Here is a 57,671-nt window from a genome sequence, read left to right as displayed (position 1 = left end):
ATCAGCATTTTGGATCTGGTGACCCATGATCGGGTTCTCGTCAGAAAAGTCTTCCGATCGGCCAACCGCTTTCCAGGTGACATCATCCATGTCGATCACCCGTTCCATCGGGAAACTCGCGGTGATATCGACAACGCCGCTCCCTGTCACACCACCGGTTTTCAAGTTCGCACGGTCGAGAACCTCAAACGGTTTTGCATTCAACAATGCACTGATTTCCGCGTTCCCGCCTTCAAGGCGCGTCTCGACCTTTGCGATCTTTCCGACACGCAGAGGCAGGTTGTGGATCTCAAAAATCGTCTCAGGAACGACGACATCATCTTCCCCGGGCAGATCAGCTGTGCCACCGCTGGCCTTGACGGTCAGGACCTCGTTTTCGATGGTCATGGTTCCGGACAGGCCATCCACCACGGCAACATCGCCGACAGGCGCAACAGCACCGTCAACGAAGCTCATGGTCATTGCCATATCGTCGCCAGACCAGCCTGCGTCCGGATCGAGGTGATTGAAGGCAGGTGGGCGTATGGCGGCTGTGAAGGACACTGTTTCGATCAGACCAGCCTTGATCCTCTCGATGATCCATTTGCGTGCCGGCGGCACCAATGTGATCGGCCAAACCTTTTTGGCAAGGGAGATCGGGATCTGTTCGCCATCAACAGCAATCGCCAAGTATGGCCCATCCGAACCGATTTGGATGTTCACAACACCCGTTGCGCTTGCCTTGCCCGAGCGCACCGAAAAGCGACTGATATCAATTTGCTTCTCAGCCAAGTTGAACCTGCCCTGGACAGTGGCACCATCCAGCATTTGCGGCGGCTCACGCACATCCAACGGCCCGACCTGAGGGTGCTCGGTTTCAAGGCGGAAGTCCCAAACCGGCGCATCACCGATTGGTTGATCAATCTGTCCAGAAAAGAAGATCCGCGTATTGCCCCGGATAAAATGGGACGTCTGGATATCAATCGGCTTGTCTGGCCCGCGGTAAACTGCAGACAACGCGACATCATCGAAAGCCACCAGCGTCCGACCCATCTGGAACCAGCCGTTTTGGACCCTCGCAACGGCGTTCGCAGAGATCAGGTTCCCATTTTCATCCAAAACGCTGTCGAGCTTCGCCGACGCTGGAAGTCTCAAGCCCTTGCCATAGGCTGTTGCCGCATCGGGCCCCAGAAGTTCGGCAAGTGTAATCCCGTTGACGACGGCCGCCATGCGGGTGCCTGGCCCGGTCTTGGACGGCGCTCTCAGGAAATCCAATCGCCAAGAGGTCACCCGTCCGCCAACGCGGGCGCTCGCAGAAATTTCACCGTCAGGAGACCGGAACACGTCCGCATTGATGTTCGTGAAGGATCGCGGTGCCGGCCCTGTTATGTCGAAAGCCCCGTCGGAGACCGTGACGGAGGTAAGACCCCGGCGGACAAACTGCTCATCGACCACATTGCCGATGCGATTGACGGCTTCGGACAATTGACTGATCTCGGGAATGACTGCCGGTCCGCCTTTCAGGGCGATCGTGACTTGCGGCTCTTTTAAATTGAGGGATGCGAACCGGATGTCTCCCGACCACAGGGCTGATCGAGTCAACGGCGCTTCGAGCCGTGGAAGCTTTAGTGTGACCGGTGCGCCACCGCTGATATCAACACGCACATCTTCAATGACGATCCGGATCCCGTCATCGGCTGTAAAGTCTACACTGGCGCTTTCAACCGAAAGGGTGACTGGTCCACGCGTTCCCTGCGATGCCAGAAGATTTCCAAGAAAAGGAACGGTGACCGGACCTGAGGCAAAGATCGCGCCCACGAACACGATAAGGCCGACAAAGACCAGACCACTGGCCAAACGCAGAAGTCTGCGGCGTTTCCATGGGGCCGGTTTGGGCAGTTCGTCTTTCATTCCGTCCGGTTGCGACAATTACATTCCGTCCGTTGTCCCTCGGGCAACCCGCGGGATATCTTTTCAACTGCGTACTATTCCAAGAAGCCCGCACATCCGTTGCATTGAACGAGTCGTATCAATGCATATGATAATGTGAAACAAGCACCAAAAGCGATAGCCGCTTCCCACCCAGCTGCCGAATTCGGCATTAACGCACAAAACTTGACAGAAGGATGGCGACATGAGCGATCTGGCCACAGGCGATGCTGCACCTGATTTTGACCTTGAGGCAGACGGCGACAGCCGTATCACCTTGAGCGACCTGAAGGGCAAACCGGTCGTTGTGTATTTCTACCCGAAGGACAACACACCAGGCTGCACCAAAGAAGCGATTGCCTTTACCGACAACATCGACGCCTTCAAGGAACTGGGCGCAACAATCGTCGGGATTTCACCGGACAGTGCGCGCAAACACGACAATTTCATTGCCAAACACAATCTTGCGGTGCGTCTCGGCGCCGACACTGACAACGCGACTGCCGAGGCTTATGGCGTGTGGGTCGAGAAGGCCATGTACGGCAAAAAGTACATGGGCGTTGAAAGAGCCACATTTCTGGTGGACGTAGACGGAAAAATCGCTCAGATCTGGCGGAAAGTGAAAGTGCCCGGACATGCTGAAGCCGTTCTTGAGGCTGTAAAGGCCCTCTAAATTTGCATCCCCCGGTGCGCTGATAACCAAGTCAGACGCTCAGATGACAAACACACAGATTCAGCCGGTGCCGGTGAACCTTGTTGCCGGCGCCCGCGCCATTGTCGAAGCAGCCGATACAGCCGAAAAGGTCCGGCTTGCCTATGCTGTTTCCAAGGCCTGGTTCAAACGCGACCTAGCTCTCGGCTCAGCGTCAAAAGACGGCCATATGCCGGACCGTCCCGGACGGCCAAACAAGCCGGAACTGCTTGCCCCGCGCGACATGCCCAAACGCAAGCTGTCTGGAACCGCAGGCCGGCTGGCCCTAATCCACTCCCTCGCCCACATAGAACTCAATGCGGTTGACCTGACCTGGGATCTGATCGGCCGGTTCGCCTATGTCCGCCTGCCGCGCTCATATTATGACGACTGGGTCCGGGTGGGGTTGGAGGAAGCCAAGCACTTTTCTATGTTGCAGGACCGCCTCGGCCAACTGGGCGCATCCTACGGAGACATGCCCGCCCACGATGGTCTTTGGCAGGCAGCGCAAGACACCGGTCACGATCTCGCGGCGCGGCTTGCAATCATTCCCCTCGTCCTCGAAGCCCGCGGGCTCGATATCACGCCGCCAATGATCGAGAAGGCCCGGAGCTTGGGAGATGAAGACACAGCCAAATGCCTGGATGTGATTTACCGCGACGAAAAGAACCACGTTGCGTTCGGCGCCAAGTGGTTCCGATTCTTGTGTGACCGGCAGGGGATTCGCCCAGAACCAGCGTTTCACAGTTACGTGCGCAAGCATTTTCGTGGCGCTTTGAAACCGCCCTTCAACGACCGCGCGCGATCCGAGGCAGGCTTAACCCCCGGTTTTTACAAGCCTCTTGCCAGACTAACCGGCTGAAAACCTGTATTTGAAGACGAATTGTTAACCTTAAGGAATTCTAATCATCACAGATGAAATGCAGAATGCAGCAGTGATCGAGTGATGACCCAAAAGCGCCCAGAAATGACGCGGACCTACCAAGTGCCCCACACAGAGGCACCGCACCGGGAGTCTTTGAAAGGCGATTTGAGAACGACCACTTATATCCTCCGCCCGGTTCATCTGATTGCAGGTGCGCTCACCTGCATCGCGGCGACCCTGATCGTGACTGGCGCCATCAGTTATCAGGTCATGCGATCCGGCATGGTGGCGGAAGTCAATGCCGAGCGCACCGAGGTCGCACTCCAGTATCAGGACCGCATTGCGCGCCTCCGCGCCGAGATTGAGCGGCTGAACAGCAGACAGCTTGTCGACCGGGAAAGCGTCGAAATCCAGGTGATGGATGTTCTGCGCCGCCAGCAAGACCTCAATCAACGCCACACGATTGTCGCCGACCTGATGGCGCGCGCAGAAAGCGTCGGGATCTACCTCAACGCTGGCAAACCGGTTCCAGCCCAAAAGCCAGCGATCGATGAAGGCCGGATTGCAGCAGCCCCCAAAGGGGATCGCACGGCCATGGGCGGCGAAAACGAAGTTATCTCCGAACCGGTCAAGGCGCTGGGCCTCAGGGATGCCTCGCGCAAGCCCTTTGATCCGCTGTCCATTCTTCAGGGCACTGAGGCACCTACCGGCGAACCCTTAAAAAAAAAGACTGAAAAACGCGCAGCCCTGGACGCCCTGAAAGCCGACATTTCAGAAATGGGCACGGAAAGCACCGCTGCCGTCGACGCCATCACTGTTGCGACAGAAAGCCGGATCGAAGACATTCTCGGCATCACCAAGCCGCTCGTCCCCAACCTCAACAAGGCTGTTCGCAGGTCCTCCAGTCTTGGTGGGCCCTTCGAACCGCTCAGTGAAACGAGTTTTGCCGATCGGCTGCACCGTGCAAATACCGCGCTCGATACTCTGAAGCGGGTAAAGTTTGCAGCGCTCCGTCTGCCCGTCAAACGCCCGGTGCGGAACGGGACGCTCTCAAGCGGCTACGGTCCGCGCATGGACCCTTTCTTGAACCGGCTCGCAATGCATTCGGGTCTTGATTTCAAAGCGCCCTATGGCGCGCGCGTTTATTCCGCGGCACCCGGCACCGTCATTTTCGCAGGCTGGAAAGGCGGCTACGGCAAGATGGTTGAGATCCGCCACGCCAACGGCTTCATCACCCGCTATGCACACCTGAGCAAGATCCGGACGTCTGACGGCAGTCACGTTGTGGCCGGAGATGTGATCGGCAATATCGGATCGACGGGGCGTTCAACCGGGCCACACCTTCATTATGAGGTGCGCCAGAACGACCGGCCGACCAATCCGGCTACCTTCCTGCGCGCTGGCGAGAGACTGGCGAAACTGTCGCTGTAACAAAAAAGCGGCACCGAAGCGCCGCTTTCAATCTGGTCTCCGGAAGAGATCAGCTTATTCAATATCCTCAACAACGACTTCGTCGCCGCCGAAGACCCGCTGTGCAAGCGCTGCTTCCATAAAGGAATCAAGGTCACCGTCCAGCACGTCATCCGGCGATGTGCTTTGCACACCGGTCCGCAGATCCTTGACCAGCTGATAGGGCTGTAGAACGTAGGAACGGATCTGGTGGCCCCAGCCGATGTCGGTCTTGGACGCAGCTTCCGCATTTGCCGCTTCCTCGCGCTTCTTCAGCTCCGCCTCATAAAGGCGCGCTTTCAGCATGCCCCAGGCAGTTGCCCGGTTCTTGTGCTGGGAGCGCTCCGACTGACACTGCACGACAATACCGGTTGGCTGGTGGGTGATGCGCACAGCGGAATCAGTCGTGTTGACGTGCTGGCCGCCAGCGCCGGATGCACGGTAGGTATCGATTCGGCAATCGCTCTCGTTGACATCAATCTCGATGCTGTCATCGATCACCGGGTAAACCCAGGCGCTGGAGAAACTGGTGTGACGGCGCGCATTGCTGTCATAAGGCGAAATCCGGACCAGACGGTGAACGCCAGATTCAGTTTTCAGCCAGCCATAGGCATTCTCGCCCTTGATGAGCAGCGTTGCCGATTTGATGCCGGCCTCTTCACCATCATGGTATTCCAGTAGCTCAACTTTGTAGCCGCGCTTTTCCGCCCAACGGCGGTACATGCGCAGCAGCATAGAGGCCCAATCCTGGCTCTCCGTGCCCCCTGCCCCGGAGTTGATTTCCAGGTAGGTATCGTTGCCGTCGGCCTCACCTGACAGAAGCGAATTCAGCTGAAGCTGATTGACCTTGTCCTTGAGCCCGCGCAGTGCCTCTTCGGCGTCCTCGACAACAGACTTGTCGTCTTCCATTTCACCGAGCTCGATCAGCTCGATGTTGTCCGCCAGATCCTGTTCCAGCCCCTTCACGCCATTGATGCCGTCATCAAGCTGCTGACGCTCGCGCATTAGTTTCTGGGCTTTGGCCGGGTCATTCCAAAGTTCGGGATCTTCAGAAAGAGCGTTCAGCTCCTCCAGTCTTACAAGGGCTTGATCCCAGTCAAAGATGCCTCCTCAGCAGGCTTATGGCCTGCTTGATTTCATCAACGATGGCTTCCATCTCGGCGCGCATCGGATACCTCTCTTATTGGTGAAAAGCCCGGAGCCTTGATTCAGGATCCGGGCTGAATTTGGAGCGGGAGATTAGCTTTCCGCAACTTTCCTGTAAACCACCACAAACGGCGTTTGTGGCAATCGTCAGTAAAGTCCGCCGGTGCCTTGCAAAACAGCCTGTCCGGCTTCAGGCGAGACATATGTTGGAACACCCATCGTGTCCTGGAACCCGATAACGGAATAGCTGTCCGGCGGGGCCATGCCCGGTTTGAAAGCTTCCAGGATCGCGCCTGGCGTTCCACCCGCTGTCCGCAATCCGGTGTTCTTGTTGATCGGGATCAGCTGCAGACCGCGCGGGACACGGAACTCCACCGGCGGCTTTTCGGCGAGAGCTTGCTTTACGAATTCGGTAAAGATCGGAGCAGCCACCTGTCCACCAGTCGCGCCGCGGCCCATCGGCTTGGGATTATCGAAACCGACGAAAACACCTACCGCAAGATCCGGGGTATAACCAACGAACCAGGCATCTTTTTCGTCATTCGTCGTGCCGGTCTTGCCGGCAACAGGACGATTGACGGCACGAACGGATGTCGCGGTTCCGCGCTGAACCACACCTTCCATCATGGAGGTGATCTGATAAGCGGTCATCGGGTCGAGCACTTGCTCACGATTGTCGATCAAAGTCGGTTCGCTCTGACCATCCCAAGCGTTTTGGGTACAGCCGTCACAAATCCGGCTGTCGTGCTTGTAGATTGTGCGGCCGTAGCGGTCCTGGATCCGGTCGATCAGGGTCGGACGCAGCTTCCGGCCACCATTGGCAATGGTCGCGTAAGCCGCTGTCATCCGAAGGACCGTGGTTTCCCCGGCACCGAGCGACATGGACAAAACCGGCAGCATATTGTCATAGATACCGAACCGCTTGGCGTATTCGGCCACCAGTGGCATGCCCATGTCCTGCGCGAGGCGCACGGTCATCACGTTACGAGACCGTTCAATGCCGGTGCGCAAAGTTGAGGGACCGTAGAACTTGCCGCCGTAGTTTTGCGGCCGCCAGGTCCCAAGGCCTGGGCCTTGGGAAATCTCCAGGGGCGCATCCATCACCACAGATGACGGCGTGTACCCATTGTCGAGGGCTGCAGCATACAAGAACGGCTTGAAGGACGAGCCCGGCTGACGCCAAGCCTGTGTCGCCCGGTTGAATTCACTCTGGGCAAAGCTGAAGCCACCGACCAGGGCGAGCACACGGCCGGTGTACGGGTCCATCGCGACAAGGGCACCGGACACTTTCGGGATCTGGCGAAGTTCATAAGTGCCAGGTGCAACGGCGCTTTCCTGAACATAGACCACATCACCTGGCGCCAGAACGTCAGAGACGGCGGATGGTGCCCGGCCACTGACCCGTGCCCACTTCATGGTTTCCAGGAACAGCGGGCCCGCCTTGCGGTCTTCCTCGAGCTGCCCGCTTTGGAGCCGCTTCGGCTGAATACCAACGCGCGCTTCGCTGGTCCCGCTTTCCAGAACAACAGCCAGTGACCATTCCGGCAGATCGCTCAGCGCCTCGATTTTGGCAAGTTCCACGCCCCAGTCTGTGCCTGTGGAGATGCGGTCAATCGGACCGTTCCAGCTGCCGCGCTGGTGATCGAACTTGATCAGACCGTCCATCAAGGTCTTGCGTGCGATCTGTTGCATTTCCGGGTCGAGCGTGGACCGCACAGAAAGGCCGCCTTCATAAAGCCGCTTGGTGCCGAAGATATCAGCCACTTCACGGCGGACTTCTTCGGTGAAGTATTCTGCAGCGAAAAGCTTGGAGCCGTGACCGCGGAGCTTCACGGTAATCGGCTTTGCCTTGGCTTCTTCGCCGTCCTCAAAGCTCACATGACCGTCTTCAACCATGCGGTCGATCACATAGTTGCGGCGCGCAATGGCAGCCTCGGTTTTCCGGTAGGGGTGATAGTTGCTCGGCCCCTTAGGAAGCGCTGCAAGATAGGCCGCCTCTTCCAAAGCCAGCTCATGAACGGACTTGTCGAAGTAGATGAGCGAGGCCGCAGCTACACCATATGCGCCAAACCCGAAGTAGATCTCGTTGAGATAAAGCTCGAGGATCTCGTCCTTCGTGTAGGCCTGCTCTATGCGCAGCGCGAGGATGGCTTCCTTGATTTTCCGTTCAACGCGCAACTCGTTGGTCAGAAGGAAATTCTTCGCGACCTGCTGCGTGATCGTCGACGCGCCCTCCGGACGGCGGCCTGATCCATAATTCTGGATGAAGCGCACAGCCGCACGGGCAATACCCTCCGGATCAACACCCAGATGGGTATAAAAGTTCTTGTCCTCGGCAGAGATGAACGCCTGCTTCAAGCGGTCGGGCATCGCCTGAATCGGCAGAAACATCCGGCGCTGGGTCGCATATTCCGCCATGAGGCTGCCGTCTGCGGCATGAACACGGGTCATGACCGGCGGCTCATAGTTCTTCAGCGCACTATAGTCCGGCAATCCATCGTTGAGGTGTTGCAGATACATCCACACCCCAGCGGCCATCAGCAAGGCAAAGGCCGCGCCGATCCCAAATAGATAACCAAAGAACTTCACCAAGAATTTCATATGCGGGCTCGTCTTTCCCCGTCCAGAATGCCCTAACGTCTCTTACCACGCTTTTGAGGGCAGGCACATATCCGTGCCAATTGCGACAATAGCAGTGTTTGCCTAAGTCGTGCACATTTATGGCGATGCTGAGGCAAATACCAGCTAAAGGTTTCCGATTGTATTTTCGCCGGTTGCACCGGTTATTGTGATACCGCCCCGTCCCGTCCGGCCAGGCGGGGCCTGAAGAAACTGTGGATGGCCTCTGTCATGGCGTCCGCCATCCGTTCCCGCCACTCTTCAGATATCAAGAGTTTCTCATCATGCGCATTCGACAGATAGCCGAGTTCGACCAAAACCGAGGGCACATCATGCGCTTTCAACACCCGGAAACCGGCTGATCTGTGCGGGTTTCGGATCAATCGGACTGCGCTCTGCAACTCGCCAATCAGGGTCTTGGCAAAATAGACGGAAAACGACCGGGTCTCGCGGCGGGCCAAATCAAGCAGAATGTCGGTCACTTCAGTCGGCTCTTCTTCGAGTTCGACACCCGCGATGATGTCCGACATGTTTTCGCTGGCGGCCAACTCCTCGGCAAGGTCATCCGATGCCCGATCTGACAAGGTGTAGACAGTCGCTCCGCGCGCAAGTTTTTTACCGCGCACCACCGAATCAGCATGGATCGAAATAAAGAGATCAGCCGCCAGATCATGACCGATCTGGACACGCTCCCCCAGCGGGATGAACGTGTCATCATCCCGGGTCAGATGGATCTGATAGAGACCGCCTTCTGAAAGCTTGTCCCGAAGCAATTTGGAAAACTCCAGAACGATCGCCTTTTCCAAAGTTCCGCCGACACCGATCGCTCCGTAATCGATGCCGCCATGCCCCGGATCCAGCACGATCACCGGTTTGCTGTTTGCGCGTTGCGCAGTCAGGAGATCGGTTTTAGGTGCAGCGGCCTCCCGACTGGCCGTGCGCTTTGACCGGGTTTCAGAGACAAACTCCGCAAATTCTTCATCGCTGGCCCGGACAAGATCGATCACCAGGCGCGATGGCTGATCGTCGATCGAGGGCAGAAACAGTGTCTTGTCCACCCGGACCGGTGCAGCCAAATCCACAACCACGCGGGACTTTCCAACGGCGAACAGGCCAAACCGCCAGTCACGAACGAGCCCCTGCTCCGCATTTTGCGCTCTCTTGTCAAACGCAAAGGTCACTTCCGGCAGATCCAGAATGAGCCGGTAGGGTGTTCCAAGTGCGGAAATCACAGGGGTGACCTGCGTGTTGAGTTCAAAAACGATTCGTGTCCGGTCTTCGTCACCGGCGACGCGCGCGGCTGAGATGACAGGTTTGTCAGCCGCCAGTGCCGCCGCCCCATATGCTGATACAAGGAGCGCAAGTGAAATGACCGCGAGCGCAATAACCCATTGGATCGCCGGAACAATCGCCAGCACACCGGCAAAGCCGCTTGACGCCGGTGATTTCAGCACTTTTATGTTGTCAGCCATTCTCATCAAATCAGATCGCCTTGAACCTTCGAGGTTTTATGCCATTCGCCCCCTATTCGATAGGGAAAATGCCTTAGGCTGTTCAGTTTGCTTGCAAACCTTGTTCGCGGATCGTAAAAGTACCTTACGGATTCAGGTTTGAAACCGATACTGTCCGATGTGGCAAAAGGATGGACATATCCACAATGCCATCGGTTTGCGGGCCCATAAAACGATAGAACAGAGGCCGTTCTGCCGTATCACGGGCGATCCGAAACCTCAAATGGACAGCATATCGGCGGTTGCTGATGATCCATCGCTCCTAGGCGCTGCAAACGTTTGAACGCGCAGCCTTTCGGGGTCGAAGGGGATAACCAGACCAGCCTGACCCGACCGGGACCAGATCCATGGCCACGAGGCCAGCTGAGCCGGAACACAGATTGATAGACTTAACTCAAGGGCTTGCGTTGCCCCGAAGGACCCGCGTGATGCAAATGCTGATCAACATCGAACAAGCCCCCGCCTTAGGTGCGGCCGCTTGTTTTGATCAGCCAAACGCGCCGGGCGCAGACGCCCTTGCTCACAACAGCAAAACAAGTACGGCGGCCATCCTCCTTTCGGGCGATGCGCGCTTCAGATGCGCGCACATGAGCGCCGCCGTGGAGAAATTCAATAATGGCAAACAAGATGCTGATCGACGCGGGCCACCCGGAAGAGACCCGGGTCGTCGTCGTCCGCGGCAATCGGGTTGAAGAATTCGATTTTGAAGCAGCGAATCGCAAACAGCTGCGTGGTAACATTTATCTGGCGAAGGTCACACGGGTCGAACCCTCCCTTCAGGCAGCTTTTGTAGAATACGGCGGAAACCGGCACGGTTTTCTGGCATTCAGCGAAATTCACCCGGACTACTATCAAATCCCGGTTGCCGACCGGGAGGCTTTGCTTGCGGCCGAAGCTGCCGAGCGCCAACCCGACGAAACCGAACAGGAAGAAAAGCCGAAACGCCGGCGCCGGTCACGGGCAGCCCGCAACGAGTCAGATGGCGATACTGTTGCCAGTGACAAGGTCAAGGCCGCAGACGAAGACGGGTCTGATCCAGAAGCACATGCCGACAGTGATTCAGAAGCTACGCAATCGGTAGCTGCCGAGAGCAACGACGAAGCCGATGCTGATGCCGTCTCCGATAGCGAAACAGCTGATGAGAACACCGTCGATGCCCAATCTGCTGATGCAGACGCGGACGCAGAGACCGCGTCTGATGAAAACGAAGATGATGCCAAACCGGCCCGTGCTCGCCGCCGGCGCCGCCGCAAGTCTGACGTTGAAGCTGCATCAAGCGACGATGCCGGTGACAACGGCGACGATGAAGTCGAATCCGTTGGCGCGGAAGACGCCCTGGAAGAAGTGCCGGAGCGCCGCGCTCCGATGCGCAAGCAGTACAAGATCCAGGAAGTCATCAAGCGCCGCCAGATCATCCTGGTGCAAGTCGTAAAAGAAGAGCGCGGCAACAAGGGCGCGGCTCTAACCACCTATTTGTCCTTGGCAGGCCGGTATTCCGTTTTGATGCCGAACACGGCCCGTGGTGGCGGGATCTCCCGCAAGATCACACAGCCAACAGACCGCAAGCGGCTCAAGAAAATCGCAACTGAGCTGGATGTGCCGGAAGGCATGGGCGTTATCCTGCGCACTGCAGGCGCAAGCCGCACCAAGGCAGAGATCAAGCGCGACTTTGAATATCTCATGCGGCTCTGGGAGAATGTGCGCGAGCTGACATTAAAATCGAGCGCGCCGAGTCTCGTTTATGAGGAAGGCAGTCTGATCAAACGATCGATCAGGGACCTCTACAACAAGGACATTGACGAGGTTTCGGTCGCCGGCGACGAAGGCTACCGGGAAGCAAAAGACTTCATGCGCATGCTCATGCCGAGCCATGCCAAGAACGTCCAGCCGTATCGCGACCCCTCCCCGCTGTTCATCCGCTATGGCGTGGAACCGCAGCTTGATGCCATGTTCTCTCCGCACGTGACCCTAAAGTCAGGCGGATACATTGTTATCAACCAGACCGAGGCTCTGGTTTCCATCGACGTGAACTCGGGCAAGTCGACCCGCGAACACAATATCGAGGACACCGCCCTTCAGACCAACTTGGAAGCCGCCGAGGAAGTGACCAGGCAGTTGCGCCTGCGCGACCTTGCCGGACTTGTTGTCATCGACTTCATCGATATGGAGGAATCGAAAAACAATCGGGCGGTCGAGCGGAAACTGAAGGACTGCTTGAAAAACGACCGCGCGCGGATCCAGGTCGGACGGATTTCCCATTTCGGTCTACTGGAAATGTCGCGTCAGCGGCTGCGCACCGGTGTTCTGGAGAGCTCCACAACACCATGTCCGCATTGTCAGGGCACGGGCATGATCCGGTCTGTGGAATCTGTAGCACTCCACGTACTGCGGTCCATCGAAGACAACCTTTTGAAGGGCGCAACGCACGATCTGATCATCCGGACGTCGGCAGAAGTCGCTCTTTATATCCTCAATCAAAAACGCTCGAACCTGTTCGATCTTGAGGTGCGGTTCCTGGTCGGGATCGAGGTCCAGGCAGACCACATGGTCAATGGGCAGCTGTATGTTCTGGAACGCGGCGCCCTGATTGATCGCGATCGTCAACCAATGCCGACAGCGACTGTCCAGCCGGACATGATCGATATCATCGACGAAGATACCGAGCAGCCGGTTGTTGAAGAACAAGCTCAGCAGGACGATGACAATGGCGACCGCCGCCGCCGTCGCCGCCGCAAGCGCCGCCGGAGTGGTTCCGACGCTCAAAACGACGAGACCTCAGAGGCAAATGCCGACAGCGAAAACGCTGATGGCGAACAGGCCGAAGCGCGCGGCTCGGACGACGACAACGACGATGAGCCGCGCCGCAAACGGCGCCGGGGCCGCCGGGGCGGACGCCGCGGGCGCCGTGACGACGAGATGGAAAACCGGGCGGACGATGCTGACGGTGACGGTGACTCTTCTGATGCACCTGTCTCTGACGACAGCTCGGACGCTCAACCGACTGAAGTAACCGCGGTATCCGATGCACCGGGATCGGAAACTGTCGCGGCTGCCGCCCCCGGCACCCCGGATCAGCCGGTTAATGGCGTCGATGCAAGCGCATCGGAGCCGTCTGAACCTGTAGAACCTTTACAGGCAGCGGAGAGTGAAACTGCGGAAAGCACTGAGGAACGGGTCGCTCAAGCGGATGAACCGCAAGACATCGTCATCGATACTCCAGTCTCCGAGCAGCCGGTCGAAGCTGAAGCGGTTGCAGAAGAGCCGGAAGAGCCGATTAAGCCTTCTGCTCCAGCCGAACCTGTTGTGACGAGTGAAACGTCTGGCGAAGAAAAAGCTGACAAGCCGAAACGCGGCGGTTGGTGGCAACGCGGACGATCGTTCTTCTAAAGATCGCTCAGCATCACGCCAAAAAAATTAAAGGCGGCCGTCGTGGCCGCCTTTTTTGTTTGAAAACCGGGCTTCGCTGGCGCTTATCAGATCCAGTCCTTCAAACGCTGCAAAGCGGTTTTCATGTCGTCATGAGCGCCGGCGAAGGAGAAACGCATGAACTCCTTGCCATGGACCGGATCAAAATCAACACCCGGCGTCGCTGCGACCCCGGCCTCATGAAGCATCCGTTTTGCAAAATCGAGGCTGTCATCGCTGAAACGGCTGATGTCCGCGTAGATGTAAAATGCGCCGTCCACCGGCAACAGTTTGTCAAGTCCGATCTCCGGCAATCCCTTCACCAGCAATTCCCGGTTTGCCGCATAGCCAGCTTTGACAGCCTCCAGTTCCTGAACAGCATCCAGCGCCGACGCGGCTGCGATCTGGGACAGCTCCGGTGGTGATATGTAAAGGCTCTGCGCAATGCGTTCAGTTGGCCTGACAAGTTGTTCGGGCAGCACCATCCAGCCAATCCGCCAGCCGGTCATACAATAATATTTCGAGAAGCTGTTGATGATAATGGCGTTTTGCGATGTTTCGAGAGCTGTTTTTTGTTCTCCGGTATAATCCAGCCCATGATAGATCTCGTCGGAGATGAACCAGATCCCGGCTTGATCACAATATGCGATCAGATCGGACAAGGCTTCCGCAGTCATCATGGTGCCGGTCGGATTTGCCGGACTTGCAACAAGAACACCCCGCACCGGACCATCCTTTTGCGCATCATCCAAATGGTCTGGCGTCAGGCTCCAACGGGTCTCCGCTCCCACTTCGACTTCGACCGGTATTAGGCCCAAGGCTTTGATGATGTTCCGATAGGCCGGATACCCCGGAGCAGTCAGGACGATGCGGTCGCCGGGATCAAACGCTGCCAGGAAGGCCAGATTGAACCCGGCGGAAGATCCGGTCGTTGCCATGATCCTGCCAGACGGCGCATCCACCCCATACGCCTTCCGATAATGAGCGGACAAAGCCTCCCGCAACGGCTTGATCCCGAGAGCTTCCGTGTATCCCAGCTTGCCGTGTTTCAGTGCTGCATCCGCCGCCGCAAGGGCAGTTTTTGGTGCCGGAGCAGATGGCTGCCCAACCTCCATATGGATGATGGACCGTCCGGCAGCTTCCAAAGAGGCCGCTTCCGACAACACATCCATGGCAATGAACGGTGCAACATCACTGCGTTTTGACGGCTGAAAACGGTCCGATGCCATGTCTGATCCTTTTGAACTGCAAGCGCCTTTAAGGCCAATTAACCCCTGCCCCTAAACGCGGATGAACCTTTGCGCAAGTCCCTGAAAAAGGCAGCGCCGCCGCAGAAACAAATGACGCTGAATTTTTCTTTATTGGATCCGGCATTTCTTGACCCCAAGGGTTCCGGCCCATACCTTCGCCACAAACATGTTTCAACGCTCTGGAATGCCCTTGTCATCCGATCGCCCAAAAGGCCTCACAGAAGTCCTTGCCGCGCCTGTTCGCGGTCTCGCTTGCCTGATCAAAACGCCTGCTGCAACCGCGCGGAAAGCGGTGACCTTGACCTGCGCTGCCGCTTTGGTCTTGCCGATTCTGCTTTCTCCTGCCCACGCACAAAGAAAACTGCCGCTGGTTCGCGATGCGGAAGTGGAAGGTCTCTTGCGCGATTATGCGAAACCGATCTTCCGCGTTGCCGGTATCGGCAGTTCCGAACCCACGATCATTCTCGTCAATGACAAGACATTCAACGCCTTCGTTCCTGATTCCCGCCGGATGTTCATCAACATCGGCGTGATCCTGGAATCGGAAACACCTGGCGAAGTCATTGGCGTTCTGGCGCATGAGACCGGCCACATTGCAGGCCGCCACCTCGTTCGCATGCGGGCCGCGGCTTCAAATGCCCAGATCATGTCGGTTATCGCCATGATCTTGGGGGCTGGCGCCGCAGCTGCTGGTGCTGCCAGCGGCTCCGGTTCGGCCACAAGCGGCGGTGCGGCGGCCATTGTCGGCGCCGGCTCTCTCGGCCAACGCTCGTTCCTCGCCTACCGGCGCAGCGAAGAAGCGGCAGCCGACCGCGCGGCGCTGCGCTATCTGGATCAGACCGGTCAAAGCGCCCGCGGTCTGTTGCGCAACTTCCAGCGCATGGCCGAGCAGCAAATGTTTTCAAAGCAATTTGCAGACCCTTATGCGATCAGCCACCCAATGGCCCAGGACCGCTTCAATGGGCTCTTGCGGGAAGCTCAGGAGTCAAAGCACTTTGACAAGCCTGAGGATTACGTCCTGCAACATCGGCACGATATGGCTAAGGCAAAACTGTTTGCCTTCACCAGCCATCCGTCAGCGACCTTGCGCACCTATCCGCGCAAGGACAAAAGCCTGCCAGCGCAGTATGCACGGGCCATTGCAGCCATGCAGAGCCGTGGCAAGGGCGCTGTGGGCGAGATCGACAAGCTGATCCGGCAACATCCGACAAATCCCTATTTTCATGAGCTGAAGGGCCAAGCCCTCCTTGAAGGCGGTGATCCGAAAAGCGCGATCGCCCCATTCCGCAGAGCGCTCTCGATTCGGCCAAACGAGCCGCAATTCATGGTCTGGCTTGGCTATGCCCTGGTTGCATCCAACAATCCGGCCAATCTTGCTGAAGCGGAAAGCGTGTTGAAGCGCGCAATACAGCGCGATTCCAACTCAGGCACCGCCTACGCACAGCTTGCGATCGCGCACGGGCGCCAAGGGGAACGGGCCGAAGCCGATCTTGCGACAGCCAAGGGCCTGATGGTGCGAGGGGAATTCGAGGCTGCCAAACGGTACGCCGCCCGCGCTCAAAAAAGTTTGAACCGCGGGTCAGCTGCATGGCTGCAAGCAGATGATATTGTCGCCTACAAGCCACCCAGCGTGCCAGGACAACGGCGCTGATTACTTTGACCTCACGGCTGATGCGCTTTTGCCATCAGCCTCAGGAGCATGACATGACCCCTTTCTCAAATTTGCTGCGTATGCCGATGGCCCGATTTGCAGCTGCACTCGGATTGACCATTTCGGTCTTCAGCACGCCTGCGATCGCACAAGACATCGACCGGGGCGAAATTGAAAAGATCGTGCGCGAGTACATTCTGAAAAACCCCGAAATCATCACAGAGGCTCTGACAGAGCTGGAACGCCGGGAACAGGAAGCTGAAGAAGCTGCGCGCCGCGAAGTGCTCACCAGCAGCGCGGATATTCTATATAACTCGACCCGCCAGGTCGTGCTCGGGAACCCGCAGGGCTCAGTCACACTGGTCGAGTTTTTCGATTACAACTGCGGCTACTGCAAACGCGCCTATGGCGACATGGTCCGCTTGATGGACGAGAACCCTGATCTGCGAGTGGTTCTGAAAGAGTTCCCGGTGCTCGGCCAGCCGTCTGTCGAAGCAGCTCAGGTCGCGATCGCGGTCAACTCCGTTGCACCGGAAAAGTATCATGCTTTCCATGAGGCGCTCATGACCCGTCGCGGTCAGGCCAATCTTGCCAGCGCCATGGAAGCTGCAACGGGCGCTGGCATATCGACTGAAGATCTCCAAGCAGCGATGGCAACCGACGAGGCGGGCCAGACGATCGAAGAGGTTTACTCACTGGCCAACCGTCTTGGACTGACGGGAACACCGTCTTATGTAATCGGAGATGAAGTGGTGATGGGAGCTGTCGGCTACGATCAGCTGAACTCCAAGCTTTCCGACCTGAAGAATTGCGGCGAAACAACCTGTTAATGAACGGCTTCCGAAAGCGGATTTCTTTATGAGAGATCCGTTTTCAGGGGTTTTCCTGCCTGATTTGAATGCCTATAAGGAGCTGTGTCGGTTTCGTAAGGAAATCAGACAAAGTATCTAGATCCGCTATACAATCCGGCGGAGCAAAGAGCGTGTTGTTGATCAGGTAATAGTAAGCCGGTCCAGTCTAAAACCCGGATTGGTTTGGCAATAACTTTATTGACCGGTTCCGCCGGGAGATTTCCGTCAGCGTTGCGCTAGTTGCGGCCCGAGTACGAGAGCCAGAAGACATGAACAAAGATAACAAGAGTTTCGATACGGCCCTGATCCGCGATCTTGCGGTGCTGCTTGATGAAACCAATCTGTCCGAGATCGAACTGGAAAAAGGCGACACGCGGATCCGCGTCGCGCGCCAGATTTCCATCAGCGCCCCGGTCAGCGTTGCAGCGCCTGCTGCCCCTGCCCCGGCTGCAACACCGGCCGCGGCGGCGGCTCCGGCAGCCGCGCCTGCTGACGCCGCACCAGCACAGGGCACCGTGGCTTCCCCGATGGTCGGCACAGCCTACATGGCAGCAGAACCGGGCGCAGCGCCTTTCGTTCAAGTTGGCGACAAGGTGGCCGAAGGTCAGACGATCCTGATCATCGAAGCCATGAAAACCATGAACCACATTCCGTCCACAAAGGCAGGCACCGTCAAGCAGATCCTTGTGGAAGACGCCCAGCCGGTGGAATTCGGCGAACCGCTCATTATCGTCGAATAAGGAGCCGGTCCGGCCATGTTCTCCAAAATCCTCATTGCTAACCGCGGTGAAATTGCCCTGCGCATCCTGCGCGCTTGTAAAGAGCTCGGCATTTCCACAGTCGCGGTCCATTCCACGGCAGATGCCGATGCCATGCATGTCCGTCTCGCTGATGAAAGCGTATGCATTGGACCACCCGCGGCGCGGGACAGTTATCTCAACATTCCGCAGCTTTTAGCCGCCTGTGAAATCACAGGCGCGGACGCAGTTCACCCGGGTTACGGCTTCCTGTCCGAAAACGCCCGGTTCGCTGAAATCCTGGAAGCGCACAACATTGTCTTCATTGGCCCGACCTCTGATCATATCAAGATCATGGGCGACAAGATCCAGGCCAAGCAAACGGCTAAGGATCTCGGTATTCCAGTGGTCCCCGGATCAGATGGTGCAGTCACGCCGCAAGACGATGCGCATGCGATCGCCCGGGAAATCGGATATCCGGTTCTCGTGAAAGCCGCAGCCGGTGGCGGCGGACGCGGCATGAAGGTTGCGCAGACCGAAGCCGAACTCGATACCGCTCTGTCAACAGCCCGCTCAGAGGCAAAGGCTGCCTTCGGCGACGACGCCCTTTATATGGAAAAGTACCTCGGCAAGCCGCGGCATATCGAAATCCAGGTCTTGGGTGATGGACAGGGCAATGCGGTTCATCTGGGTGAGCGCGACTGCTCTTTGCAGCGCCGCCACCAGAAGGTTTTGGAAGAAGCCCCGTCCCCGTCCCTCAACCCTGAACAGCGCGCGGAAATTGGTGAGATTGTTGCCAATGCGATGCGCAAGCTGAAGTATCGCGGCGTTGGCACTGTTGAGTTCCTGTATGAAAACGGCGAGTTCTATTTCATCGAAATGAACACCCGTCTTCAGGTGGAGCATCCCGTGACCGAGATGATCACCGGCATCGATCTGGTGAACGAGCAGATCCGGATTGCCGCCGGCGGCTCGCTGGATATGACCCAGGACGACATCACGTTCGACGGTCATGCAATCGAGTGCCGGATCAATGCGGAAGACCCGCAAACTTTCGCGCCGTCTCCGGGCACGATCACCTACTATCACCCACCGGGCGGTTTGGGTGTGCGCGTCGATTCAGGTGTTTATCAGGGCTACAAGATCCCGCCCTATTATGACAGCCTGATCGGCAAGCTGATCGTGCATGGCCGTAACCGTGTGGAGTGCATGATGCGCCTACGCCGGTGCTTGGATGAGTTCGTCGTGGATGAGATCAAGTCCACCATCCCGCTGTTCCGGAACCTGGTTGAAAACCAGGATATCGCAAACGGCCAGTATGACATTCACTGGCTGGAGCAGTACCTGGCCAACAAGAAGTAAAGTCATAAGGGGCGGCAACGCCCCTTATTCTTTGCAGGGGTCAGCGCCAGTCCCGCCGTTCGGTGCTCACCTTTGTCCACTTACCGACATGCAGAACACCGTGTGCGTGGACCCAAAAACAGAATTGCCGGTTGAAGACTCGATTTTCGGTGTTTCCAAAACCCTTGAACTCGAAAACACTACATTTGAAAGTTCGGGGATCATGCCCCAATTTGTTATAGAGGCGGTTTTCCCATAACGCTGTCTGTACTGGGATTCTGTAAGCCAGTCCCAGTGCGAGGAACCAAGAGGATCCATGGCAGGATACCAGAACGACGTCATCTTCGAGATCACGCCCCAGGTGCTGCTGAAAGCCTATGCTTGCGGGCTGTTTCCGATGGCCGAATCTGCCGACGATCCGGGCCTGTTCTGGCTGGAGCCCGAACAGCGCGGCATCCTGCCGCTCGATACTGTCCATGTTCCGCGCCGATTAAAACGCACAATCCGCAACGACCTCTTTGAAATCCGCATCAGCACTGATTTTCAGGGCGTCATTGACGGATGTTCTGCACCCATGCCGGGCCGGCAAAAGACCTGGATCAACCGGGAGATCCGCCGGCTCTACGGCGAGCTGTTTGAGATGGGCCATTGCCACACGGTCGAGGCCTGGCAGGACGGGGATCTTGTGGGCGGGCTCTACGGTGTGAGCCTCAACGGTGCTTTCTTCGGAGAAAGCATGTTCTCCTTCAAGACGGATGCATCAAAGGTCTGCCTGATACACTTGGTGGCCCGGCTTAAAAAGGGCGGATACACGCTTCTCGATACGCAATTCGTCACCGGCCACCTTGCCAAGTTCGGCACACTCGAAGTTCCGAAGGATGAATACAACGTCCTTTTGAGCTCCGCCCTCCAACGGGAAACCGACTTCTACGCGCTTTCCCCAAAGGCAACTGGTGCTGACGTCCTCCGCATCCTGGACGGCCAAACAGACGCGTCCTTCTAGACAAACCCGATAATCGTTTCAGTGAGCGCCTTGTTTGTTTCAGCCTGCGCGCCATCCATGCTGGACAGAAAAGCCGGCGTGCTGATGGGAATGCTGATGGTGTAGTTGGATCCGGTCGCAAAGCCGTTACCGCTGACATAAACACATGTGCAGTTCATCTCGTTTGCCGCTTCTTGATTGGCAGTGAGCTGCTCATTTTCCTCACTATAGGAAAATTTGTATGAGCAGCTGCTGCCACCTGCGACCTGCCTCAAGACGAACAAATCACCCTCCCGTTTTGCTACCCGGAAAGGCAACTGTACGTCCTGAAACTGCCCCAGATCCGCACCACCGGGGTAGACATCGTTGTTTCCCCTGTTCCCTAGGCCAGCAACGGTGATCACAGGATTTCCCGGATTGGCGACCTGCTCTACTTCGATATAGCCGCTTTTTCGCAGAACTTTGAGTGTGCTGACATTGTCATTGTTTGTTTTCGTGGAGGTCAGCTGCATGCCGTACTCTCCGGTAAAGTAGGAGAACTGTACAATCGTCACGGCATCGACCAGCGGCGTCGCCGGAAAGCTGTTTGCCACATAGCATTCTGCCGGAACGGTCAGCTGCACACTGTCGGTTTGTTCGGTCGTGACGGCCAATTCGGTCTGGTGGCTCTCCATTGTTTGCTTCGTGTATGAAAACGGCGAGCCGATCGTGAACAAGTCTCCAATGCCCACCTGCGGGATGCTGTATTGCTTGGACTTGGTTTTCTGAAAAATATCGATGGTGCCGTTTTTCCGGGATTCTCCATGACCGAAGGTACAGGTCATTGGCAGCCCGGACGGATTCTTCTTGAACGGGATTTGAAAACTGAGGCCTTCCAGATTTTCGAACATTCCTGAAATCATGTTTTTGATATCGACCACAGAAATCAGGCTGAAGTTGTCCAGGTAACTCCGGGTTTTGCCAACAAAACTGGAATACCGGATGTTGATGACGTGATTGCCTTTGCCGTCCGCTGCCGACAATTGCAAACCGGTATCGTTGATCGACCAGTACATATAGTAGTCGTTTTTTCTGGGGGCGTTGAACGTTGAGACAGCCCTCTCAACGGCGGTAATCATTTGCGTCGGATCTTGCCCAACCGCTGGAACCGCGAGGGCCGTTGATGAAAATGTGCCGGATGCCGCCGCGAGATAAACGTACTTGGCTTCGTTTTGCTGGTCCCGGCCGATGACCAGAAACGCGACGAGCCGTGTCCCATAACGGTCCTGCGTCTTACCTTCCGATTTCCGCGTTGTGCAATAATAGGTCCGCAGTTCCGTGATCTCCAGAAACTGCATGAGGTTGAGAGCCGGCGCGCCGAGTACGACGTCTCCACTCTCCGTTTCCAGACCAATCAGGAACTTGCTGTTCTGCGCCCCGGTCGCCTCCATCGCCCGAAGGGGATAGACGTCCGCCGGATCTTTGTTTTTCTTGAAACCGAAACTGATTGTTTGCAACTGCGCCGCCAGTTCAGGGGCAACCATTGTCCGTGGGCAAGGCCGGCCGCGTAGTGCTGTCAGGTTTTGGGCATGGGCTTGGTTGTCCGACAAAGCCGCCGTGTCCTGAAGACCTGCCTGTAGTTTTTCTCGTATGCCGACAAAGTCCGGATTGACCTGTTCGACCTGCTGGTTTGCTTGCGGATCTGTCAAACGGGAGTAGGTGATGAACATGCGGATTGCCCTCGAAATCAGAAGAGATGTCCGAAAGACGCATGACACGGCGATTTGTGAGCCAGTTCGTCAAACCGGGTCCACACCAACCGGCTTCAACCGAATGGCGGCACGCTCCCAAACGGCCACACGAAAAAGGGCTCGCGTCAGCGAGCCCTTAAAAAAACAAATAGGTACCTGGCTTACTGGCCCGGCGTCCACGCCTGATAATCGCCGGTAACTTCGGGGCGTTTTTCCGGCGTCAGGATCGAGCCGTGAGGGCGATAGGCTTCCGGTGTTCCGGTATGATTGGCCTCATGCGGCTTTTGCCAGCTCTTCGCGTGGTAGTTTTCATCGACCGGCGCCGTGTCGACACGGTGATGCATCCAGCCATGCCAGCCTGGCGGAATGCTGGAAGCTTCCGCGAGGCCATTATAAATAACCCAGCGTTTCTTGCCGTCGCGTTCCTTGTAGTACTTGTTGCCGAACTCATCTTCGCCGACGAACTCACCCTTCCGCCATGTGAAGAACCGCGTGCCCATTGTATGGCCGTTCCACCAGGTGAAGATTTCAAGCAAAAGTTTTTTCATGGCCCTTGAAAGGTCCCTTGATCTCAAGTCGCATCAACAAAGGCTTATAAACGCCTTCGGAATTTTGCCGGACTATGGCGTCAAGTGCCGCTGGTGTCCAGTGCTGCATTGCCGCAAGCCCCGGAATTTCGACGAATCGTGACAGGGAGCATCAACCCTGCCGGTCTTTGTAACTCTTCCAGCTGGAAAGGTTTGGCGGTCTGTGAGACGGCGGCAAACTCTAGGCCGATCTGCCGTTCCTGATATGGCGCGAAGCGGCTGACTGTTTCTTTGCGCGCTGCGCAAACCCGCGTCCAATGATTTTTGGTTCCTCGGGCTGCTGCTTCTTCTTGTCGAAGGCTTCCTGAACCACGTCGTCGACCTCGGCGCGTTTTTGGACAGCTGTCCTGTGGTTGACCCGGGCGGCAGCAAGCGACTTCATCTTCTCCGCCTGCTGATCCATCAGCTTCTGGATGCCATAGATGTTGTAGAAACCGGAGTTCTCAAGAACCATCGGCCGGTCGTCATGAAGCACCCACTCGATTCGCTTATAAAGCGTCGACGGCGACAATGGTTTGACCAGCACATGATGCGCCCCTGCCCTCAGAGCCTTGTCAACAAGCGGCCGTGTGCCGTGGGCGGTGATAAAGAGAATCGGTACGAAACACAGCGGTTCCATGTGCTTGTGACGGATTAGTCGCAACAGCTGATATCCGGTGGTCGGGGCCATGCGCCAATCTGTAATGATCAGATTGGGCGGTTCGGCAAGGCTTGCTTCCAGAGCATCGTCGACCGAATCAAATGTGCGCACCCGCGCAACCTTGAAGCTCAAAAGGGTCGAGCGCAGGATGGTTTGCATCGGTTTGCTGTCTTCAACAACAACAACGTCAATGTCATCCATCGCCAAGCCAAAGGCAGCATGATGTTTCATAAAGGCGGTCCTCGATCCCTTGTGCAGGATCACTAAACCAGACCGGGCTTAAACCGCGTTGAAGTGCACTGATGCCATTTTCTTAAAAGTTTCATAAAATTTGAGCTATCCTCATCCACAGACTTTGCACGGCCCATAATCACGGCTCTTTTGCCTGTTTCGGCTGTTTCCCGAGGCCACCGGAGTGCCGGAGTGCCAAGGTCCCCGCTATCCACATAGACACACAAGATTTTGCGCTTGCCCACAACATGAGCACTACCTGTTGTCGTCAGCGGGTTGACCTTAAGGATTCATTTACTTTAGTTTCCTAATCATTGCGATGTGCGTAATCGGAGGCTCTCCCGGGCGCTCCGGTCATCCAGAAACACCAGTCTTAAGCGTACCCGTACAGGATTCGAAAGCTTGATCCTGAGCGCGGTTTCGTGCGTCCTGCTTCTGGCTACATGTCGTGACAAACCTGTTGATGAATACTATATGTAGTGGATCATTAACAAAGAGACGCTAGATACAGACATCCAGTCTGTGACATACAGACTCAAGACCCGGCGGCAGAGGCCAGTTACGACACCACGCCGGGCGAATGTGGAAATGATCAATCGGTTCGGGGCGAACCGTCGGGGATTTTAAAGGGGACTTGAGAAAATGCGGATCGAGCGGCGCTACACCAAGGAAGGCCAATCGCCTTACGCCAGCATAGACTTCCGGACAGCAACCAGTGAAATCCGGAACCCGGATGGATCGATTGTTTTCCAGCTGAAGGACATTCAGGTTCCGGCACAATTCTCTCAGGTCGCATCTGACATCCTCGCTCAAAAATATTTCCGCAAGGCAGGCGTTCCGGCCAAGCTGAAGCCGGTGGAAGAGAATACGGTTCCTTCCTGGCTGTGGCGGCAGGAAGCAGACGAGAAAGCTCTAGCAAAACTCCCCGAGGACGAGCGCTACGGCTCTGAAATGGATGGCCGCCAGGTTTTTGACCGGCTGGCAGGCACCTGGACCTACTGGGGCTGGAAAGGTGGCTATTTCGACACCGAATCCGACGCCCAGGCCTTCTATGACGAGCTGCGTTACATGCTCGCGACTCAAAAAGTCGCTCCGAACTCCCCGCAATGGTTCAACACCGGTCTTCACTGGGCATACGGCATCGATGGCCCGAGCCAGGGCCACTACTATGTCGATTTCCAGACCGGCAAGCTGACCAAATCCAAAACCGCTTACGAGCACCCGCAGCCGCATGCGTGCTTTATCCAGTCCGTTGGCGACGACCTCGTCAACGACGGCGGCATCATGGACCTGTGGGTGCGTGAAGCGCGCCTCTTCAAGTACGGCTCCGGCACCGGCTCCAACTTCTCTCACGTCCGTGCTGAGGGTGAAAAACTTTCCGGCGGCGGCAAGTCGTCCGGTCTGATGAGCTTCTTGAAGATCGGTGACCGGGCCGCAGGCGCCATCAAGTCCGGCGGCACCACCCGCCGCGCGGCGAAGATGGTCGTGGTCGACGCAGACCATCCGGACATCGAGGAGTACATCAACTGGAAGGTCAAGGAAGAGCAGAAGGTTGCAGCCCTCGTGACCGGCTCCAAGATCTGCCAGAAGCACTTGACCGCCATCATGCGCGCCTGCGTCAACTGCGAAGCGGACAACGGTGATTGCTTTGATCCGGCGAAAAACCCGGCGCTGAAGCGCGAAATCCGCGCAGCCAAGAAGATGATGGTGCCGGAGAACTACATCCAGCGCGTCATCCAGTTCGCCAAGCAGGGCTTCACCAAGATCGAATTCCCGACCTACAACACGGACTGGGATTCCGAAGCGTACCTGACCGTTGCCGGCCAAAACTCCAACAACTCCGTCCGCGTCACCGACGGCTTCCTGAACGCTGTTGTTGAAGACAAAGAGTGGGACCTGACCGCGCGCAAGACCGACACCGTACTTAAAACGGTCAAGGCGAAGGAGCTTTGGGAGCAGATCGGTTACGCAGCCTGGGCGTCTGCTGACCCGGGCCTTCAATACCACACCACCATCAACGACTGGCACACCTGCCTTGCCGATGGCGAAATCCGCGCGTCGAACCCTTGCTCGGAATACATGTTCCTGGACGACACGGCCTGTAACCTGGCGTCCTTGAACCTGATGCAGTTCCGCAATGAAGACGGTTCGTTTGCCATCGACAACTACGAGCATGGCGTCCGTCTGTGGACCATTGTTCTTGAAATCTCGGTGCTGATGGCGCAGTTCCCGTCCAAGGAAATTGCCGAGCTGTCCTACAAGTTCCGCACCTTGGGTCTTGGCTATGCCAACATCGGCGGCCTTCTGATGACCTCCGGCATTCCATACGACTCCGACGAAGGCCGCGCCATTTGTGGTGCCCTCACCGCGGTCATGACCGGTGTGTCCTACGCCACTTCTGCCGAAATGGCCGGAGAACTCGGCTCCTTCCCGGGCTACAAGAAAAACGCCAAGCACATGCTGCGCGTCATTCGCAACCACCGCCTGGCCGCCCACGGCGAAGCTGACGGTTATGAGGGTCTGAACACCAATCCGGTGCCGCTCGACCATGCGTCTTGCCCGGAACCAATCCTGATCGACCGCGCCAAGAAGGCCTGGGACCGTGCTCTGGAGCTTGGCGAGAAGAACGGCTTCCGCAACGCCCAGTCCACCGTGATCGCCCCGACCGGCACCATCGGTCTGGTCATGGACTGCGACACGACGGGCATTGAGCCGGACTTTGCTCTGGTGAAGTTCAAGAAACTCGCGGGCGGCGGATACTTCAAGATCATCAACCGCGCAGTTCCTGAAGCCCTGCGCAAGCTCGGCTACTCGGAAAGCGAAATCGGCGAGATAGAAGCTTACGCCGTGGGCCATGGCTCTATCGACCAGGCACCGGGCATCAACCCGGCCTCGCTGAAGACCAAGGGCTTTACCGACGAAAGCCTTGCCAAGCTGAAAGACGGCATGAAGTCCGCTTTCGACATCAAGTTCGTCTTCAACCGCTGGACGCTTGGCGACGATCAGATGAAAGCGCTCGGCGTGACCGACGAGCAGCTGGAAGATCCGGAATTCGAACTTCTGTCGTTCCTCGGCTTCTCCAAGGCTGACATCGAGGCTGCCAACACCCATGTATGCGGCGCGATGACCCTGGAAGGCGCACCGTTCCTGAAGGAAGAACACTACCCGGTGTTCGACTGCGCCAACCCGTGCGGGCGCATCGGCAAGCGTTTCTTGAGCGTCGAAAGCCACATCCGCATGATGGCTGCAGCCCAGCCGTTCATCTCCGGCGCGATCTCCAAGACGATCAACATGCCGAACGATGCGACCGTTGAGGACTGTAAGGAAGCATACATGCTCTCCTGGAAGCTGGCGCTGAAAGCCAACGCGCTGTACCGCGATGGTTCCAAACTCAGCCAGCCGCTCAACTCCCAGCTGCTCAGCGACGACGACGATGAAGCCGAGGATGCGGCAGAAGAAATCGCAGCTCTCCCGGCAGCTGCCAAGGCAGAGGTCGTTGCCGAACGCATCGTCGAGCGCATCGTGGAACGCGTGGTGCGCGAGCAGGAAAAACTGCCGACCCGCCGCAAGGGCTACACCCAGAAGGCAAAGATCGGCGGGCACACCGTGTTCCTGCGGACCGGCGAATATGAAGACGGCCGTCTCGGTGAGATCTTCATCGACATGAACAAGGAAGGCTCCGCCCTTCGCGCGTTCATCAACAACTTCGCCATCTCCGTCTCGCTCGGCCTGCAATACGGCGTACCGCTCGAAGAGTATGTCGACGCCTTCACCTTCACCAAGTTCGAGCCGGCAGGCATGGTTCAGGGCAACGATGCGATCAAGAACGCAACGTCGATCCTCGACTATATCTTCCGCGAGCTGGCTGTGTCCTATCTTGGCCGCCATGAACTGGCCCACGTTCCGCCGGAAGTCTTCAGCGGTGACAAGGTTTCGGCTGGCACCATGAAGGACAAGAAGGACAACGGCATGGTGTCCCATGGCCTCGTCCGCGGTCAGACCGAGCGGTTCCGCCTGGTCTCTGATGAGCCGGCAGGTGAAGTCACCCAGGCGATCACCGCAGAACTCGCCGGCACCCCGGCAGCACAGACATCTGCCGTCGCAACGGCCTTTGCCCGCGGCGCGGAAGCGGCGGTTGCCGTAGAAGTCTCCCCGGCCCCGCAGGTCAAGACAGCGGCTCAGCAGATCGCCCAGGCCCGGATGAAGGGCTATGAAGGCGAAAGCTGTGCGGAGTGCGGCAACTTCACCATGGTGCGCAACGGCACTTGCCTGAAATGCGACACCTGCGGCAGTACTTCCGGCTGCAGCTAAGACCTCAGCCGGGAGTTCGCCCAGACCGGCCACCGCCGGTCTCAGCGCGGCTCCCGGCGCCCAGCACTAAAAAACCCGCCCATCGGAGACGATTGGGCGGGTTTTCTCTTGCCTCTGCCGTCCAACCGGCATCTGCCTCCCCCCAACTCCGCACTGCGATGGCAGAAGCGACTGCCAAACCTAAACCGGGGAATATCGAAAGCTTGCGCTTTTCGGGTATCTGATCAAAGGCACAAAGACGGACATAAAACGCATATGACCGCAGCGGACAGTAACGCGCCGCTTGAAACGGCCTACCGTGCTAGAGTGTTGGTGCAGTTAGACTGCGGAGGACCAAATGCCAATAAAACGCCTTATCGCGGTGTGCGTGCTAACCTGCGGGGTGGCCACGCAATCGTTTGCCCAGGAAATCGCAGACCGAATCTGGATGGGCGGCCCCATTCACACGATGAATGATGCGGCAATGACCGTTGATGCTGTTGCCGTTAAGGACGGGCGCATTCTTGCCGTCGGATCGCGGGACACTGTCCTGGCACATAGCGGTGACAGGACCGAGCTCGTTGATCTGGGCGGGCGGACCATGGTCCCCGGCTTCATCGACTCGCACGGACACGTGGTGATGGGCGGCATACAGGCTCTGTCGGCCAACCTGTTGGCCCCGCCTGACGGGACAGTTCAGGACATTGCCAGCCTCATTGATCAACTCAAGGACTGGACGGATGAAAACCGGCGAACTGTCGAAGCAGTCAATCTGATTATCGGGTTCGGCTACGATCCCGGTCAGCTCGCCGAGCAGCGCCACCCGACACGGGAGGACCTTGATCAGGTGTCGGCGGAGTATCCGGTCTATATCGTGCATCAGTCCGGACATATCGGAGTCACCAACACCAAGGGTCTGGAGGTTCTCGGGATCACCACTGAGACGGAAGAGGTCCCGGGCGGTGTCATCCGGCGCATGAGCGGGAATGAACCTGATGGCGTGCTGGAGGGCAACATCCATTTCAGCTCACTGGGCAAGCTGTTCGCGGCGCTCGGTGATGACGGGATCCTTGAACTTGGCCGCGCAGGCACACAGCTCTGGGCGAGTTATGGGTTCACGACGGCTCAGGAAGGCCGCGCCGTCCCCGTCGTGGTCGATGCTCTCAACACGCTGGCGGATCTGAAGGAACTTGAGATCGATGTCGCAGTCTACCCGGATGTCATGGTGGACCGGGACTTTGTGGCAGCCAATCATTCCCGCACTTACACCAATCGGGTCCGCATCGCCGGAGGCAAATTTACGCTGGATGGCTCGCCGCAGGGGTTCACGGCGCTTAGGGACCGTCCCTATTACGACCCGGTTGGCGACTATCCGCCGGGCTATATGGGGATTGCCTATGAAACCATGGAAACTGTCATCGACATCGTCGATTGGGCCTTCGAAAACGATATTCAACTCCTGTCCCATGCAAATGGCGAAGGCGCATCCGACAGGCTGATTGCCGCCATTGCAGCGGCCACGCAAAAACATGGTGCGGCGGACAGACGGCCTGTTCTAATTCATGGCCAGTTCCTTCGTGAGGACCAGGTGGATGCCTACAAGCGGCTGAATGTCTTCCCGTCCCTGTTCCCGATGCATACGTTTTACTGGGGCGATTGGCACCGCGATCACACGGTCGGCCCCGCACGTGCCGACAACATCTCGCCAACGGGATGGATGGTACAGCGGGGCATGATGTTTGGCAGCCATCACGATGCGCCGGTGGCATTTCCAGATTCCATGCGGGTGCTGGATGCCACTGTCACCCGGCGCTCGCGCAGCGGCGACATCATCGGGCCTGCGCAACGCGTGGACGTGATCACCGCTCTCAAATCAATGACACTCTGGGCGGCCTATCAGCATTTCGAGGAAGACGACAAGGGGTCCATCGAACCCGGCAAACTTGCTGATTTTGCGATCCTGTCTGGCGACCCTTTGGCCATAGACCCCGAAAATCTGGAAACGCTTCGCGTGGCACAGACGATCAAAGAGGGAAAGACGATCTTTGACAGGGCCGCAGATCGGGGCAACCGGATTGAACCGGGTAGCATCGCTGAACGGTCCTATGCCGGTGCGATCCGGGGGATGGTTGTCCAGCACGAGCTGGCTTCTGTGCCTGCGTCGTTGCAGGACAATTTCATTGTCCGTGCCGGATTGATGGCCGGCCGCCACACCAATGCCTGCGTCCCGAGCGCTCTGATGGCCATTTTGACCGGGGCAGAGAACGGATGACTTGTTGTTTTGAGTTTGGTGTTCCCCGACAGTCGATCCAAACGTGAGCTGTCGATAACCTGAAACAAACACCCGATTGCGTTGGACCCATGTTGTCAATTTGAGCCAACAAAGACGGCTGAAGCTAACACCATCGGTCTCAGCGCGGCTCCCGGCGCCCAGCACTAAAAAAGCCCGCCCATCACTGACGATCGGGCGGGTTTTGTTTATGGGGTTGGACAGTTTCCGTTTCGGATGGTGATACGTTCTTTCCGTCCACTGGGATAAAGGTTTGCGTTCAACCCAAACCTCGCCCATCACCAACCTCTGACGGTCGGTTTCCATTGGGTGGTGATGAACTTCAGACAGCTACTTCCAGCAGCCCGCCGCGTGGGCATCCTCAGTAAACTGCGCAAACGTTCTCGGTTCCCGGCCGAGGGCGCGCTGCAGACCATCCGCGGTGCTTGCATTCTTGCCGTCAAGGATCTCAGCCACAAGACCGGCGACAAAGGCGGCGTCTTCGGCAGGAAACCCGGCGGCAATCAAGGTGCCTTTAAACTCTTGCGGCGTGGATGTGCGATACGCCACGTCCCGTCCGGTCACTCTGGCGATAAGACGAACTGCCTGGTCCCAGGTGAGCAGCTCTCTTCCTGTGATTTCATAGACTTCACCGGTGTGACCGTCGTCCAGCAAGGCCGCGACAGCAACATCCGCAACGTCTTCCAAATCAACCCAGGGCTCTCCTGCCCCAGAATCCGAAGCCGACACCTCTCCTGCCAGCACATCGTCCAGAAACCCGCCTTCGCTAAAGTTTTGCATGAACCAGCTGGGCCGCAGGATTGTCCACTCCAGGGACGAGCCCATAAGAAGCTCTTCGCAGGCTTGCGCCCGCGCCTCGTTGCGTTCCGACAACAAGACCATGCGGCGCAGTCCTGCCGCTTCGGCCGCCTTTACGAAAGCGTCGATCACTCCGTGCGCGGACGGGACCGCAAGGTCGGGTGAATAGGCTACATAAGCGGTTTTAATGCCATTCAGCGATGCAGCCCACGTTTCCGGGTTTTCCCAATCAAAGGGGATCGGGCTGCGGCGCGTTCCATGCCGGACGGCCAGGCCGCGTGCCTCAAGCCGTTGGGCGACACGTTTGCCGGTTTTACCGGTCGCACCGATGACGAGGATTTCAGGTTCCATTGTTCAGTCCTGGGCGTGAGGAGTTGACGGCTGGCCCTAGTGTTCGGGCATAACTGTGTGATGTTTTCGGGTGTTTCAGACCTGGGCCAGGCCGAAGTGTTCAAGGGCCTTTTGGGCGATCAGTTCGCCGCCGGATTCTTGAACAAAATGTCCGCCTTCTGGGATTTCCAGAGGGTCCGGGCAGCCGTTGATCACCGTGCGCATGACATTCATGACATCCGGCCCCAGCATCTTGTCGCGCATTCCGATCGCCATGAAGCTTTCGCCGGTCCATTCTGTCGACCAGAACTTCGCAGCCCTTTGAGACACATCGACGCCCGGAGCGTCCATCGATGTCGCAATCAAAAGGGGAAACCTGCGAACGCCCGCCTTGTAGCTTTGGTCCGGGTATGGCGCCTCATAGGCGGCAGCTTCGATGTCAGAAATGACCGGCTCGTTCTTCTGCATGATGAACGGGATCGGCACGTCGGGATCTGAAACGATATCTGCTTTCCAGGCATCAAAGGCGGGGCTGTTCACCGGGCCCATCATGAGACCGGTATTCATGATCAGCAGCCGCTTGAACCTGTGCTTCATCTCCATAGGTAACGTCAAACCGAGAACGCCTCCCCAGTCCTGAACCACCAGTGTGATGTTCTTCAGATCCAAATGTTCGATAAGGGCAAGCATGTAGTTTCGATGGAAATGAAACGTGTAAACCTCATCGTCGACAGGCTTGTCGGATTTCCCAAACCCCAACCAGTCGGGTGCGATCACCCGGGCACCGGCATTGGCGAAAATCGGGATCATTTTGCGGTAGAGATAGCTCCAGCTGGGCTCTCCATGAAGCAGAAGGAAAACCTCTTCCGAGTTCGGATCGCCTTCATCGACATAATGACCGCGAAGACCCTCATATCCCTTCAGATCCTCGACATAATTGGGTTGAAACGGATAGTCGGAAAGACTGTCAAACCGGGTATCAGGGGTACGGAGTGCTTTGATCATAAGGGCACCTTCAAGGATTTGGTCATATGACCAAAAAATTAGGTCGTTTGACCAATTTCGTCAAGTCTCTATACTCAAAAACAAGGCAGGCCCTTGGGTCACAGCCATGAACCAAAAAGGAAAAAGTAAAGTGGAACAGCAGGTTGAGCGCTGGGCTCTCTCTCCAAAGGAAAGACTAATCCTCGATGCTGCACTGGAACTCCTGATCGAAACGGGAGACGCTGGCCTGACGATGCGCAAGCTCGCGGAGCGCACAGAGATGCGGCTCAGCAACGTACAATACTATTACAAGACACGGGATGATGTGCTGATTGCCATGGTGGCGGGCTACTTCGAAGAATGCACTGAAAACCTGAAGAAACTCGCGCACGAGAGCAACGCCTCAACGACCCGGGACCGGATTCGATTTCTGGTGCGGGCCGTCCTCGTCCATGGCCTGGAGATCAGTGACATGTGCCGGGCTTTTCGGGAAATATGGGCGATCTCCAGCAGGAGCGGCCTCATTGATGAGTGCCTGATAGAATACTATCGACGCTTTTCCAAGGTAGTTGTTGACTTTGCGTTTGAGGGCAAAACCGATGCTGCTTTTGCAGATCGGTTGATGACCCTGCTCATCCCCTACTTTGAGGGCTATTCAATCACAGCCCGCGCTTTGCCGCTTGATATGGACGATGCCGCTGATCTACTGACCGACTTGGCGATGTCGATTACAGTGACCGGCGGGGATTCAAAAGGACACCGATCATCGGCCCTGCAATGAACCTTCAAAGCTAAGCCCTGCATTGACGGCTCAAGTGTTCGCACATGAGAAATGAACACTGAGATCCCACCGACACCCTTGAAAAACAACAGGCCGGTTGTCATTTGACATATATAATATAAAATACCGTCAAATGATGGAGTTTGAGTTGAGCTTGCAACCGATAACATCGACGCCAGCCCACGCACAGAACCCGGTCATCACGGACGATGAAGCCGGCGCGTTGGCGCGCGCGACTGTCAACCTCTTCAAGGCCTGGGGCTTGAGCGATGCGCAATCCCGCACGCTGCTGGGCGACATGTCACAAAGCACATGGGACCGGTGGAAACGGGGCGACATCGGCCGCGTGGACCGGGACCGCAAGATGCGCATGGCGCACCTGATGGGAATACACAAAGGCATCCGCCACCTCTTCAACGAGCCAAAGCGCGGATACGCCTGGGTGAAGAAGGAAAATGACGCTTTTGAGGGCAAATCTGCCCTTGATGTCATGCTGCGCGGTGAAATGTCCGACCTTGAAAGCCTGCGCCGCTGGCTGAACGCCGAGCGTGGGGTTTGGTAGGCCATGCCGCACATCCGGCGCGTAAGGTGGGCGCGAACCTTTCGCATAATCCGCTCCCTCTACCCTCCCATTGATTTGTTTGAAGACATCGCCGACCCAAAAGACTGGGAAGCTCTGGCTTCGGTCGAGGCAAAAACCAACCCGCGCGTGCGCGGCGAAATCGGCGACCTTGGCAAAGTCCCGGTTCATCGACGCGTTTCCGGTCCCGGCGCCAGCTATGTCATGGCACCGTTTGTCCATTGCTCTCCGCTGAGGCCCGGTCGGTTTTCCGATGGCAGCTACGGGATCTACTACGCGGGCAATTCAGAGAACGTGGCTCTCGCGGAGACAATTTATCACCATGCAAGGTTCATGGCCTCAACACGCGAGGACGCCGGATGGACATCCCAGTTCCGGCTTTTGGTCGGGTCTGTCGACGCGGACCTGACAGACGTCAATGATGTACCAGGTGTCCTTCATGCCTCCGATTATGGCATCTCCCAGAAGGCAGGCGCCGAAATCCGAGCCTCAGGCAGCGCCGGCCTCGTCTGGAACAGCGTCCGTTGTACGAGCGGTGAATGTTTGGGGGCGTTCTGGCCGGACGTGGTTTCGATCCCTGTCCAATCCTCGCACTTCAGCTATCACTGGAATGGTGACCGGGTTGATTTCGTTAAACGCCTGGACACTGGGGAAGTCTTAGAAGTGACAGACCCGTGAAGTTTCCCGGACGAAACCTGCCATCATTTGCTTGCGATTTTAGCAAATCACTTTGCCTAAAATTGATGCTTTTAACACCCTGAGTAATGTATTTTTAAAATGCACGCAGCTTTTCAAATATCTTCCCCGATGATTTCTTCAAATTAAACGACTTTGTGACGCCGATATTATTTACTTTTTAAATCTCAGACTTTTAACTTCTACAGGTGTTACCGGGTAATGCTTCCATAGCGTGGTTGGATAAAGCAGTAGATGTCAGATCCAAAAGCAGTGAAGCGGTTTGCGAGGGGTTTGTCCCGTCGATGGCGAGCGGTTGTTGCCGCCGGTTTGCTTCTCACAGCGGCAGCGTCCTATGGGGAGCCTGTTCAAGCCGAGACCACATTTCCAGAGCTCAAGCTTCTTTCCGAAGACTGGAAACCCTACCACTATGTCGAAGATGGCGTGGTCAAAGGTCAAACAGCCGATCTCTTGGACAAGATCCTTCAAAAAGCCGGGTCGACCCAAACTCGAGAGGATATTGTATTCCTTCCCTGGGCACGAGCTTTTCACCAAGCACAGATTGATGCAAATACGGTTCTGTTCTCCACGGGCCGCACGCCCGAACGGGAACGCCTTTTCAAATGGGCAGGCCCGATCCTCAAATTCGATTCCTATTTCATCGGCAAAAAGGAACGGAACTTTCAAATCGAAAGGTCAGAAGACCTCCATCAATACAAGGTCGGCGTCGTAATTGATGGGGCCAGTGCGGTTTTTGCAAAGCGGCACGGTATTCCGGAAGAAAACACCACGTTCAACAGCCAAGGCATTTTTAATGTCAAAATGCTGGCCGCCGACCGGATCGATTTCATCCCGATCCAGTGGAAAAACTTTGCAAGGCTCGCAGCCAAGGCAGGAATAGATCCCGCCGAGTTCGAACCGGTGTTTCTGGCAGATACTGTAAGTCTGAACTTCGCCTTCAATCTGAAGACGGCCGATGGCGTTGTTGACCAATTTCAGACAGCACTCGAAGAGGTTCTTGGGCTTCAAGAACAGGCCAAAGGTGAGACGCCCACACGCGAAGTGAACTGACGGGTTTGCTATCCCTTACGGTGTGACGCGTCTTTATGCCCATTGCCTTCTCCTCAGTGAAGGCAAATCGAGGGGCCTGATGTTTTTCAATTTGAAAGACCAAGTTATCGGTTCGAAGTCACGCCCCCGGACCCAGTGATTGAATCGACCCAAGACGATTGATGTGCGCAGGGAATCGCCCAAGAATTGACGACTACCGTTAGGGCACGAACCAACAGGTGAGACCGGCATGCACTTTGAAGTCTTTGCGATCGGAACAGCGTTCGTGTTCGGGCTCGCTGTCCGGCAGGTAGGCCTGCCGCCGCTTGTTGGCTTTCTGGCTGCAGGCTTTTTCATCAACCTGATCGGACCGCGCTTTGGAATGCCGGGCGAAACGGGCCCAATTCTTGATTACGTCGCCGAACTCGGCGTTTTGATGCTGTTGTTCACCATCGGTTTGAAGCTGAAACTCAGGCAGATAACCGAACCGCAAGTGGTTGGCGGCGCGCTGATCCATTTTATCGTGTCCATTGGCGTGTTCACACCGATCATCTGGCTGCTCTTCACATCCGAATGGATGGGTGCGCTGCTTGTTGGCATCGCCCTCGCCTTTTCCTCCACTGTGCTCTCGGCAAAGATCCTTGAGGCCAAGCGCGAGCTCGGCACATTTCATGGGCGGACCGCCATCGGCATCCTGATCGTGCAAGACATTATCGCGCTGGTGGTTTTGGCAATCTTTGCAGGCAAGCTGCCAGGTCCCTGGGCTCTTTTGATTTTCGCAACACCTTTGCTGAGGCCGGTCCTGTTCAAGTTGCTGGATCTAGCAGGGCACGACGAAGTCTTGTTGTTGACGGGCATGATGCTCAGCCTTGTGATCGGTGGTGTCGGTTTCGAGATCATCGGATTGAAAGGCGAGATCGGTGCGCTCGTTATGGGGCTTCTGCTCTCCGGTCACCCTCGGGCAGGTGAATTGTCCAGCTCACTTTGGGCGCTCAAGGAAGTCTTCCTGATCGGCTTTTTTCTATCGATCGGAATGTCCGGGCTTCCGGACTGGAATGCGATCGTCTTTGCGTTGGTTCTGGCAGCACTGTTGCCCTTGAAAGGCGTCCTGTTTTTTGCTGTCCTGATCGCTTTCAAACTCCGGGCAAGAACCTCCTTCGTCACGGCCTTATCGCTGACAGCTTATAGTGAATTCGGCTTGATCGTCGCGGCCGGGATCCCGGCTGCTCAGGACTATCTCGTCCCTCTTGCAATTGCTGTGTCCGTGTCTTTCCTGATAGCCGCCCCCCTTAATCGCTTTGCGCACCAGATCTTCGAACGGTTCGAACCTCAATTGCAACGGTTTGAACTGTCGACGCGCCACCCGGACGAACAACCAAAGGACCTTGGAGACACGGATATCTTGGTATTCGGGATGGGGCGCACCGGGACCGCCGCCTACAATGCTCTGATTGAAAAAGGGCACCGCCCCATTGGCTTGGATGCAGACATCTATAAGGTCCAGGGCCATGCGGAAGCTGGGCGCAATGTCATCTTTGCGGACGCAGAAGACAGCAATTTCTGGAATAGCGTCGACCTCAGCAAAATCACCGCAGCGGTTTTGGCAATGGATGATCTTGAGGCCAAACTGATCGCAGCACGCATGCTGCGGGCCAGTGGCTTTTCCGGCACGATCGTAAGCCATGCCCTGCATGCCGATCACGTGGCTCAAATCACCGAAGCCGGGGCGGACCAAACATTTCTGACCATGCAGGAAGCCGGGCAAAGCCTTGCCATCCATGCCCTTGAAACAACCGGTTCCGAAAACTCGGCAGAGGGAGAGAAAGCAGCACCGGCCTAGTCCCCTTCTAACCAAGATCTAGTCGTAGCGCAGCTCGGTCGCCTTGCCGCGGAAGACGGTGTAGGCGAGGATTGTGTAGCCGATGATCACCGGCAGTACGAACAAGGCCCCAAGCAGGATGATAAACAGGCTTTCCGGCGCACTTGCACTTTCATAAAGGGTGAGCTGCTCCGGTACCACGTAGGGGTAGAAGGAATAGGCCAGTCCTGCGAATGCCAGAAGGAACAGGCTGGCCGTTGCCGCAAATGGTACCCACGCCCACTTGTCGTCTTTGGCCGGCAGGTGCTGCAGCGCTGTGTACAGGATGAAGACCAAAAGAGCCGACATCAATGGCAGGGGCGCCAACAGGATCATCGAAGGAAAGGAAAACCATTTTTCGAAGATCCGGTCGCTGACCAACGGGCTTGCCAGCGAGATCGCACCAAAGCCCAAGACCACACCCCAAAGCCGGGTCCGGGCCCAACGGATCGCCTTCATCTGTGAGGTGCCTTCGGATTTGATGATCAGCCAGGTCGCACCGATAAAGCCGTAGCCGGCCGTCAGACAGAGCGCGGTCAAGACCCCAAAGGCAACTGTGGCAGGTGTGTGTTCCAGGCCCATGATGTAGAGGCCGAGCATATACCCCTGTGCGAGCGAGGCTGATACAGAACCAAAAAAGAACGCCTGATTCCAGCGATGCTTCTGTTTGCCGGAGGTCTTTGCGCGGAATTCGAACGCAACGCCGCGCAGAATGAGCCCGATCAGCATGACAGCAACCGGGAGATAAAGCGCGGTCAGGATGACCCCATGGGCCACCGGAAAGGCTACGAGCAACAGCCCCACCGCGAGCACCAGCCATGTCTCATTGGCATCCCAAAAGGGGCCGATCGCCGCGATCATGCGATCTTTTTCTTCCTCATCCCCGAGGGGCAAAAGGATGCCCACCCCAAGGTCAAAGCCGTCGAGCACAACATAGACGAGGATCGAGATACCCATGAGAGCAGCGAAGGCCAGCGGAAGCCAGACGGTCGGATCACCAAAAAAGGTCATGTTAACTTACTCCGCCGGGACCAGGGCCACTTGGGCAGCACCGGAATGCGGCCTGGTGTCTTCGGGGTTGCTCGCCTTGCGGGCCAGCCGGAAGATGACCGTAATGTAGGCCACCAGCAGAACCGCATAAACGATCAGGTAAGCTCCAAGCGTTGTTGCAACCATGGGCGCCGGAACATCCGCAACAGCCGCCTCGGTTGTCAGGATGCCTTGGACCAGCCAAGGCTGACGGCCGATTTCCGTTGTGTACCAGCCGGCAAGTGTCGCCAGCCAACCGGAGAAGGTCATGGCCACAAGGCCGCGCAGCAGCCACGGGTTCAAGCCGTCCACACCGCGGTTCCGGCGCATCATGATGACAGTCGCCCAGCTCATGACGAGCATCAGCACGCCTGTCCCGACCATCACGCGGAAAGACCAGAAGACCGGCGCGACCGGCGGATGAAGCGCGGTCCCATCTTCGGCATAAAAATCGTTCAAACCCGGGACCACACCAGCCGGATCGTGTTTCAGAATGAGCGACGCGCCGCTCGGAATGCCGATCTCAAAATCGTTCTGTCGCTTCTCCTCATCCGGCAGGGCGAAGAGCAACAGCGGAACATGGGACGAGGTTTCCCAGTTGCCTTCCATGGCGGCAACCTTTTGCGGCTGGTGCTCCAAGGTGTTGAGGCCGTGCAGGTCACCCGCATAGATCTGCACCGGGATGAGAATGGCTGCCATCCACGCGCCGGTTTTGAAGGTGACGCGAACGCCCTTGGACTGATCGCCGATCAGACGGCGGAAGGCCGAGATGCCGAGAATAAGGAATGCAACGGTCAAGCCGCTGGCGAGCAGCATATGCACCAAACGGTAGGGCATGGACGGGTTGAAGATGATGGCCCACCAGTCAGTGGCATGCACGATCCCGTCGCGCAGCTCAAAACCGGCAGGTGTGTGCATCCAGGAATTCAGGACAAGGATCCAGAACGCGCTGACTGTGGTTCCGAACGCGACGAGGAAGGTCGCAAGCGTGTGCAGCCAGTTCGGAACACGCGACGCACCGAACAGCATGATCCCAAGGAAAGCTGCCTCAAGAAAGAAGGCTGTCAGAACTTCGTATGCCAGCAGCGGACCAGCGACATTGCCGACGGTTTCCATAAAGCCCGGCCAATTGGTGCCGAACTGGAAGCTCATCGTGATGCCGCTTACAACGCCGAGGCCAAAGGACAGGGCGAAAATCTTCACCCAGAACATATATGCCGCCATCCAGCGGTCATCGCCCGTCGCATTAAACCTCAGTTTGAAGAACAGGAGCACCCATCCCAGCGCGATGGTGATCGTTGGGAACAGGATGTGGAACGAAATGTTGGCCGCAAACTGAATTCGGCTGAGAAGAAGTTCTTCCATGGCTCTTTCCCGGCCCGAAGGCCTGGTTGTGGTTGATTGCTAAGCCGACATATGGATGAGGGATTTCACTTACTCAATGTGAAACCGGCGAAGTGCGGCGACACGCCATGCGGCAGCCGGTCACATGCGATTTTTCAACGCTGCCGTCGCCCCTTCAGATGATGCGCAACCAAAACCTGCGCAAAGCCAAAACAAATAACGCGGCGTTATTTTTAACTTTCCCGTGAACAGATATTGCGCATAGACTGATCAAGTATGCTGAAAATTTCTTCCGCGATACAACCGCACGTACCCATCACCTCACAGATTGCGAGGCTTCATGCGTTATTCATTTATCTCCAGACGGTTAAAAGTGATTGCACTTTCAATCGCCTCCTTAGCGGTGGCAGGGATTGCCCCGATATCGGCTCAGGAAACCAAACCCAACATCCTCGTCATTTGGGGCGATGATGTGGGTCAGTCCAACATCTCTGCCTACACAATGGGCTTGATGGGTTACCGCACCCCGAATATCGACCGCGTCGCCAACGAAGGAATGATATTCACCGACTATTACGGCGAGCAATCGTGCACGGCAGGCCGCTCGTCCTACATCATGGGTCAAAGCGTGTTCCGCACTGGTCTGTCGAAGGTCGGTCTGCCCGGCGCGGATCTCGGCATGCAGGAAGAAGATCCGACCATCGCTGGTCTTTTGAAGGCCGAAGGCTACGTGACCGGGCAGTTCGGCAAAAACCACTTGGGTGACAAGGACGAACATCTGCCAACCAATCACGGCTTCGATGAATTCTTTGGCAACCTTTATCACCTGAACGCCGAGGAAGAGCCTGAAAACGCCGATTATCCGGGCGATGTCATCATGCCGGACGGGCGCACCTTCCGGGAAACCTTCGGTCCCCGCGGTGTCATCAAATCATCGGCAGACGGGACAATCGAAGACACCGGCCCACTCACCAAGAAGCGTATGGAAACGGTGGATGAGGAAACACTTGCCGCAGCCGTGGACTTCATAAAGCGGGCACATGAGCAAGGTCAGCCGTTTTACGTCTGGTGGAACGGGACACGGATGCATTTCCGCACCCATGTGAAGCCGGAAATGATGGATCAGGCGAGCGACATTGCCGGCCGGACCGTCGATGAATACACAGCTGGCATGATCGAGCATGACATGCATGTCGGACAGCTTCTGGACTTGATCGATGAACTTGGCATCGCCGACAACACCATCGTTCACTATTCCACCGACAACGGCCCGCACTATAACACCTGGCCGGATGCCGCAGCGACGCCGTTCTTCGGCGAGAAGAACACCAACTGGGAAGGTGGTTGGCGTGTTCCGTCCATGGTCCGCTGGCCGGGCAAGATCGAAGCGGGTTCCGTGTCCAACGAGATCATGCACCACATGGACTGGTTGCCGACTTATCTGGCCGCAGCCGGTGTTCCTGACATCAAGGAACAACTCAAGGACGGCGGTGTGCAAGCGATCGGACGCGAGTACAAGGTCCATCTGGACGGTTACAACTTCTTGCCCCACCTGCTTGGCGAAGAAGCCAAGGGACCGCGTCAGGAGATCTTCTATTTCTCCGACGATGGGGATCTGACCGCTCTGCGGTATGCCGACTGGAAGATGATCTTCATGGAGCAGAAGGCCTTCACGACGCTGCGGGCCTGGATCGAGCCGTTCACCCCGTTGCGTGTCCCGCTGATCTTCAACCTGCGCCGCGACCCCTATGAGCGCTCTTACAGAACGTCAAACACGTACTACGACTGGTTGATCGACCGGGTGTACCTGCTTGTACCTGCGCAGCAGTACGTTGCGAATTTCCTGGCCACTTTCCAGGAATTCCCGCCACGCCAGAAAGCGGCCAGCTTCTCGCTGGATCAGGTCATGGATAAACTCTCGACGCCAAGTGGCGCTCAATAACAACTAGATAGACAAAATGGGGCGTCATAGGATGCCCCATTCTCAGTCTCCGGAGCCAAGAAATGCCAGATATCAAAGCCATCGTGGATGAACTCAAGCAAACCCGCGACGAGGTGAAGCTGAAAATCCATTTGGGCAGCAAGGAGCTGCAGGAAGAATGGGACGAGCTGGAAAAGAAGTGGGACAGTTTCGAATCTGAGGCAAAACTCGGCGAATCCGCGCAGAACATCAGCGAAGCCACCTCCTTGCTTGGCGATGAGTTGTCCAAAGCCTTTAAGAAAATCCGGTCCGCGCTTTGATCATGCAAATGCGTTGGTTGGTTGTTGGGATCTTGGCGCTGAGTGCTGCCACATCGGCTCAAGCCGAAGCCCAGGAGCAGCCCAAGCTGGTCTTGCAGATTACCGTTGATCAGCTGCGTGGTGACTTGATCGACCGAAACATTGCGCACTTTGGCGACACTGGGTTCAAACGCCTTCTTCAAAACGGCATCTATTATACAAACGCCCATCACAGACACGCCAACACAGAGACAATTGTCGGCCACACCACACTGGCAACAGGCACCGATCCCGCCGTTCACGGAATGGTTGCCAACCTCTGGTTCGACCGGGCTACCGGGAAGCCGTTTTACAACGTTCAGGATCCTGATTATCCGCTGCTGGCGAAGTCCGGTGTCGATCAGGCTACCGAAATCGATCCGACACAGCGGGCTGCGACATCTGATGGACGCTCTCCTTCGTCGATCTTGTCATCTACCTTGTCTGATGAAATTGCGATCGCGAATGCTGGCGTTTCGAAAATATTCGGGGTGTCCGTCAAAGATCGCGGTGCCATCTCGATGGCCGGCCACGCCGGAACGGCCTACTGGTTCTCAAAGAGCGACGGCCGGTTTGTCACGTCGAGCTACTACATGGACACCTATCCAGAATGGGTCGATGCCTGGAACGACGCCGGGCATGTTCTGGCCTACGCCTATACAGATTGGGAGCTGATTGACCCTGAACACACCTATCGGTTTGCTGCCTTCGATAATGCGGAATGGGAAACCGATTTCCCGGGATTTGGCCGCACATTTCCGCATCCATTCGGAGCTTGGGACAGCAAGTACTACACGACGTTTTTGACGCTCAGCCCGGCAGGCGATGAGTTGACGGCATCGTTTGCAGAAACACTGATCGATAAGGAGGCTATCGGTTCAGATGATGTGACCGATTATCTCTCGGTCAGCTTTTCATCGACAGATTATGTCGGCCACATTTTCGGCCCATCCAGCTTGGAAGCCGAAGACAATCTGCGCCGTCTTGATAAAACCATTGGCCAGCTGCTGGACCATGTGGATCAAAAGATCGGTTTGGAACATACCCTGGTCGTTTTGTCCGCAGACCACGGCGGCGCGGAAGTCCCGGGTTACCTGGAATATCTCGGTATTCCGGCGGGCTATTTCTCTTTCGATGACATAGACAAGGAACCTGCCGCGAAAGCTCTCATTGCTGAGTTTGGGGTCGCTCAGGAGCTCATTTCCTCTTTTTCCCAGCCTTACGTCTATCTCAACGAACAACTGATTTCGGACAAAGGACTAGAAAAGGCGGACGTTGCCAGAACTCTCGCCAGAGAACTGCAAAAGATGCCGGCCATTGCCTACGCCATATCCAGCGAGGATCTCGCAAGTGCTGCGATTGCCAAGACGAGTGTCAGCGATGCAGTGCTGGCGAATTTTCATGCCTCACGGTCGGGCGACGTTTATGTCGTATTTGAACCGCACTGGTTTGTAGGTGATTTTGATGGGCTTCACGTTGCCTCCCACCATGGATCCCCCTGGACCTATGATACGCATGTCCCGATCATCTTTTCCCGGCCGGGGATGAAAGCAAGCCGCATCCCGGCGCGGGTTGAAACAGTCGACCTCGCGCCGACGGTTGCCGCCTATTTGAGGATCAAGGCACCCAGTGGCACTCGTGGTAAGATCTTGGATAAGGTCGTCCACTCTCAGTAACTTTTGATCAAACGCGTACTGCTCGATGACAACATCACTGCCAGTTATCCGAGACGTAAGGACCTACAACCGGCGATAGATCATCGGCCAAAATGGATGAGGATTGGGGATCAGTGTTTCCATGGGAGCCAGGCAACTGAAAAAAGGCAATAATTTGAGGCTGGTAATTTCCAGTTTTCTCGGACTGATCGCTCTTGCTCTGGCAATCAGCTCGGCTTCTCAGGCAAACGGTGATTTTGTTTTGCTGGACGGCGGGACCTTCACGATGGGCTCGAATGAGCACTACCGTGAGGAGGCAATTGAGCGGCAAGTCACGGTCAGTCCCTTCCAAATCAAGAAAACCGAAGTCACCAATGGCGAATTCCGCGCCTTTGTCGAGGCGACCGGCTATGTCACCACCGCCGAGCGGGACCTGGACCCCGCAGAAAACCCCAGCCTTCCAAAAGACCTGCTGCGCGCTGGATCGATGGTTTTCGCCCAGCCACCCGGCAAAGTGGACCTGACAGACTTCCGCGTTTGGTGGCGCTATGTCCCAGGCGCAGACTGGCAACACCCGGAAGGCCCCGACAGCTCAATCGAGAACATGGACGACCACCCGGTGGTTCAGATCTCACCGGAAGACGCCCGCGCCTATGCCAAGTGGGCCGGCGGCCGATTGCCGACGGAGGCGGAATGGGAATTTGCCGCTCGGGGCGGCATCGAGGGCGCAGAATACACCTGGGGCGACGGCTATGATCCGGGGCAAGGCTGGAAAGCCAACACATGGCAAGGCCTCTTTCCAAGTGTCGACACCAAGGAAGACGGCCATCACGGAACAGCTCCCGTCGGCTCCTTTCCGCCAAATGCCTACGGCCTTTACGACATGGCCGGAAACGTTTGGGAGCATGTGTCCGACTGGTGGGTGCCTGGACACCCGGAAATTGCCGCAACCGACCCGGACGGGCCACCTGAGATCCTGGCAGCCAGTTTCTCTCATCCGAGTGTCGGCGCAATGAATGTCGTCAAAGGCGGATCCTGGCTTTGCGCTCCGTCCTATTGCCTGAGATACCGACCCGCCGCCCGCCAGAATGCAGAACGCAGCCTTGGCACAAACCACATCGGGTTTCGCATCGTGAAAGATGTAGAAGCTTCAAAAGAGGGTCAGCTCAAATGAGTGGGTCAACAACGATACACCGAGTGTTCCAAACGAACCTGAGTTCCAAGGCTTTGCTGAGCTATTCATTTGTTGCTGCGGTTTCGCTGGCCACTCCAAGCGCCGCTGCTGATCTGCCCTCGCCGCCCCCTGCTACAAACACACCAGAACTTCGCGTTGAACGCAGCTGGGAGTTCGTGATTGCGCCTTATCTGCTTGCGCCGACCATTCAGGGCGATACGACGATTGGCCGCTTGCCGAATACGTCGCTTGACGTGTCGCCGGGAACCATCTTTGAGAACTTGCAGTTCGGCGCGATGGGGCATTTCGAAGCGCTGTATGACGGCCGGTTCGGTGCAACGCTCGACGTTGCGTATATGGATCTCGGGTCTGGCCGAACATTCCCGCGCGTCGGAGGCACTGTCAGTGCCGGGGTCAAACAGCTGGTGAGCGAAGCTTTTTTCGGCTACCGGTTCTGGAGACAGGGTTCAAGCTGGCTGGAGGCTTATGCGGGCGGACGCTGGTGGTACAATCAGATTGATGTCACCGCGAACGTGCCGCGCAATTCCTTCTCCAGGACGATCACCGAACAATGGATCGATCCGGTCATCGGGCTGCGCGGGCAGCATTTCCTGAACGACAAATGGTCTCTATTCGGAAGTGCCAACGTTGGCGGGTTCGGGTTGGTCTCTGACTTCACATGGGGCGCGCAGGCCGGCGTCGGCTATCACTTCAACGAGCGTTGGGCGATGCATCTGCACTACAAGGCGACCGGCGTGGACTATGACAACGGAAAATCCGGCACAGAGGCATTTACCTATGACACCGTCACACACGGGCCGATGGCCGGCGTCGCCTTCCGTTTCTAGACAACCGCTGCAGAGTTTTGTCGGCCGACTGCACGCAGTCGATCGATCCCAGCCGTCTTACAAACGAATGACGTATTCCTTGTTGGTGGTTTCCAGAACTTCCCAGGTGCCGGAAAACCCTGGGCGCAGGATAAAACTGTCTCCAGCTTTCACGTGATGCTCCTGCCCGTCCGTGTCTGTCAGGACAGAGTGGCCATCGAGGATGCGGCAGTATTCCCATTCGTCATACTGGATCCGCCATTTTCCCGGCGTGGAGCGCCAAATGCCACAAAAAAGACCATCGCGCTCTTCGACGTTCCAGGTGGTGAATTCAGGTGATCCTGATATCAACCGGTCCGGCGCTGGGGCATCAATTTCTGGAGCGGCGGCATCTTGAGACAAGCGGCAGAAAGTGTCAGTCACGGGAGATTTCCTTCAAATGTGCTCCCGTAACTCATACACCGACCGTTAGCAGTGCGCCCGGATTTCTTCATCCGAGCGGTCACTCAACGACGCTGGCGCATCGGGGTTCTGCTCGGCAGAGTTCAAGCAGCCGAGAACGGCACCAGCCGTTTGGCCTCTTCATCCCATAGCGCCAGATGCGCGCTTTTCAGGCTTTCCCAAATGGTGAGCTTATTGATGGAGGCCAGCTCCGGCTTCCCCGCCATGCATTCCTGCAAACGGTAATTCGGAATGTGACTGCAAAGATGGTGGATGTGATGCAGCCCGATGTTGCCTGTGAACCAATTGAGGATCGCTGGCAACTCATAATAAGACGAGCCGAGGATTGCCGCCGTCTTCCGATCCCAAACGCCATCGCGGGACCAATGTGTCTCTTCGAACTGATGCTGGATGTAAAAGAGCCAGACGCCGGCTGCGGCTGACAGCACCACGATCGGTGCAAAAACGAGCACGAAGTGTACCCACCCCATGAAGAACGCGAGCGTGCCGTAGACGGCAACAATGGCAAGATCCAACAAGAGCACGCTGGCGGTCATCTTCCAGGACGGACGCTGAACGGTGAACGGGAGCCTCTGGATAATCAGAAAGTGCAGAACACCGCCGACGAATGTCATGAAAAACGGATTCCGATAGATCCGGTACCAGACGCGTTTGTGAAGTGGCAGAGACCGGAATTCCTCAACTGTTAGCGTATCAATATCTCCGAAGCCGCGCCGGTCGAGGTTGGATGATGTCGCATGGTGAAGCGCATGTGCCCGCTGCCAATACGCATAGGGTGTGAGCGTCAGGATGCTCATCAGCCGTCCGGTCGTATCATTGGCCGTTTTGGACGAGAAGAATGATCCGTGGCCGCAGTCATGCTGAATGATGAACAAGCGGACAATCAATCCGGCGGTCGGCACAGATAGGGCCAGGGTGATCCAATAGCTGATGTCCACCGCAGCATACATGGCGGCAACCAGAGCAACGAACAATGGCACGGTCGTGAGAACCTGGAAAAGAGCAGTTGCATTGTTAGGAGTTCGATACTGCTCGCAGTGTTCGACAAGGTCCTGGATCTGGCTCGGATGCACTGGGATATCCCGTTTTCTTCTTTTCGGGAGTATTCCCTTACGTGCGTGGTGACAGACTGAGCGTGCTGGGTCAATGCAGACGGCAACGAATGCGTCTTTTTGCTCAGTAAATGGTTTTCAATTTCCTGTTTCTTCGCCGATAGGTTCGCTTCGGAGGGAGGAACAACCCTGTCCGCATGTCCGTCTGAAGCAGACTGCGAATCTCCTTCAAAAAAAATTGGAACCTTGGTAATTGGCGCTGTGGGGTCGAAAGCAAGCGGGATAAAAACTATATAGCGACAGTAGACAGTGACCGACCGGATCTCGCCGCCATGACAACACAGCCACCTGCCTTTCAGTTCGACAATACGTATGCCCGCGAACTTCCCGGGTTCTACGTCGAGTGGCAGGGCGCGGCCGTGCCGGACCCGAAGCTGGTCCTTCTAAACTCCTCGCTCGCCGGTGAACTCGGTCTTGATAGCGCGGCGCTTGCTGCTCCCGAAATGGCGGCTGTCTTTGCTGGCTCGGCAAGTCCTGAAGGGGCTTCTCCCCTCGCACAGGTCTATGCCGGTCATCAGTTCGGCGGGTTTTCGCCTCAGCTCGGCGATGGCCGGGCCCTCTTGATTGGCGAGGTGATCGATCAGAAAGGCCATCGCCGCGACATTCAACTCAAGGGCTCCGGCCGGACACCGTTCTCACGCGGTGGCGACGGTAAGGCAGTGATTGGCCCGGTCCTGAGGGAATACATCCTCGGCGAAGCGATGCACGCGCTCGGTGTGCCAACAACACGTGCGCTTGCGGCCGTGACAACCGGCGAAATGATCCAACGCGAAGGCCTGAAACCTGGCGCCGTCCTTACCCGTATAGCATCCAGCCATTTGCGGGTCGGCACCTTCCAATTCTTTGCGGCCCGAAGTGATACGGACAAGGTGCGGCAACTGGCGGACTACGCCATCGCGCGGCATGACCCGGACCACCCGGACGCGGACGATCGATATCTTCAGTTCCTTGCCCGTGTTGTGGACCGCCAGGCCCGGCTGGTTTCCGAATGGATGCTGATCGGCTTCGTCCATGGTGTGATGAACACAGACAACACCACGATCTCTGGTGAAACGATCGACTATGGTCCCTGCGCGTTTTTGGACGGTTATGACCCGGCCGCTGTTTTCAGCTCGATTGACCACGGTGGGCGCTATGCCTTCGGCCGTCAGCCCACCATCATGCAGTGGAACCTGGCACGCTTGGCAGAAGCCCTGCTCCCCTTGTTCGATTCAGCGGACCTCGACAGAGCCGTAGAACTTGCAACTCAGGAACTGAACAAATTTCCGGATCGCTATCGAACCGCCTGGCTCAATGGCATGTGCAAAAAACTTGGCCTGACTGACCTGCAAGATGATGACGTCACTCTGTTTGAGGACCTTCTCAGCGCGATGGAGGCATCCAAAGCTGACTACACTCTGGTTTTCCGGCGTCTGTCCGATGCTGTCTCCGGAAACACCGCTTCCCTTTTTGATCTCTTCGAAGACAAGGCCGATATATCTGCCTGGGTAAATCGCTGGGATCAACGGCTCTCCGCAGAAGGGCGCCCAGCCGAAGAAATCAGCCGCGAGATGAACCGTGTGAACCCGGTCTACATTCCGCGCAATCACAAGGTCGAAGAGGGATTGGCCGCCGCAGAGACCGGAGATTATAGTCTGGTTGAAGACCTGCTCGATGTCTTGAAAGATCCTTATGCGGAACGTGAAGGATTGGAGGCTTACGCAAAGCCGGCACCACAGGATTTTGGACCTTACCAAACATTCTGTGGGACCTGAGTCTCATCGGCAGCGTCGTTAATTTTGAAGCTGGACTGGAAGCCGTTCTGCTCAACGCTGAGCGGTTTACAGGTTCGGATAACTTATCAGATGACCTAATTTACTTACCGTCTTCATTTAAAAATCAACAACTATAAACCGAAGAACAATACACTTCGCGCTCTGATTTGCAGCTAACTGAAATATTTTACATGGATAATTTTAATAGAACTACTTCTCTCAAATACTTTGATAACCTTATTCTTACTTTCACTCAAAAATCACCTCACTCATAACCAAGAGTAAGTCCCTCCCCTTTCTAATGACGGCTGCAAAACAACGATAAGCAGTCCTATCGCTCCAGAAAGGAACCGACATGAAATTTGCTGCTGGCCTCATCGCCCTTGCCGCTGCTGCGGTGCTCACCCCTGCTCACGCAGCAGACATCAACCTCACCACCGAGGAATACAAACCGTTCAACTACATGGAAGGCGACAAGATCGTCGGCTTTGGTGCTGAGCAGGTTTTTGAAATCATGAACCGCGCAGGCCTGACCTATGACGTCGAAATGGCGCAATGGTCGCGCGCGATCGGCCTGGCTGAAAAACAAGCAGATTACTGTGTGTTTACAGCATCGCACACAGAGGCGCGTGATCCATTGTTCGTCTGGGTGGAGCCGCTGAATGTTGACCGGACGCTGCTGATCAAAAAAGCCGGATCTGATGTCAACGCCACAACAATCGACGAAGCCATGGCTTACTCTGTCGGCACGCAGTCCCAAGACTACACGGAAGCTCTGTTGAAAGACAAAGGTTTCCCGAAAATCGATGCCGCCAAGGATATGCAAACAACCCTCAAGAAGCTGGCAGCGGGCCGGATCGACATGGTCGCCGTATCCGAAGCGTTCTTCAACAGCCTCAAGAAAGACGGTGTCGCGGTCGAAGAAGCGGTTGTCTTGTCTGAGACAGTCCTGTCGATGGCATGTAATCCGGGCACGAATGCCGGCAATGTCAAAAAGATGCAGGACGCGCTGAAGTCCATGATCGATGACGGCACCCAAGCCAAGATCCTGGCGAAATATCAGTAAGCAAACGCGTCATCTGAACCGAATAAGAAAAGCGGCCCTTGCACAGTGATGCACGGGCCGTTTTCTTTTTGTTGTGATTTGCACCGACGACCCAACTTCCTTTTAATTCAGCGATCTGGGTCGGATGTACGGGCCGATAATGCGGTCAAATTCGCCGTTGGCTCGGATGATCTCCATACCGCGGTTGAAGGCATCTACGAAATACGGGCCATGCTCCGTTTGCCGTGAAATCAACAAGTGGTAGGACCATGGATAGGTCAGCCTCTCCAGATGACCGATCCGTTTCTGCTGCTCTTCCGTCAGATGTTCCAGGGCAGCCTCGTACCCGCTGGTTTCCAACTCAGGGACGAAATCGACCCGCCCCATGGCGAGCATCTGAAACAGTTGCTGATTGTTCGGCACTCTCGCGACGATGATCGATCCATCATCGATCAAGGGAGCGAACTGTTGGCCAAACGCGCTGGAATCCAGCGCCCCCATGACCTTGCCGTTCAAGTCCTCCAATTCCGTTGCTTCAACAGGATTGTCCTTGGAGTAGAAGATCACCTCCCGCAAGACAAACAGCGGGTCACTCGCAAGATAGAGGCGCTCCCGCTCCGGCGTCAGCACCCACATGAAGGTTCCATCCCAAGCGCCCTGCTCCACGAGCAGCATCGCCCTATTCCAGGGAAAGAAACCATACTCGACTTCTATGCCGACCGCTTCGAACGCCTTCGTCACAAGTTGAGACGAAACACCGTATCCCGGCAGGTCTTTGGACTGATAAGGAGCCCATTCGCCATTGGTAAGTCGTATCTTTGTGGGCTTTTCATCCGCAACAGCGGTTGCCGCAAACAGAATAATGAACAGCTGAACGAAAAACATCCTCATGGTGCATGACCTTACGGCAAAACTACCGGTGGATGCAATCCTGAACGCCTGTCGGATCTTGTCGCGACACTGGAACTGTCCGGACCACTTGTTATCAAAGGCACGGCGGCTTGCTCTTTAGCCCCCAGCAGCATGAGTGTCAGGCGAAACTCTCCGCCACATCATACATGACCGGCTCGAAGCTCTTGCACAGGGCATGGATCCGGCGGTTGCGCTCGCGCATCTCGTCGGACCGCAACATGGCCAGGAAGTCTTCCCGCCGCCGCCACTGGGAGTAATTGGCGATCCGTGTCTGCGCATCATTGACGTGCAGACCGGCACCGATAAATCCGGGCTGGTGCTGAATGAACTCGCGATACGCGTCTTTCAGCTCCTCCAAAAGATCCAGGCACGTTCCCGGTGTCATTTCAAAGGTTGTTATGACGGTTTGGTAGTCGCTTGCTTCAGATATCTTTGGCATGGCTTGCTCCAACACGTTTTTGAAAGCTGGCAAAAAGCACCCGCTTGGGCAACGGCATTGGACAGTGTAGCAGCATTCATCCCGAAGTTGGTTCCACTCCGGGAACATTCATGTTCTCAACAGCTTCGAGAGAAAGATCATAAAGTGTTTGAAAATGATTGTGCCGGGCACTGTCGCGCCGCCAGGCTATGCAAATCGTCCGTCTAGTTTTCATTTCCGCGACCTGTTTCAAGACGATATCCGGTTCTTTTCCGAACTCGGATGCAATATAGGCCGCAGGAAACAGACACAGACCCATACCGATCGACACCATTTGGCGCAGGGCATCAAGGCTCGTCCCTTCATAGTCCTGACGGAAATCAGCGCCGCTCGCCCGCGCCAGGGACTGAACATCGTCGTGAAGCCGAAACCCTTGGCTCAGCGTGAGAAGCCTTTCGCCCTTAAGCAGTTCAACCGGTATGACATCAAGGCCTGAGAGCGGATGGGACCGCGGCACGGCAAGCGACAAGTCTTCCAGGCACAGTTTCAAAACCTGAAGCCGTTCTGAACCCGCCAAGTCTGGGGATATGATGCAATCAAGAGTGCCATCAAGGATTTGCTGCTCCAAAACCATCGGCCGGTCTTCCCGGATATAAAGCTCAAGTTCCGGGTATTTCGACTTCAGAATCGGCAGGAGATACGGCATGAAATATGGCCCGAATGTGGACGGCACCCCCAACCGGATCAAGCCGCCGAGATTTTCGCGCCCGGCTTCAGCTGCCGTCACAAAATCGTCCAACACTTCCAACGCATGGCGCGCCAGCGGCAACAGCCGTTCTCCCGCTGCGGTCAAGCGGACGCCGGTCGTACCGCGCTCCACAAGTGTTGTATGAACACTGTCTTCCAACAGCTTGAACTGATTGGATAATGTCGGCTGGGATACATGGCACTTCTTGGCGGCTTTGCCGAAATGCCCTTCCTCCGCCAGAGCAATAAAATACTCCAGTTGCCGCGCCGAAGGTCGATACCCCATGGCCGCTTTTCCTCTTAGCTTCTTCCATAGATATATTCTATCGATTTTATCGAAACAATGTATTTCCGCTATTTCGATCCACTCCCCATATCGGAAGTGCAACGATGTTTTAAAATTGAGAGGAGCCTAGGAGATGTACGCACGTCTGAAATCACTTCGCAGCCAGCACGGCACTCTGGACAACTTGATCCAGCGGGAAGAACTGCACCCTTACCCAGACGTTGAACACATCCGATCTCTCAAGAAATTCAAGCTGCGTTTGCGTGACGAAATTCAGCGCGTCGAGCGCAAGCTCAATCCGGCCCAAACCGCCTGATCCGCCAACTGACCCGCCGAAACAGAGGAGCCCCCGATATGACCCTTTTCTGGCCTTACTACGGTATTGGCGCTTTGCCGTCCGGTTCAAACTCCCACCGCGCCCGCCGCGCCCGCCTGCGGGATCTTGAAGCGCGCATGGAGTCTTTCCTGGTTGAGAAAGAAAACAAACAGGAAGTCTGCACCCGCGTGCTCGGCAACGTGAAGGAGTGCAAGACCCGCCTGCGCGGCGAACTGGCCCATCTAAGCTAGACCCCGGCGCATCTTGGCCCTCTCCCTCCCCAGGGCCGGGATGTTGCCCGCCGGAGCGCGATCAGCTCTGGTCACGCCGCCTGCCGCCGCCCGGCAGGCGGCGTTTTTTATTCACCCGGCACGGGTGCCGCAGCGGTTGGGACGTTTTCTTCTTTGGGGGTCGGTATATTCATTGTTTTCGTTGGCCGGACACGGAAGAACAGCGCATAGAGGACCGGCGCTGCAATCAATGTCAGGATTGTCGCGAAGGCCAGACCGCCCATGATGGTGACCGCCATGCCGCGGAAGAAAGCATCCGACAACAACGGTGCCATGCCAAGGATGGTTGTGATCGCCGCCAGCATCACGGGCCGCATACGCGATACACTCGCCTCAACGATGGCTTGGTACTTTTCTTTGCCCTCCCGGATCATCAGATCGATTTCTTCGAGCAGAACGATCGCATTCTTGATCAGCATGCCTGAGAGCGACAAGAAGCCGAGGAGCGACATGAACCCAAACGCCGTGTCTGTCGCAAGAAGGGCAATCGCGACCCCATTGATCGACATTGGCACCATCAACCAGATGATCAGCGGTTGCCGGATCGAGCCAAACAGCAGGATCGAGATGATCAGCATGACCAGGAAACCGAGTGGAAGCTGCGCACCGAGAGAAGCTTGCGCATCGTTGGTGCTCTCGTATTCGCCGCCCCACTCCAGCGCGTAGCCTTGCGGCAGTGCAATGGCTTCAATCTGAGGCCGGACACGCGCAAGCGCTGCAGCTGCCGTTTCGCCGCCCGTGGTTTCCGCAGCCACTGTGATGGTCCGCACACGGTCGCGGCGCTGGATCAACGTGTCCTGCGGCTCCATGACGAACTCTTGCACGACCTGGTCAACCGGCACGTAACGGCGCTGGCTTGTGCTCCAGACAACGGAGTCGGACACGCTTTCGTTCACAGAAATTCCATCGGTTCCGGCCTTTCGCGCGACGATCGGAATGCTCTCGTCAATGTCGCGGTACGCTCCCACCTGAACACCCTCAGTGGCAAACTGCAAAGCGAGTGACAGTTCTTCGCGTGTAATGCCGGAGATGCGGGCGCGGTCTTCGTCAAAGATCGGCCGGACCACAAGTTCGCGCTGGCGCCAATCGGTATTAACGTCAGCCAGGCGATTGTCCGGCAGCTGGAAGACGGCCCGGGCTTCCTCCCCGAGACGCTTCAGGATGTCCTCATCCGGTCCGGAGAACCGTGCCTCGATCTTCGCTCCGCCGCCAGGACCAAAGACCAGGCGTTTCGTGATGATTTGGGCTGACGGGAACCGTTCACCGAATTGCTCCCGCAGATCCAACGCCAAAGCATCAATGTCATCCCGGCTGTGGGTCCGGATGATCATGTGACCGTAGGCCGGATTGGCATCTTCCGGTGCGTAGGTAAGCATGAAACGGGTAGCCCCGCCGCCGGCAAAACTGGTGACCGTTTTGACCCGTTCATCTGCAAGGACGACGGTCTCCATGTCCTTCAGATCTGCCTCGGTCGACCGGATGTCGGTGCCTTGAGGTTTCCAGTAATGGACATAAAAAAGCGGCGTGTTGCTATCCGGAAAAAACGCCTGTTTCACGTTGCCGAAAGCCATCACACAAGCAACTGTCACACCAATCAGCACCGCGATTGTCAGCAGACGGGCATGCAGCGCTCCAATCAGGAACTTCCTGTAGATCGTATAAAGGATGCCCTTGTAAGGATCATGATCATCGCCAACGCCTTCAGCTGTTCGGAAAAAGTATTTTCCGAACAAAGGTGTCACGGTGATCGCAAATATCCAGGAAAGCAGCAGCGATATCCCGATAACCGCAAAGAGCGAGAACAGGAACTCACCTGTTGCATCTGGGGACAGACCGATGCCCGAGAACGCCATGATGCCGATCACGGTCGCACCGAGCAGTGGCCACATGGTTTGTTTGACAACCTTGCTGGCGGCGTCAATGGCCCGCATGCCGCGTTGCATGTTGATCATCATGCCTTCTGCGACAACGATGGCGTTGTCCACAAGCATGCCCATCGCGATAATCAGGGCGCCAAGCGAAATCCGCTCCATCTCGATGGCAAACAGCCGCATGAACAGAACCGTGGCCATCACCGTGAGCAAAAGCACGGTTCCAACAACGAGGGCCGCGCGCCAACCCATGAACAGCGCCAGGACCGTGATCACGATGACCACCGAGGCCGCAAGATTGATGATGAAGCCGTTCACAGATTCATCGACAACGATGTTCTGCTCGTAGATAGGGTGAATCCGCATCCCGACCGGCAGTTGGGCTTCGACCTCTGCGAGTTTTTCAATGACACGTCCACCAACCTCAACGATGTTCGTACCGTCGATCTGCGAGACACCTATGGTGACCGCTTCTTGTCCGTTGTGCCTGATCAGCCGGGAGGGCCTTTCGGGTTCACCAAGTTCCAGCGTCGCAATGTCCGACAGGCGGATCATCGCCGTGGTGCCCGGACGGCCGATCACCAGATCCTGAATGCCCGTAAAGTCGTCAAAAGCGGATGCCGTCATCAACCGGATGCGCTTGTCTCCTGATATGCCGGAGCCGTTGGTCTGGATCCGGTTTTCCGCATCGAGCACGCTGGTGATATCGGTCATGGAAATACCAAGGCCGACCATCTTGTCGTGGTCGACATTCAGGTAAATGACATCCTCCGGTTCGCCGGAGACATCGACCTTGCCAACGCCCGGAACCGTGAGCAACTCGCGCCGGATCCGCTTAACCGTCGTGCGGATATCGCGGTTGGTATATCCATCTGCAGTGAAGGCATAGAAAAGACCGAACACATCGCCGAAATCGTCATAGACCAACGGTGTTCCAGCACCGGCAGGCAGTGCGCGCTGTTCATCACCGACCTTTCGGCGAAGCTCGTCCCACACCTGCGGCAATTCGGTGCCGTCATAGGTATCTTTGATTTCGACACGAATCCGCGAAAGACCCGGTTCGGAAACAGATGTGATTTCCTTCAGCTGCGGCAGTTGCTGGATCGCGGTCTCGAGGATCTCGGTGACCTCGTTCTCCACTTCGGCAGCCGTTGCGCCCGGGTAGCTGGTGATGACCTGGGCTTCCTTGATGGTGAAGGCCGGGTCTTCGAGGCGGCCAACGGTGCTGAGTGCCCACAAACCGCCGAGCAAAGACAGGATGACGATCATCCAGGTGTTGACCGGTTTCTGGATCGAATAACGTGCAATATCCAAGGGATCAGATCCTTGTTCGGTATTATCTGTCAGATCAGCGCAGCGGTCGCACGACCTGGCCATCACTCAAGAATGCGGCTCCGGCAGCAATAATGTCTTCACCAGCCCCAAGGCCCGAACTCACCGGGATGTAGTCGCCCATGACAGTGCCGACTTCGACCTTGCGTTTGGAGACGGCATCGCTTCCATCATCATAGATCCAGACATATGACTGACCATCGCCGTCAACGGCGATCGATCCGGTCGGAATGAGGAACATCTCCCCAAGGGACAGCCCCTCCGGGAGAAACTTGACCCGGACGGATGCTGTCATTCCCGGGTACAGCTGGTCTGCTCCCTTACGAGGCATTGCAAGCGTGACACGGTAGGTCTGGGTCACATCGTCGACCTGGGAAGAGTGCTCGCGATAGATCAGTGGGAAATACTTGTCGCCGTAGGCTGGAAACTTGGCTTCGATCGAGACGACTTCCGTGTCCCTCACCCGCCCGAAGAGGGCCTCGGCCACATTGATATCGACTTGGATTTCCGACACATCGTGCATCCGCACAACAGGTGTTCCAACGCTTACCGTGGTAAAGTTGTCGATGAGGCGCAGGGAAACAATGCCGTCAAATGGCGCACGAAGCTCGGAGTACTGAAGATCCAGCTTGGCTTCTTTCAGCGCTTCAACGGCCAGGTCATGCTTGTCCTGCTGTGCGTCGAAGGCGGAGACCGCAATCACATTCCGATCGCGCAGGGTCGCAAGGCGGTCCAACTCGCGTTTGGCTTGCTCGACGTTGATTGTCGCCTCACGCAGTGCGCGATCATAGTCGGCGGTATCGAGCCGTGCGATCAGATCGCCTTTCTTCACCTGCTGACTTTCCAGGACCGGCAGCTCAACGATCCGGCCAGCAACCTGGAAGGAAAGATCGACGGTTTGCACCGCAGCCACCCGACCGGCAAACCGGCGCTCCAAAAGACCGAGCTGATCGGAAACGGTAAAGATTTTGGCTGGCCTTGGGGCAGCGTGAAGTTTTGCCTCCGCCTCGGCGATCGGATCTATTGCATCGTCCTGGCATGCGGCCAATAAACCCGCCGACAAAACGATCGCTGCCACCCTTGCGGCGGGCGTCTTCAACAATGCCAACATAGAGTTCCGTCCTATTGGTTGAGGTCCTTGAGCCGGCCACGCAGTTCTTCGAAAACTGCTGCCCGGTCGTCGTCCGTCAGTGTCGAAACGCAGTGCGCTTCGGAAAAATGCAATCCTTCGAGGCTGGTCCAAATGACCCACGCCGCCCCAAGTTGCGATGTTTCTTCCAGTATCGCGGCCCGCAGCCGGAGCTTGACGTCGATGAATGGCTGCCGAAGGTCTGGTTTGTCGGCGGTCGCCGGCAAAATCGCCCGGGCAACATCGCGCTGCTCACTTAACCAGCCTTCTGTGACATCCACCATGGCGGCCAACGTCGGAGAATCTGCATCGGTCGCATTTTCACGCGCGGCGGCAATTTCGGCTTCAAATTTCCCGGCCAGAAACTCCACCATACCCCGAATGAGCGCATCCTTGCTGGGGAAGTTGTAAAGCAGACCGCCCTTGGACAGCCCCGCTTCTTCTGCGACAGCATCAAGCGTCAACGCTGGCGTGCCTGC

45 protein-coding genes (2 of these 45 only partly in view) are annotated in these 57,671 nt (G+C 56.6%); 25 read left to right on the top strand and 20 right to left on the bottom strand.

From position 1 onward, the window contains the following. A protein-coding gene (locus tag RBB44_RS08570) for an AsmA-like C-terminal domain-containing protein (RefSeq protein WP_306146974.1) crosses the window boundary here: on the bottom strand, nucleotides 1–1,890 show its 5' portion. Its footprint begins 1,401 nt before the window's first position; 1,890 of the gene's 3,291 nt are visible here — the first part of the coding sequence; the start codon lies at nucleotides 1,888–1,890; the stop codon falls past the left edge of the window. A 223-nt stretch (nucleotides 1,891–2,113) separates the two neighbouring features. On the opposite strand from RBB44_RS08570, the gene bcp reads away from it, so the two are divergent. The 3 genes from bcp (at nucleotide 2,114) to RBB44_RS08555 (ending at nucleotide 4,895) form a co-directional block, all read left to right on the top strand. Continuing rightward, on the top strand, nucleotides 2,114–2,581 hold the full coding sequence (gene bcp, locus RBB44_RS08565; protein WP_306146973.1) for a thioredoxin-dependent thiol peroxidase: 468 nt from the start codon (nucleotides 2,114–2,116) through the stop codon (nucleotides 2,579–2,581). A gap of 43 nt (nucleotides 2,582–2,624) precedes the next feature. Then, nucleotides 2,625–3,461: a ferritin-like domain-containing protein gene (locus RBB44_RS08560; protein ID WP_306146972.1), complete on the top strand. Its 837-nt coding sequence runs from the start codon at nucleotides 2,625–2,627 to the stop codon at nucleotides 3,459–3,461. Nucleotides 3,462–3,545: 84 nt separating this feature from the next. Beyond that, complete coding sequence (locus tag RBB44_RS08555) at nucleotides 3,546–4,895, top strand: M23 family metallopeptidase (RefSeq protein ID WP_306146971.1); 1,350 nt, start codon at nucleotides 3,546–3,548, stop codon at nucleotides 4,893–4,895. A gap of 54 nt (nucleotides 4,896–4,949) precedes the next feature. On the opposite strand, the gene prfB is transcribed toward RBB44_RS08555, so the two are convergent. From prfB to RBB44_RS08540, 3 genes are all read right to left on the bottom strand, one after another. Then, nucleotides 4,950–6,081, bottom strand: a protein-coding gene (prfB, locus tag RBB44_RS08550) for a peptide chain release factor 2 (RefSeq protein WP_133950167.1) whose coding sequence is annotated in 2 segments (ribosomal slippage) — nucleotides 4,950–6,011 and nucleotides 6,013–6,081 — 1,131 coding nt in all. Because the reading frame shifts where the segments join, the coding sequence is not laid out codon by codon here. 125 nt (nucleotides 6,082–6,206) lie between these two features. Next, nucleotides 6,207–8,660, bottom strand: coding sequence for a penicillin-binding protein 1A (locus RBB44_RS08545; protein ID WP_306146970.1), 2,454 nt, complete (start codon nucleotides 8,658–8,660; stop codon nucleotides 6,207–6,209). 182 nt (nucleotides 8,661–8,842) lie between these two features. Further along, nucleotides 8,843–10,150 carry an N-acetylmuramoyl-L-alanine amidase gene (locus RBB44_RS08540; RefSeq protein ID WP_306146969.1) on the bottom strand — a complete coding sequence of 436 codons (1,308 nt, stop codon included), beginning with the start codon at nucleotides 10,148–10,150 and terminating at the stop codon, nucleotides 8,843–8,845. A gap of 654 nt (nucleotides 10,151–10,804) precedes the next feature. On the opposite strand from RBB44_RS08540, the gene RBB44_RS08535 reads away from it, so the two are divergent. Next, complete coding sequence (locus RBB44_RS08535; protein WP_306146968.1) at nucleotides 10,805–13,576, top strand: ribonuclease E/G; 2,772 nt, start codon at nucleotides 10,805–10,807, stop codon at nucleotides 13,574–13,576. A gap of 86 nt (nucleotides 13,577–13,662) precedes the next feature. Here RBB44_RS08535 and RBB44_RS08530 read toward each other — a convergent pair whose 3' ends face one another. After that, nucleotides 13,663–14,823, bottom strand: a complete 1,161-nt coding sequence (locus RBB44_RS08530) for a pyridoxal phosphate-dependent aminotransferase (RefSeq protein WP_306146967.1) — start codon at nucleotides 14,821–14,823, stop codon at nucleotides 13,663–13,665. A gap of 205 nt (nucleotides 14,824–15,028) precedes the next feature. Between RBB44_RS08530 and RBB44_RS08525 the strand changes: the two genes are divergently transcribed. The 5 genes from RBB44_RS08525 to aat all read left to right on the top strand — a co-directional run bounded on the left by RBB44_RS08525 (nucleotide 15,029) and on the right by aat (nucleotide 20,427). Next, nucleotides 15,029–16,495, top strand: a complete 1,467-nt coding sequence (locus RBB44_RS08525) for a M48 family metalloprotease (RefSeq protein ID WP_306147311.1) — start codon at nucleotides 15,029–15,031, stop codon at nucleotides 16,493–16,495. Between the two features lie 53 nt (nucleotides 16,496–16,548). Then, a complete protein-coding gene (locus RBB44_RS08520; protein WP_306146966.1) occupies nucleotides 16,549–17,325 on the top strand; it encodes a DsbA family protein in 777 nt (258 codons plus the stop codon). 290 nt (nucleotides 17,326–17,615) lie between these two features. Continuing rightward, the gene (gene accB, locus RBB44_RS08515) at nucleotides 17,616–18,086 is read left to right on the top strand and encodes an acetyl-CoA carboxylase biotin carboxyl carrier protein (RefSeq protein ID WP_306146965.1); all 471 of its coding nucleotides are present in this window, start codon (nucleotides 17,616–17,618) and stop codon (nucleotides 18,084–18,086) included. Between the two features lie 15 nt (nucleotides 18,087–18,101). Next, nucleotides 18,102–19,445, top strand: coding sequence for an acetyl-CoA carboxylase biotin carboxylase subunit (gene accC, locus RBB44_RS08510; protein ID WP_209177678.1), 1,344 nt, complete (start codon nucleotides 18,102–18,104; stop codon nucleotides 19,443–19,445). Between the two features lie 295 nt (nucleotides 19,446–19,740). Continuing rightward, nucleotides 19,741–20,427 (top strand): leucyl/phenylalanyl-tRNA--protein transferase, encoded by a 687-nt coding sequence (gene aat / locus RBB44_RS08505; protein WP_306146963.1) that lies wholly within the window; start codon nucleotides 19,741–19,743, stop codon nucleotides 20,425–20,427. On the opposite strand, the gene RBB44_RS08500 is transcribed toward aat, so the two are convergent. From RBB44_RS08500 to RBB44_RS08490, 3 genes are all read right to left on the bottom strand, one after another. After that, nucleotides 20,424–22,115: a hypothetical protein gene (locus RBB44_RS08500; RefSeq protein WP_306146962.1), complete on the bottom strand. Its 1,692-nt coding sequence runs from the start codon at nucleotides 22,113–22,115 to the stop codon at nucleotides 20,424–20,426. The two genes, aat and RBB44_RS08500, sit on opposite strands and share 4 nt — an antisense overlap. 182 nt (nucleotides 22,116–22,297) lie before the next feature. Next, a complete protein-coding gene (locus RBB44_RS08495; RefSeq protein ID WP_133950189.1) occupies nucleotides 22,298–22,684 on the bottom strand; it encodes an NADH:ubiquinone oxidoreductase subunit NDUFA12 in 387 nt (128 codons plus the stop codon). 220 nt (nucleotides 22,685–22,904) lie between these two features. Continuing rightward, entirely contained in the window at nucleotides 22,905–23,594 is a 690-nt protein-coding gene (locus tag RBB44_RS08490) for a response regulator (RefSeq protein ID WP_133950191.1), read from the bottom strand. A 642-nt stretch (nucleotides 23,595–24,236) separates the two neighbouring features. Between RBB44_RS08490 and RBB44_RS08485 the strand changes: the two genes are divergently transcribed. Together RBB44_RS08485 and RBB44_RS08480 are read left to right on the top strand one after the other, a co-directional pair. Continuing rightward, nucleotides 24,237–27,905: a vitamin B12-dependent ribonucleotide reductase gene (locus tag RBB44_RS08485; protein ID WP_306146960.1), complete on the top strand. Its 3,669-nt coding sequence runs from the start codon at nucleotides 24,237–24,239 to the stop codon at nucleotides 27,903–27,905. A gap of 337 nt (nucleotides 27,906–28,242) precedes the next feature. After that, nucleotides 28,243–30,156: an amidohydrolase gene (locus RBB44_RS08480; RefSeq protein WP_306146959.1), complete on the top strand. Its 1,914-nt coding sequence runs from the start codon at nucleotides 28,243–28,245 to the stop codon at nucleotides 30,154–30,156. 348 nt (nucleotides 30,157–30,504) lie between these two features. On the opposite strand, the gene RBB44_RS08475 is transcribed toward RBB44_RS08480, so the two are convergent. Continuing rightward, a complete protein-coding gene (locus RBB44_RS08475) occupies nucleotides 30,505–31,323 on the bottom strand; it encodes an NmrA family transcriptional regulator (RefSeq protein WP_306146958.1) in 819 nt (272 codons plus the stop codon). 75 nt (nucleotides 31,324–31,398) lie between these two features. After that, nucleotides 31,399–32,307, bottom strand: coding sequence for a haloalkane dehalogenase (locus RBB44_RS08470; RefSeq protein ID WP_306146957.1), 909 nt, complete (start codon nucleotides 32,305–32,307; stop codon nucleotides 31,399–31,401). A 130-nt stretch (nucleotides 32,308–32,437) separates the two neighbouring features. Between RBB44_RS08470 and RBB44_RS08465 the strand changes: the two genes are divergently transcribed. The 5 genes from RBB44_RS08465 (at nucleotide 32,438) to RBB44_RS08445 (ending at nucleotide 37,212) form a co-directional block, all read left to right on the top strand. After that, nucleotides 32,438–33,067, top strand: coding sequence for a TetR/AcrR family transcriptional regulator (locus RBB44_RS08465; RefSeq protein WP_306146956.1), 630 nt, complete (start codon nucleotides 32,438–32,440; stop codon nucleotides 33,065–33,067). 148 nt (nucleotides 33,068–33,215) lie between these two features. Then, on the top strand, nucleotides 33,216–33,629 hold the full coding sequence (locus tag RBB44_RS08460) for an antitoxin Xre-like helix-turn-helix domain-containing protein (RefSeq protein ID WP_166672743.1): 414 nt from the start codon (nucleotides 33,216–33,218) through the stop codon (nucleotides 33,627–33,629). 3 nt (nucleotides 33,630–33,632) lie between these two features. Further along, nucleotides 33,633–34,325, top strand: a complete 693-nt coding sequence (locus RBB44_RS08455) for an RES family NAD+ phosphorylase (RefSeq protein WP_306146955.1) — start codon at nucleotides 33,633–33,635, stop codon at nucleotides 34,323–34,325. Nucleotides 34,326–34,577: 252 nt separating this feature from the next. After that, nucleotides 34,578–35,393, top strand: a complete 816-nt coding sequence (locus RBB44_RS08450) for an ABC transporter substrate-binding protein (protein ID WP_306146954.1) — start codon at nucleotides 34,578–34,580, stop codon at nucleotides 35,391–35,393. Between the two features lie 229 nt (nucleotides 35,394–35,622). Further along, entirely contained in the window at nucleotides 35,623–37,212 is a 1,590-nt protein-coding gene (locus tag RBB44_RS08445; protein ID WP_306146953.1) for a cation:proton antiporter, read from the top strand. 18 nt (nucleotides 37,213–37,230) lie between these two features. Here RBB44_RS08445 and RBB44_RS08440 read toward each other — a convergent pair whose 3' ends face one another. Both RBB44_RS08440 and RBB44_RS08435 read right to left on the bottom strand, forming a co-directional pair. Further along, nucleotides 37,231–38,241, bottom strand: coding sequence for a cytochrome d ubiquinol oxidase subunit II (locus RBB44_RS08440; protein WP_306146952.1), 1,011 nt, complete (start codon nucleotides 38,239–38,241; stop codon nucleotides 37,231–37,233). Nucleotides 38,242–38,247: 6 nt separating this feature from the next. Further along, nucleotides 38,248–39,624, bottom strand: coding sequence for a cytochrome ubiquinol oxidase subunit I (locus RBB44_RS08435; protein ID WP_306146951.1), 1,377 nt, complete (start codon nucleotides 39,622–39,624; stop codon nucleotides 38,248–38,250). Nucleotides 39,625–39,943: 319 nt separating this feature from the next. On the opposite strand from RBB44_RS08435, the gene RBB44_RS08430 reads away from it, so the two are divergent. From RBB44_RS08430 to RBB44_RS08410, 5 genes are all read left to right on the top strand, one after another. Then, nucleotides 39,944–41,545: an arylsulfatase gene (locus RBB44_RS08430; protein WP_306146950.1), complete on the top strand. Its 1,602-nt coding sequence runs from the start codon at nucleotides 39,944–39,946 to the stop codon at nucleotides 41,543–41,545. Nucleotides 41,546–41,607: 62 nt separating this feature from the next. After that, complete coding sequence (locus RBB44_RS08425; protein WP_306146949.1) at nucleotides 41,608–41,844, top strand: hypothetical protein; 237 nt, start codon at nucleotides 41,608–41,610, stop codon at nucleotides 41,842–41,844. 8 nt (nucleotides 41,845–41,852) lie between these two features. Continuing rightward, nucleotides 41,853–43,538 (top strand): alkaline phosphatase family protein, encoded by a 1,686-nt coding sequence (locus RBB44_RS08420; protein WP_306146947.1) that lies wholly within the window; start codon nucleotides 41,853–41,855, stop codon nucleotides 43,536–43,538. Nucleotides 43,539–43,659: 121 nt separating this feature from the next. Beyond that, the gene (locus RBB44_RS08415; protein ID WP_306156123.1) at nucleotides 43,660–44,691 is read left to right on the top strand and encodes a formylglycine-generating enzyme family protein; all 1,032 of its coding nucleotides are present in this window, start codon (nucleotides 43,660–43,662) and stop codon (nucleotides 44,689–44,691) included. Between the two features lie 23 nt (nucleotides 44,692–44,714). Beyond that, on the top strand, nucleotides 44,715–45,539 hold the full coding sequence (locus tag RBB44_RS08410) for an outer membrane protein (protein ID WP_306146945.1): 825 nt from the start codon (nucleotides 44,715–44,717) through the stop codon (nucleotides 45,537–45,539). A gap of 57 nt (nucleotides 45,540–45,596) precedes the next feature. Here the strand turns inward: RBB44_RS08410 and RBB44_RS08405 are convergent, their stop codons facing one another. Further along, nucleotides 45,597–45,941: a cupin domain-containing protein gene (locus RBB44_RS08405; RefSeq protein ID WP_306146944.1), complete on the bottom strand. Its 345-nt coding sequence runs from the start codon at nucleotides 45,939–45,941 to the stop codon at nucleotides 45,597–45,599. Nucleotides 45,942–46,063: 122 nt separating this feature from the next. Continuing rightward, the gene (locus tag RBB44_RS08400; RefSeq protein ID WP_306146943.1) at nucleotides 46,064–47,053 is read right to left on the bottom strand and encodes a fatty acid desaturase; all 990 of its coding nucleotides are present in this window, start codon (nucleotides 47,051–47,053) and stop codon (nucleotides 46,064–46,066) included. A 311-nt stretch (nucleotides 47,054–47,364) separates the two neighbouring features. On the opposite strand from RBB44_RS08400, the gene RBB44_RS08395 reads away from it, so the two are divergent. After that, nucleotides 47,365–48,846, top strand: coding sequence for a YdiU family protein (locus RBB44_RS08395; protein WP_306146942.1), 1,482 nt, complete (start codon nucleotides 47,365–47,367; stop codon nucleotides 48,844–48,846). Between the two features lie 355 nt (nucleotides 48,847–49,201). Further along, on the top strand, nucleotides 49,202–49,912 hold the full coding sequence (locus RBB44_RS08390) for an ABC transporter substrate-binding protein (RefSeq protein WP_306146941.1): 711 nt from the start codon (nucleotides 49,202–49,204) through the stop codon (nucleotides 49,910–49,912). A 102-nt stretch (nucleotides 49,913–50,014) separates the two neighbouring features. On the opposite strand, the gene RBB44_RS08385 is transcribed toward RBB44_RS08390, so the two are convergent. The 3 genes from RBB44_RS08385 to RBB44_RS08375 form a co-directional block, all read right to left on the bottom strand. Further along, nucleotides 50,015–50,782: an ABC transporter substrate-binding protein gene (locus tag RBB44_RS08385; protein ID WP_306146940.1), complete on the bottom strand. Its 768-nt coding sequence runs from the start codon at nucleotides 50,780–50,782 to the stop codon at nucleotides 50,015–50,017. Between the two features lie 139 nt (nucleotides 50,783–50,921). Further along, the gene (locus RBB44_RS08380; protein ID WP_040453314.1) at nucleotides 50,922–51,242 is read right to left on the bottom strand and encodes an antibiotic biosynthesis monooxygenase; all 321 of its coding nucleotides are present in this window, start codon (nucleotides 51,240–51,242) and stop codon (nucleotides 50,922–50,924) included. A gap of 76 nt (nucleotides 51,243–51,318) precedes the next feature. Further along, nucleotides 51,319–52,254: a hydrogen peroxide-inducible genes activator gene (locus RBB44_RS08375; RefSeq protein WP_306146939.1), complete on the bottom strand. Its 936-nt coding sequence runs from the start codon at nucleotides 52,252–52,254 to the stop codon at nucleotides 51,319–51,321. Between the two features lie 133 nt (nucleotides 52,255–52,387). Between RBB44_RS08375 and RBB44_RS08370 the strand changes: the two genes are divergently transcribed. Next, nucleotides 52,388–52,570 carry a YdcH family protein gene (locus tag RBB44_RS08370; protein ID WP_133950226.1) on the top strand — a complete coding sequence of 61 codons (183 nt, stop codon included), beginning with the start codon at nucleotides 52,388–52,390 and terminating at the stop codon, nucleotides 52,568–52,570. Nucleotides 52,571–52,608: 38 nt separating this feature from the next. Further along, nucleotides 52,609–52,821, top strand: coding sequence for a hypothetical protein (locus RBB44_RS08365; protein WP_133950228.1), 213 nt, complete (start codon nucleotides 52,609–52,611; stop codon nucleotides 52,819–52,821). Between the two features lie 107 nt (nucleotides 52,822–52,928). Here the strand turns inward: RBB44_RS08365 and RBB44_RS08360 are convergent, their stop codons facing one another. The 3 genes in view from RBB44_RS08360 to RBB44_RS08350 are tightly spaced (at most 34 nt apart) and all read right to left on the bottom strand, a layout consistent with a single transcriptional unit that may run on beyond the window. Beyond that, nucleotides 52,929–56,045 (bottom strand): efflux RND transporter permease subunit, encoded by a 3,117-nt coding sequence (locus RBB44_RS08360; protein ID WP_306146938.1) that lies wholly within the window; start codon nucleotides 56,043–56,045, stop codon nucleotides 52,929–52,931. Between the two features lie 34 nt (nucleotides 56,046–56,079). Further along, nucleotides 56,080–57,174, bottom strand: coding sequence for an efflux RND transporter periplasmic adaptor subunit (locus RBB44_RS08355; protein ID WP_306146937.1), 1,095 nt, complete (start codon nucleotides 57,172–57,174; stop codon nucleotides 56,080–56,082). 11 nt (nucleotides 57,175–57,185) lie between these two features. Next, nucleotides 57,186–57,671, bottom strand: the 3' portion of a protein-coding gene (locus RBB44_RS08350; protein WP_209175999.1) for a TetR/AcrR family transcriptional regulator. 66 nt of this gene lie beyond the right edge of the window; 486 of the gene's 552 nt are visible here — the last part of the coding sequence; the start codon falls outside the window, past its right edge; it ends in the stop codon at nucleotides 57,186–57,188.

This window comes from Roseibium sp. MMSF_3247, from assembly GCF_030733765.1.
Lineage (GTDB): Bacteria > Pseudomonadota > Alphaproteobacteria > Rhizobiales > Stappiaceae > Roseibium.
Note: the sequence above shows the minus strand (reverse complement) of the source record. Positions and strands in the feature narration are given on the sequence as shown.

Bases quoted from the DNA above. Each gene is read 5' to 3' on its own strand.
- RBB44_RS08480 (WP_306146959.1), top strand. From the start codon at position 28,243: ATGCCAATAAAACGCCTTATCGCGGTGTGCGTGCTAACCTGCGGGGTG.
- RBB44_RS08535 (WP_306146968.1), top strand. From the start codon at position 10,805: ATGGCAAACAAGATGCTGATCGACGCGGGCCACCCGGAAGAGACCCGG.
- RBB44_RS08420 (WP_306146947.1), top strand. From the start codon at position 41,853: ATGCGTTGGTTGGTTGTTGGGATCTTGGCGCTGAGTGCTGCCACATCG.
- RBB44_RS08365 (WP_133950228.1), top strand. From the start codon at position 52,609: ATGACCCTTTTCTGGCCTTACTACGGTATTGGCGCTTTGCCGTCCGGT.
- RBB44_RS08500 (WP_306146962.1), bottom strand. From the start codon at position 22,115: ATGTTCATCACCTACTCCCGTTTGACAGATCCGCAAGCAAACCAGCAG.
- RBB44_RS08545 (WP_306146970.1), bottom strand. From the start codon at position 8,660: ATGAAATTCTTGGTGAAGTTCTTTGGTTATCTATTTGGGATCGGCGCG.
- RBB44_RS08390 (WP_306146941.1), top strand. From the start codon at position 49,202: ATGAAATTTGCTGCTGGCCTCATCGCCCTTGCCGCTGCTGCGGTGCTC.
- RBB44_RS08530 (WP_306146967.1), bottom strand. From the start codon at position 14,823: ATGGCATCGGACCGTTTTCAGCCGTCAAAACGCAGTGATGTTGCACCG.
- RBB44_RS08430 (WP_306146950.1), top strand. From the start codon at position 39,944: ATGCGTTATTCATTTATCTCCAGACGGTTAAAAGTGATTGCACTTTCA.
- RBB44_RS08425 (WP_306146949.1), top strand. From the start codon at position 41,608: ATGCCAGATATCAAAGCCATCGTGGATGAACTCAAGCAAACCCGCGAC.
- RBB44_RS08385 (WP_306146940.1), bottom strand. From the start codon at position 50,782: ATGAGGATGTTTTTCGTTCAGCTGTTCATTATTCTGTTTGCGGCAACC.
- RBB44_RS08490 (WP_133950191.1), bottom strand. From the start codon at position 23,594: ATGAAACATCATGCTGCCTTTGGCTTGGCGATGGATGACATTGACGTT.
- RBB44_RS08395 (WP_306146942.1), top strand. From the start codon at position 47,365: ATGACAACACAGCCACCTGCCTTTCAGTTCGACAATACGTATGCCCGC.
- accC (WP_209177678.1), top strand. From the start codon at position 18,102: ATGTTCTCCAAAATCCTCATTGCTAACCGCGGTGAAATTGCCCTGCGC.
- RBB44_RS08475 (WP_306146958.1), bottom strand. From the start codon at position 31,323: ATGGAACCTGAAATCCTCGTCATCGGTGCGACCGGTAAAACCGGCAAA.
- RBB44_RS08470 (WP_306146957.1), bottom strand. From the start codon at position 32,307: ATGATCAAAGCACTCCGTACCCCTGATACCCGGTTTGACAGTCTTTCC.
- RBB44_RS08375 (WP_306146939.1), bottom strand. From the start codon at position 52,254: ATGGGGTATCGACCTTCGGCGCGGCAACTGGAGTATTTTATTGCTCTG.
- RBB44_RS08380 (WP_040453314.1), bottom strand. From the start codon at position 51,242: ATGCCAAAGATATCTGAAGCAAGCGACTACCAAACCGTCATAACAACC.
- RBB44_RS08485 (WP_306146960.1), top strand. From the start codon at position 24,237: ATGCGGATCGAGCGGCGCTACACCAAGGAAGGCCAATCGCCTTACGCC.
- RBB44_RS08445 (WP_306146953.1), top strand. From the start codon at position 35,623: ATGCACTTTGAAGTCTTTGCGATCGGAACAGCGTTCGTGTTCGGGCTC.
- RBB44_RS08555 (WP_306146971.1), top strand. From the start codon at position 3,546: ATGACCCAAAAGCGCCCAGAAATGACGCGGACCTACCAAGTGCCCCAC.
- RBB44_RS08440 (WP_306146952.1), bottom strand. From the start codon at position 38,241: ATGACCTTTTTTGGTGATCCGACCGTCTGGCTTCCGCTGGCCTTCGCT.
- RBB44_RS08450 (WP_306146954.1), top strand. From the start codon at position 34,578: ATGTCAGATCCAAAAGCAGTGAAGCGGTTTGCGAGGGGTTTGTCCCGT.
- RBB44_RS08370 (WP_133950226.1), top strand. From the start codon at position 52,388: ATGTACGCACGTCTGAAATCACTTCGCAGCCAGCACGGCACTCTGGAC.
- aat (WP_306146963.1), top strand. From the start codon at position 19,741: ATGGCAGGATACCAGAACGACGTCATCTTCGAGATCACGCCCCAGGTG.
- bcp (WP_306146973.1), top strand. From the start codon at position 2,114: ATGAGCGATCTGGCCACAGGCGATGCTGCACCTGATTTTGACCTTGAG.
- RBB44_RS08540 (WP_306146969.1), bottom strand. From the start codon at position 10,150: ATGGCTGACAACATAAAAGTGCTGAAATCACCGGCGTCAAGCGGCTTT.
- RBB44_RS08415 (WP_306156123.1), top strand. From the start codon at position 43,660: ATGGGAGCCAGGCAACTGAAAAAAGGCAATAATTTGAGGCTGGTAATT.
- RBB44_RS08495 (WP_133950189.1), bottom strand. From the start codon at position 22,684: ATGAAAAAACTTTTGCTTGAAATCTTCACCTGGTGGAACGGCCATACA.
- accB (WP_306146965.1), top strand. From the start codon at position 17,616: ATGAACAAAGATAACAAGAGTTTCGATACGGCCCTGATCCGCGATCTT.
- RBB44_RS08455 (WP_306146955.1), top strand. From the start codon at position 33,633: ATGCCGCACATCCGGCGCGTAAGGTGGGCGCGAACCTTTCGCATAATC.
- RBB44_RS08525 (WP_306147311.1), top strand. From the start codon at position 15,029: ATGCCCTTGTCATCCGATCGCCCAAAAGGCCTCACAGAAGTCCTTGCC.
- RBB44_RS08520 (WP_306146966.1), top strand. From the start codon at position 16,549: ATGACCCCTTTCTCAAATTTGCTGCGTATGCCGATGGCCCGATTTGCA.
- RBB44_RS08355 (WP_306146937.1), bottom strand. From the start codon at position 57,174: ATGTTGGCATTGTTGAAGACGCCCGCCGCAAGGGTGGCAGCGATCGTT.
- RBB44_RS08435 (WP_306146951.1), bottom strand. From the start codon at position 39,624: ATGGAAGAACTTCTTCTCAGCCGAATTCAGTTTGCGGCCAACATTTCG.
- RBB44_RS08560 (WP_306146972.1), top strand. From the start codon at position 2,625: ATGACAAACACACAGATTCAGCCGGTGCCGGTGAACCTTGTTGCCGGC.